This window comes from Halomonas sp. ALS9 (genome assembly GCF_001651035.1).
GTDB lineage: Bacteria > Pseudomonadota > Gammaproteobacteria > Pseudomonadales > Halomonadaceae > Vreelandella.
On the sequence record NZ_LXRG01000192.1, the window covers coordinates 1 to 57,671 of the forward strand.

The following is a 57,671-nucleotide window of genomic DNA, read 5'->3' on the forward strand; positions in this document are numbered from 1 at the left end:
CCTGCCGCCAGCGTTCAATCTGAGCCATGATCAAACTCTTCAGTTTACAATCATTGTGATCCTTACTCGTCATCCGAAGATAACAAAAGCGGATCAAACTTGGCTCAAGGTTCAAACGAATTCATTTCAATTTACATTGTCATGACCGCTTGCCTTGATATTTGGTGATTTGTCACCAACGTCAGCAAGCGCCCACATGAATTACCTGATCAAATTGTTAAAGAGCTGTTTCGCTGAGATGACTGCTTGAGCCACCTTACAAACCGTTGAACTGGCTTGCCTCAGCGAGGAAAGCGTATTCTACGCATTTCCTGGTGTTTGTCAATCACTGTTTTTAGCGAATGAAGCGAGCAACAAAACTGCTCTAACCTCCTGACAAACCAAGGTTTTTACACCTTATGCACCGCTGGTAACGCTTGGCGTCCCCGGCAGCGGATGCGTACTTTACGGATTCGCTACCGGGTTGGCAAGTGGTTTTGTAGAAACAAGGGTAAAAAATTTAACTCTTGGGTTTTGCCTTACGCATAATGGCTAAAACAGGGCCTGAAGCCACATAGGCGCCAAACAACAGTAGCAGCATTACAGAGGGTTCAACCGAGATCATTACAAAAGCCAGAACGATGGCCAGCAGCACAACAAAAGGTACCGGCTTTTTAAAGTCGAAATCTTTGAAGCTGTAGTAGCGGATATTACTCACCATCAGTACGCCTGCCGCTGCCACGACGACCAACATCAGCAGTTTGAACCCAAAAGCATCGGCGTCAAAACTATGAAAAGTCCATACACTGGCAGCCACTAGCGCTGCTGCAGAAGGGCTTGGCAAGCCGATAAACCACTTCTTATCGACACTACCGATCTGAACATTGAAGCGCGCAAGGCGCAGTGCTGCGCAGGCCACGTACAGAAAGGCCACTACCCACCCCGTTTTACCTATATCTTGCAGAATCCAGGTAAAGGCAACTAAAGCAGGCGCCATACCAAAGGAGATCATGTCAGCCAAGCTGTCGTACTCAGCGCCGAATTCACTCTGCGTATTGGTCATACGTGCGACACGGCCATCTAAGCCATCCAGCACCATGGCAATAAAGATCGCGACGGCGGCCGAAGTAAACTCGCCATTGATACCAGCCACCACCGCAAAGAACCCAGCGAACAGTGCCGATGTGGTAAATAAGTTAGGCAGTAAATAGATACCCCGGCGACGTATCTTTTTGCCGTCTTCTACGGTCTCCTCGACCACTTCCGTCTCACGCAAGAAGGCGGCCGCCAAGTCTTCATTACCGCCTACTTCTGGCCGATCAGCACTATCAGGCTGAGCACTACCAGATTGAGTGCTGCCTGGCTGAGCAAGATCTGTCTGCGAAGCTCCCTCCTGACTTGGGCTTGAGTTTGGCTGATCTGAGCTTGAGTGCTCTTGATCGCGAGTGTCCTGTGTCATAGGTTTCATCCATTAAAAGTGAAGTCACGGGAACAGTGATCGCTTTCATTCTACACGGTGAGTGCCACTCAGCCAGCCAATTGCAGTTGGACATAGGCAAACATAAGCGTAAAAGCGAACGACCATAAAGCCATTCATAAAAAAACGCCGCCTCCATACAAATCATGGAAACGGCGCTTTTACATCATTTAAAGCATTGCGCTACTCGCACTTAGAGCGACAACACCTTATCGCCCCGAGCAATCCCAGAGACCCCGGTACGGGCGACCTCAAGAATGCCCACTGGTGCCATGGCCTGAAGGAAGGCATCCAGCTTGCCCGCGTCGCCGGTGATCTGCACGGTATACAGGCTGGGCGTTACGTCGACGATCTGCGCGCGGAAGATATCCACCGTGCGTTTGACCTCATCGCGGGCTGCACCCAATGCCTTCACTTTCACCAGCATCAGTTCGCGCTCGATATGGTTGCCTTCGGTGAGATCCACCAGTTTGACCACATCAATCAGCTTATTGAGGTGCTTGGTGATCTGTTCAATCACCCGGTCATCGCCCACGGTAGTCACCGTTAAGCGCGACAGCGACGGGTCTTCTGTAGGCGCTACGTTAAGCGTTTCGATGTTGAAGTTACGCTGGGAGAACAACCCGACTACACGTGACAGCGCACCCGGTTCATTTTCTAACAGAATCGAGATGATATGACGCATCAGGTACGCTCCGTTTTAGACAGCAGCATGTCGCGCATGGCGCCTAACGGCACCTGCATCGGATAGACGTGCTCATGGGGGTCGACCTTCACGTCAAGAAACACCAGCTCGTGCTTGTTAGCAAAGGCACGCTCTAGCGCAGGCTCCAACTCGTCAAGGGTATTGACGGTAATCGCGGTAAATCCATACGCTTCAATCAACATATGAAAGTCCGGCAGCGACTCCATATAGGAGTGCGCGTGGCGCGACTTATAGTTCAAGTCTTGCCACTGGCGCACCATACCCAGCGACGCATTGTTAAGATTGACGATCTTAACGCCTACCCCGTACTGCTTACAGGTGGAGAGCTCCTGCATCATCATCTGGAAGCTGCCTTCACCGGTCACGCACACCACGTCATCATCCGGGAAGTTCTGTTTGATACCCATCGCAGCGGGGAAGCCAAAGCCCATGGTGCCCAAACCACCGGAGGTAATCAGCCGGTTGGGTTTATCAAACTTGTAATACTGAGCGGCAAACATCTGGTGCTGCCCTACGTCAGTGGTCACATAAGCTTCGCCCCGCGTGACGCGACATAGCGCTTCGATCACTTCCTGGGGCTTGAGCACCTCACCCTGCTTGGAAGGCTCATAAAGCTTGCCTTCTCGGTCGGCGCGCCAGCCATCGATCTTCTCCCACCACTCGGTTAGCGCTTCAGGATGGGCGATTTCGTGCCCTTGCACCAAGCTGATCATCTCGTTGATAACGCTGGACGCCGGGCCTACGATCGGCACATCGGCACGCACCGTTTTAGAGATCGAGCTTGGGTCAACGTCTACATGAATGATCTTGGCGGTCGGGCAGAACTTCGACGTGCTGTTGGTCACGCGGTCGTCAAAACGTGCCCCGATGGCAATAATCAAGTCGGCGTGGTGCATGGCCATGTTGGATTCATAGGAGCCGTGCATACCCAGCCAACCCAAACACTGGCGGTCACTTTGCGGATACGCGCCGATGCCCATCAGCGTGGTGGTAATCGGGTAACCCAGCTGTTTGACCAGATCGGTCAAACCTTCGCTGGCTTTACCCGTGACCACGCCGCCACCGGTATAGAATACCGGGCGTTTGGCTTTGAGTATCATCTCAACGGCTTTTTTAATCTGTCCCGTGTGGCCACGCGTAACCGGGTTGTACGAGCGCATCTTGACCTTTTTCGGATAGACGTACTCGTAGCGCTCGGTGGGTGCGGTCATATCTTTAGGAATATCGACCACCACCGGGCCAGGACGCCCAGTCGCCGCTAAATAGAAGGCCTTTTTGAGCACTTCCGGGATTTCAGCCGGGTGACGAATCGAGAAGCTATGCTTCACAATCGGGCGTGTCACACCGACGATATCGGTTTCCTGGAAGGCGTCTTCACCGATCAGATGGCTCGCCACTTGGCCACACAGCACGACCATAGGAATCGAGTCCATGTAGGCGGTAGCAATGCCGGTAACGGCGTTGGTGGCCCCGGGGCCGGAAGTGACCAATACGCAGCCGGGCTTACCCGAAGCGCGGGCATAGCCGTCGGCAGCGTGGGTAGCCGCTTGCTCGTGACGCACTAGGATGTGCTTCACTTTGTCCTGACGGAAGAGTGCATCGTAAATATGCAGCGCTGCACCGCCGGGATAACCATAAATGTATTCGATGCCCTCATCTTGCAAGAAGCGGGCGATCATATCTGCGCCGGAAAGCAGTTCCACTGTATTTCTCCCCTGGAGGTCTCGAGTGCGATCCGTACCCAACTGGGCACGGTGTCGAGTGCGGCGGTATGCCGCTGTCGGCCCTAGCCGACACCTGATGCCAAACCCTGGCAGGAGGCCCGGTTAGGGCCTGCACTCTTATCGGAAGCGAGTGAATTATGTCGACATAAATCACCCGCTCCCTTTCACGGCAGTTCGCCGTGTCGGGGCGTTGGCCAGGTTGGGCGGTTAGCCCAAGCCCGGAAGTCCTTCGGCGGGTAGAGGCCTTCGCCTACCCTTCGCGCGGGAGTTAGGGGTTGCCCGTTGAGTCCGCGCCCGCAAATCAGGAACCGACAAGATTCCATTAGCGCCCTCAGCCTGTCAACCTCCGATCAGGCCAAACGCAACAAAGGTCGCAAGAAGCGATTAAAAAAGCCCCGTCAGCGAGGCTAACGGGGCTTTTTCCCTATTCAATTGCGCGAAATGGCGGGATCAGCCGTAGCATCAATTATGAGCTAAACACCAACTTGCCCTCTGCCGCGTTGATATGGATGGTGTCTCCTGGGGTAAATTTGCCCCCCAGCAGATCCTGCGCCAGCGGATTCTCAATGCGGCTCTGAATCGCCCGCTTGAGTGGCCGCGCCCCATATACCGGGTCGAAGCCCACCACCGCCAGTTGCGCCATCGCTTCAGGGCTGACCTCAAGCTTCAAGTCGTGTTCGGCAAGGCGTAACTTCAAGCGCTCAAGCTGAATACCGGCAATCGCTTGAATTTGCTCTTGGCCAAGCGCGTGGAACACCACCACTTCATCGATGCGGTTAATGAGTTCAGGGCGGAAGTGGTTGCCCACCACCTCCATGACCCTATTTTTCATCAGCTCGTAGTCACTATCTTTATCAGCACTAACGTCACCACCCATGCGCTGGATAATGTCCGAGCCCATGTTAGAGGTCATCACGATCACGGTATTACGGAAATCCACCGTGCGGCCCTGGCCGTCGGTTAAGCGGCCGTCTTCCAACACCTGCAGCAGGATATTGAAAACATCCGGGTGGGCTTTCTCCACCTCATCCAGCAGCAGCACCGAGTAAGGTTTGCGGCGCACGGCCTCAGTTAAGTAGCCACCCTCTTCATAGCCGACGTAGCCGGGAGGCGCACCGATCAAGCGGGCCACGGAATGCTTCTCCATAAACTCCGACATATCGATACGCACCATCGCTTCTTCGGTATCAAAGAGGAAGTTGGCCAGCGATTTACACAGCTCGGTTTTACCCACCCCGGTGGGGCCGAGGAACAGGAATGAACCGTTGGGGCGGTTAGGATCGGAAAGACCGGCTCGTGAGCGGCGCACCGCGTTGGCCACCGCTTCAACGGCTTCCTCCTGACCGATTACCCGCTGGTGCAGCGCCTCTTCCATGCGCAGCAGCTTGTCCCGCTCACCTTCAAGCATTTTGGAGACCGGAATGCCTGTCCAGCGGGACACCACCTCGGCGATCTCCTCTTCTGTCACATTGGAACGCAGCAGTTGGTGGCTGGAGGTATCCGCTTCGCCCTCACCGCTTTCGGCAATTCTTTTCTCGAGCTCGGGAATCTTACCGTACTGAATTTCCGACATGCGGCCTAGGTCGCCCTGACGGCGAGCCTGTTCCAAATCAAGCCGAGCTTGCTCCAAATCGGCCTTAAACTGCGCAGCCCCCTGAATGCTGGCTTTTTCGGCTTTCCAAATTTCATCAAGATCAGCGTATTCGCGTTCTAACTCGTGAATCTGGGTGCTCAGTGCTTCCAGACGTTTCTTGCTCGCTTCATCGGTCTCTTTCTTAAGCGCTTCCCGCTCCATTTTAAGTTGGATCAAGCGGCGATCAAGGCGATCCATCGATTCCGGCTTGGAGTCCAGCTCCATACGAATCCTTGATGCTGCCTCATCGATTAAATCGATGGCTTTATCGGGCAGTTGGCGATCGGTGATATACCGTGTCGATAGCTTGGCCGCGGCAATAATAGCGGAGTCGGTAATATCCACGCCGTGGTGAACTTCGTAGCGCTCTTTTAGGCCGCGCAGGATCGCCACGGTGTCTTCTTCGGAAGGCTCATCCACCAACACCTTCTGAAAGCGGCGTTCAAGCGCAGCATCTTTCTCAATGTACTTACGGTACTCATCAAGAGTGGTAGCGCCCACGCAGTGCAGCTCACCGCGGGCCAGGGCAGGTTTGAGCATATTGCCCGCGTCCATGGCACCTTCGGCTTTACCAGCGCCGACCATAGTGTGCAGCTCATCGATAAACAGAATTACCCGCCCCTCTTCCTGGGAGAGCTCCTTGAGTACCGCTTTCAAGCGTTCTTCAAATTCACCGCGGAACTTGGCACCTGCCAGTAGCGAGCCCATATCCAGCGAGAGCACGCGCTTATCTTTTAAGCCTTCAGGTACTTCGCCGTTCACGATGCGCTGGGCCAAGCCTTCGACAATGGCGGTTTTACCTACGCCCGGCTCGCCGATGAGTACCGGATTGTTTTTGGTGCGCCGCTGCAGCACTTGAATCGTGCGACGAATTTCATCGTCGCGGCCGATCACCGGGTCAAGTTTGCCGTCCAGCGCGCGCTGAGTCAGATCCATGGTGTATTTATTCAACGCTTCACGCTGATCTTCTGCGTTAGCGTCGTCCACCGTGGCACCGCCGCGTAGGCTATTAATAGCCGCTTCGAGAGATTTACGGTTGATGCCCGCTTCTTTAAGCAGCTTGGTAATCGCTGAATTCATTTCCAGCGCCGCTAATAGAACGAGCTCACTGGCGATAAACTGATCACCGCGCTTCTGCGCTTCGCGATCAGTTAAATTAAACAGTTTGATGAAATCACGTGACGGCTGCACTTCACCATCGAACTGCCCCACTTTGGGCAAGTTATCCAACTGCTGCACCAAACCATCACGCAGGCGCGAAGGGCTGCCCTCGGCTTTTTCAATCAGGGCTTTAATACCGGTGTCTTTGGTGTCGAGCAGGGCTAGCAGCAAATGGGCGGGGTCTAGCTGATTATGGCCGCGACCCACGGCCAGCGACTGCGCCTCGGCAATCGCGCTCTGGAGCTTGGCGGTAAATTTATCAAAACGCATGGAATTCCTCCTGGGGTAGCCGTGCGTTTGGACGCACCGCGTGACCCGATAACGTGTCATTAGACGTGCTAAATCACTCTTAGCTTGACAAGTTAAATGGCGTCAGTTCGACGCTTTTCAAGAGGTGGCGGCGTAAACCGATGGCTTAAAGGAGGCTTTTATTAACGTTAATTGATCCAGATCACGCTGGCCATACGACCTGTCTTACCACCATCGCGTCGGTAGGAGTAGAAGCGCGATTCGCAGGCGGTGCAGAAGTGACCGCCGCTAATGTGATTGACGCCCAACGCCTCTAACCGAAAACGCGCCAGCCGATATAAGTCGGCCATGTAATGCCCCAGCCGATAAGGGCTATGGTCAAAGGCGTCAGCGGTATCTGGATGAACGGCAACAAAGGCGCCGTAGACTTCTGGCCCAACTTCAAACTGGGCGTTGGAGATCGCAGGCCCTAACCAGACCAAAATATCGTCAGGATCAGTGTTCATGGCCGCGATAGTCGCTTCCAGCACGCCGCCCGCCAGGCCGCGCCAGCCGGCATGGGCCACCGCCACCTGGGTACCCGCTCGATTGCAGAACATCACCGGTAGGCAGTCGGCTGTTAACACTACACAGGCGTACTCATTGGACGTGGCAATAGCCGCATCCGCATCGGCAGCCTCGGACTGATAACCCTGCTGCACACGGGCGCCATGGGTCTGATTCAGCCACAGCAGAGGCCGCTCATCGCCAACTTCCTTGTGCAGCAAACGACGACACAGCGCCACATGATCCGCATTATCGCCAACATGGGAAGCGGTATTAAAGGCGGCGAAATCACCCTGGCTAGGCCCCGATTCACGGGTCGTCACAAAGGCACGCACATTGGTCGGCGCTGGCCAATCAGGCTCTAAAAGCGTTGGCCGTAAATTAATGGCATCGCTCATCGCATCGTCTCATTATCTTCGCGCAGGTAATCCAACAACATTAACAAATCATCGGGGAGGTCTGACTGAAAGGTTAATGTTTCGCCGCTCACCGGGTGCTTGAAAATCAACTTACGCGCGTGCAAAGCCTGACGTGGAAACTCACGCAGAATCTCCTTCAACGGCTCGGCGGCGCCCGGCGGCAGCTTGGCACGGCCGCCGTACATGGGATCACCAATTAAGGGGAGTCGAACATGCGCCATATGCACACGAATTTGGTGGGTGCGCCCCGTTTCCAATTTGCAACGCACATGGGTATGAGCACGGAAACGCTCAACCACGCGGAAATGGGTAATCGCAGGCTTACCGGCTGTGGTCACCGCCTGACGCTTGCGATCTTTAGAATGACGGCCAATAGGCGCATCGATAGTGCTACCCGACACCGGCTTACCAATCACCACTGCATCGTACTGGCGTGACACGCTGCGCGCCTGCAGCTGTTCTACTAGGGCCGTTTGGGCGGGCAGCGTTTTAGCCACCATCATCAACCCCGTGGTGTCTTTGTCCAAGCGATGAACAATGCCTGCACGGGGCACTTCGGCAAGTGCCGGGTGATGGTGCAACAAGGCATTTAACAGCGTGCCATCCGGGTTGCCTGCGGCAGGATGCACGACCATGCCAGCCGCTTTGTTGATCACCATCAGCGTTTCATCTTCGTAGACGATATCCAGCGCAATATCCTGCGCTTCAAAGCGCGTATCGTCTTCGATGGTCGCTTGAAGCGCCAACACTTCATGGCCATGTAGCTTGGCTTTCGGCTTGGCTTGTGCGCCATCCACCGTCAACTCACCGGCGTTAATCCACGCTTTTAAGCGCTCACGGGAGTAATCACTGAACAACTCAGCCGCCGCTTGGTCTAACCGCGCACCGGCTAACGTAGCGGGTACGCGCTGCGTGTCTTCAACTATACGAGTCATGAAAAACCCATTCGAGACATGTAAAACCTCTTTAAAAGACGCAAAAACCCCAGCAAGGCGAAAAATCAGCCCCAGCATGGAAAAATAAGCGTTTACGACACCCGACGAAACGTCGCTAAGCCTGCGTTTTAAGCCGAGGTGTTTTATAGTGGGCGGACTGAGACCTATTCTACCATTTCTACTTATGGCCATCGTCGCTTTTTGGTGATTGAGGCTTGTTTGCAACGAGGATGATGATGCGCGTTTATTCAGCTGCCAACCGCTTTGGTGCTCTAGCCCTAAGCCTTGCCCTTCTAGCAGGCTGTGCGAGTAACAATACCAGCGAAGAAGAGGAAGATGAATTTGCCGGGGTTCAGGAGCGTGAGCTCTATGAACTGGCCCGCACGGCCCTCGACAGCAACCGCTACCCGATTGCGATAGAGCGCCTAGAAGCGCTTGATACGCGCTATCCGTTTGGCGCACATGCCGAGCAAGCGCAGCTTGAGTTGATCTATGCCTACTATGAAAATAGTAATTGGGAAGAGGCCCGAGCGGCGGCCAGCCGGTTTATTCGCCTTCACCCTGACCACCCGCAAGTGGACTACGCCTACTATCTGCGCGGTCTTTCTGCTTGGCAGGCGGGTCGTTTCAGCCTAGAGCGCCTGCGTCTGATTGATATTTCCAGGCGTGATTTGGGGGCGTCACGAGACGCCTACAATGACTTCCGCGAGCTTATTCAGCGTTACCCGCAGAGTGAGTACGCCGCCGATGCTCAGCAGCGCATTGTCTATCTGCGCGAGTTGATGGCCCGCCATGAGCTCCACGTCGCTGATTACTACCTGCGCCGTGGTGCTTACTTAGCAGCTGTTGAGCGCGGTCGTTGGGTTATCGAAAACTACCCTGAATCCAGCGCCACCCGGGATGCCCTAGCTACCATGGTGGAAGGCTATCAAGGCCTCGACATGGATGACCGCGCCAATGAAGTCCTAGCAGTGCTGCGTGAGAACGCGCCAGATCACGAGCAGTTACAAGGCAGCCGTTTTATTCCCAAGCACTTAGGCAAAAATGATTAAATCACTGCGAGCTCTCAATCGCTAAAAACTGCACAACATCTATCTAGAAAACCACGCCACGGCGTGGTTTTTTTTATTGAAAAAATAATCAAGCAGCTGATTTTAAAAGAGTAAATACAGAGCGGCTGCATATGTTGTACAGCCAGTCATTATTTTCTATACAAAAACTGTACAACAATATATGATTAGATCGTCTTGCATAATAAAGTGCCTTAACGGCACCTAAGGGAGCACTCAATGCCACTTTTTAAAGCACATTCCAGCAACACCAAAATAAGCACGCGTTTGACGCTAGGCTTTGCTGCCCTACTTGGACTGCTGGTTCTGTTAACTGCCGTCGGCATTTACCAAGTCAATAAAATTGACCGCGATTTAGCGACGATCAACGACGTCAACGGAACCAAACAGCGCTTCGCAGTTGACTGGAGAGGCAGCGTACATGACCGCGCTATCGTGCTTCGCGACATTGTGATCACCGCCGGAAATGGCAACCTCAGTTCCTTAGAGAGTGAGATGGAACGCCTGCGTAGCGCATACAGCACAGCCACGACAGGCATGGAGGAAGTGACCAACAAATACGCTGGCACCGCTCAAGAGCAAAGCATTATTAACAGCATCAATGATCAAGCCACGCTTACACGGGATCTTACCGAGCAGGTAATAGCAGCCCGCCAAGCAGATGAATATGCGAATGCGAATGCGCTGCTACTCGAACAGGCAGGACCTGCATACGCCGAGTGGCTTAACCGAATTAATCAATTTATTAATCTTCAGCAGCAGTTAAACGACGCCACCACAGCGACTGCCCGCGATACGGCTTCCGGCTTTCAAATGCAGATGTTGGGGCTAACACTCTTTGCGTTATTGGTCGGCGGTTTGATCGCGGTGTTCTTATCCCGCCAACTGCTACGTGAATTGGGTGCCGAACCCTACGAAGTCAAAGCTTTTGCGGAAGCCATTGGCCGCGGCGAGTTAGCCAGCCAGGGGCAGCTCAAGAAGGGTGATACTCGCAGCATTATGGCGTCACAGGTTGCCATGGCCCAGCAGCTACAAACGATTGTGACCCAGGTACGTGCCTCTGCAGAGGCGGTAGCCAGCAACAGCGAGCAAATTGCTGAAGGCAATAACGACCTATCTTCACGTACCGAACAGCAGGCCAGCGCACTTGCGGAGACGGCCTCTGCCATGGAGCAGCTCAACAGTACCGTAAAACTTAACGCTGAGAATTCTGAGCAGGCCAGCCAAGAAGCTTCCAGCGCATCTAGCACAGCCAAGCAGGGCGGCGAAGCGGTTAATCAGGTTGTTGCCACCATGAACGACCTCAATAAGAGTTCTCAGGAAATCGCGGGGATCATCTCCACGATTGATGCGATTGCCTTTCAGACCAATATTCTGGCGCTAAACGCCTCGGTCGAAGCCGCTCGCGCTGGTGAACATGGTCGCGGTTTTGCGGTAGTCGCCGAGGAAGTGCGTCGACTAGCCCAACGCAGTGCAGATGCCGCGCGGGAGATTAACACTCTGATTTCCAGCAACCTTGAACGGGTTAATCACGGCAATGAACGCGCCGAAGAAGCCAGCAAATCGACCGAACAGATCGTCGCGGCTATCGAGCGCGTAACGAGCATTATGCAAGAGATAAGCCATGCCAGCGCTGAGCAGAGCACCGGCGTGCAGGAAGTGGGTCGCGCGGTGACCGAGATGGATCAGGTCACCCAGCAAAACGCCTCTCTGGTACATGAAAGCGCCACGGCAGCAAACAATCTGCGTCAAAATGCTCACTCGCTGCTAGCCGCCATGCAAGTCTTCAAATTGCCGAATGCACACCAAACCGCACAGCCACCGCGTGCTGCATTGGCAACTGGGCCTGCGCGCGCTAACGCTTCGACCAAGCCCGCGCTACCCGCTGTGAAACGTCAGCAGGCAGCACCTGAGTGGGAAAGCTTCTAAATTAAAAATGGTTTTTAATTAACTATTTAGAGGGATTCGGCTCCTAACCCTTAGGAGCCGTTTTTTATAGCCCTCCCCCGAGATGACGATGAAGCCCACTCAAAGCCTATTGAAGATGTTCCTTCTACCGATCTTAATGGTCGTGCTTCCTGCACTATTATTAATGGCTATTGCCATGGAGGTGCGGGTAACACAATCGCTGAACAACGTTGACAATGTCGTTCAGCTTGCCGCGTTGTTACTGGGCATTGGCATGATGGGTGGGCTAATCGGCGCTGCGTTCTTTTTTGTCTGGCGTAGCAATAAGCGGTTAATGATCATCGGAGACGCTATTTTATCGCTCGCCGAGCGCCAGCAAACATTGTCCGATTTTCAAGCGATCGAGCAGATGAGTCGACAACGCAGTGGTTCTTTGGCACGTATTGCTATCGCGCTAATGACATTTCGAGATGCAGAAAAACAACGTCAGGAAGCCGAGTGTAAAGTGCACCGATTGGCGTACTTCGATACGCTAACCCAGCTGCCCAACTGGCAATTGATGAGAGAGCACCTTCAACATTCGCTTGATACAAGCCAACATAATGGCACCTATGGTGCACTGATCTACCTGGACGTTGACGACTTCAATCGCATCAACGACAGCTGTGGACATCGTATGGGCGACAACCTACTCCAACAAATTGCCGAGCGCCTTTCCGGCTTGACAGCCGAAGGCGCTACCATTGGCCGCTTAGGCGGCGATGAGTTTATGGTGATCATCGATGGCTTAGCCAGCGAACAACTAAAAGCGGCCGAGAAAGCCGAGGCGTTTGCCGAACAGTTACAGCGAACGCTAAGCTCCTGTTACTGGGTGGAAGATAAAAAGCATTTCCTTAGCGTAAGTATGGGGATCGCCCTGTTTAATGGCCTTCAAGAAAGTATTGATAGCCTCTTTCAGTATTCCAACGCAGCCGTTCATCTTGCCAAGCTAACGAGTCCCAACGGGTTACAGTTTTATGACCCGGCAGTGCAAGCCGAACTTGAAGCTAGAACCGAACTGGAATACGACTTGCGTATGGCCATCGAGCGACAAGAGTTTGTATTGGTCTACCAATCACAAGTGGACGGCCTGGGACGAGCTATTGGCGCAGAGGCATTGATCCGCTGGGAACACCCGCGTCGCGGGTTTGTATCGCCAGGTACCTTTATCCCCTTAGCCGAAGAAACAGGTTTAATCGTGCCGATTGGAAACTGGGTACTCGAAACAGCCTGCGAACAGCTAGTTATCTGGGCAAACGACGAAAGTACCAAGCATCTAACATTAGCAGTCAACGTCAGCGCCAAACAGTTCCAACAGCCCGATTTCGTTGACACCGTTTGCGGCGTGCTAACCAAAAGCGGTGCCTCGGCACACCGGCTAAAGCTGGAACTGACTGAAAGCACCATGATCGGCAAAATAGATGACATCATCGCGCGTATGCTCCAGCTCAAGGCGCTGGGGGTTAGCTTTTCCTTAGACGATTTCGGCACTGGCTACTCGTCGCTGCAGTACCTCAAACGGCTCCCTTTAGATCAAATCAAAATCGACCAATCGTTTGTGCGCAACCTGCATAAAGACACGGACGATAAGGCCATAGTGCAAACTATCATTGCCATGGGGCGATCGCTAGGCTTGCAGGTTATCGCCGAAGGTGTAGAAAACCATGAGCACTGGCGCTACTTAAACGAACACCAGTGCCATGCCTTCCAAGGGTATTATTTTTGCAAACCGGTATCCGCTACCGAGATGGTACAGCAAAGCTTAGCCCCGCCACCGATACCCGCTTAATCTTGAGGTAGTGCCCGTCATGGAACAGCACCCGGCTCACTCGCCGGGCTGCCAGCCATTGACGATGGGATAGCGGCGATCGCGACCAAAGCCGCGCGGTGTCACGCGGACACCAATCGGCGCCTGGCGGCGCTTATACTCGCAGCGGTCAACCAGCTTCACCACTTTATAGACGTCTTCAGCGTCAAAACCGCCGGCAATGATTGCTTCCGCGCTCATGTCACCTTCGATATAGCTTAATAAAATAGCGTCGAGGGTATCGTAATCAGGCAAAGAGTCACTATCCTGCTGATCCGGCGCCAGCTCAGCGCTGGGTGGGCGCTCAATGACCCGTTCGGGAATCGCCGGGGATTGGGTATTGCGCCAGCGAGCCAAGCGGTACACCCAGGTTTTATAGACGTCTTTAATAGCATTAAAACCGCCCACCATATCCCCATACAGCGTGGCGTAGCCTACCGCCATTTCGCTCTTGTTACCTGTGGTCAGTACCATCAAACCTTTTTTATTGGAGATCGCCATCAGCAGCACGCCGCGACAGCGCGACTGCAGGTTCTCTTCGGTGGTATCCCGCTCAGTCCCCGCAAAACTCTCCGCCAGCGTACCCATAAAGGCTTCGACCATGGGTTCAATTGGCATGACCTCGTAGTGTACGCCCAACATGTTGGCCTGCTCTGCTGCGTCCTGCTTGGAGATATCCGCGGTGTAGTGGTAAGGCATCATCACCGCCTGCACCCGCTGGGGGCCCAGTGCATCAACCGCAATGGCCAGTGAAAGCGCTGAGTCGATACCGCCGGAAAGCCCCAGCACCACGCCTTTAAAACCGCTCTTGTTGACATAATCACGCAGCCCGGTGACCAACGCGCAGTACAGGCTCTCCTCTGGCTCCACTTCGGGGTCAATCTCGCCGGGCTGGGGTTCCCAAACAGTGGCGCTGGTTTGCAGGAACTGAATCGGCATTAGGCCTGCCTGCCAGTAGGGTGCCAGCACCTGTAACTGCCCATTCGCATTCACACAGCATGAGCCACCATCAAATACCAGCTCGTCCTGACCACCGATAGTATTCACATACACAATCGGACGATTGACACCTTGGGCATGCTGCTCCAATAAGCCCAGCCGCTCAGTGGGCTTATCCTGGTGGTAGGGCGAGGCATTCAAGGTGATTAGCACTTCAGCACCCGCTTCCGTGGCAGCTCTAACCGGCGCGCCATCCCATAGGTCTTCGCAGATCACTATGCCCAGTTTGGCGCCTTTATGCTCATACACCAGCGTCTCAGTGCCAGGCGTAAAGTAGCGCTGCTCGTCGAACACCTGATAGTTAGGCAGTGCCTGTTTGGCGTACTCGGCCTCCCACTGGCCGTTGTAGAGCAGTCCCGCCAAATTGTAACAGCGGCCTTCACGTACGCCGGGGTAGCCGATAATCACCAGCACATCACTAGCGACCTTCGATGCCATTAGCGCGCGGGCTTCACGCAGGCGGGTTTCCATTGAGGGGCGCAGCAGCAGATCTTCCGGCGGGTAGCCCGATAAAAAAAGCTCTGGAAAGACAACAATATCCGCCCCATGCTCAATCCGCGCTTCGCGCACAGCTTCAATCGCGCGTGCGGCATTGCCGGGAATATCCCCGACCAGAGGATCGAGTTGGGCCATTACCAGCGTTAAGTCTTGCATGGGCGTCAAAATCTCTTGAGAATCTTTAAAATGGGGTTACATCGACATAGTCGTATTGTCCCGCAAGGGCCACCAACAGGCAAAGGTTGCGAGGCTATCTCGATGCCTAGCCTCAATGACCAGTACCAATGCATAGCACTAATGCATAGCACTAATTACCAGTGCCAATAACTAGCACCTAAATTCCCACCTTGGGAGACACAAAAGGATGAACCTCTTGATCATTCGGCTGATTATCTTCGCCGTCATATTTTATGCCGGTTTAAAACTCTACGGCATCTACCGGCAACGTAAGCTTGAGCATGAAGCGCAGCATAAAAAAGTCAACCGCCACGAGGGCGGCAAAATGGTGCGCTGCCGCTGGTGTGAGGTACACGTACCTGAGGACGAAGCGCTGCGCGACCAGGAGCAGTGGTTCTGTTCTAGCGCCCATCGTGACCGTTTTCTGCAAGAACAGCAGGATAAAGACGGAACATCTTAAGCTTGTATAAGCCGTTCTGGCGTAAGCTGGTAAGGCGCGGGGTCAATCATTGGCTCGCGCCCCAGCAGTTGATCCACCAGCAAATGGGTCGAGGCAGGCGCCAGCACCAAGCCATTGCGATAGTGCCCGGCATTGACGAAGACGTTACTCCATTCAGGCAGCGCGCCAATAAAGGGGATGCCCGCCGGGGATCCAGGCCTTAGCCCGGCCCACTGGTGTGCGATCGGGCATGTAGCCAAAGCGGGCAAAATGGCTTCAGCGCTCTGCTGCAAAGATGCCAGCGCTTCCTCATCGGTGCTCTTATCAAAGCCCTTCTCTTCCAGCGTAGAGCCAACCAGCAGCAGGCCGTCCGCGCGTGGAATAATATAGCGGCCATCTTTTAACACCACGCGCTGAACGAGACCTTTAGGCGCTTGATAGGCAATCATCTGCCCTTTCACAGGCCTTACCGGCAACTGCACATTCAGCTGGGACAACAGCTGCGCAGCCCAGGCGCCGCCACACACCACAATACGACCCGCTTTGAGTGATCCTTGGGAAGTCGCCACACCTTCCACTTGGCCACTTTCTCTGCCGCCCGGTTGAATAAAACCACTGACCTCACAATGCTCTTTCAGCGTTACCTGGGGCATAGCGGCTAACCGCGCCTTCAATGCCTTGACTAAACGCGGGTTTCTCACGCTGCCTAACGTCGGCATCCATAGCGCGCTGTCACCCGCCATTGCCACGCCAGGCTCCTTATTGAGAACAAAATCTGTGGCTACCCTTTCAAGCGGTTTACCCAACTGACGCGCCCAGCCCAGCGCTTCGTCGGCATCATCCACATTTAGATAAAGCAGCCCCTTTTGACGATACTCGGGGTCAATGCCGGTCTCCTCCAACAAACGCAGCGCCAGCGAGGGGTAAACGCCCTCCGACCAGCGTGACAGTTGCGATATCGCAGCGTCGTAGCGCCAAGGATAGAGCGGTGAAACGATGCCTCCTCCGGCCCAGGACGCCTCTTTACCGCACTCATCCCGCTCCACCAGCGTGACCTGCTGGCCGGCATCGGCTAACTGCAGCGCTGTCATCATGCCGATCACGCCGCCACCAATAATTAAGAAATCGCTCACAACATTGTCCGTTTTGGCTTACATAAAAAAAGCGCATTGTCGCCTAGGATGGCCTATTAACGACGATGCGTTCGCGGCTAGTGACGAGGATTGAGCATAACGCGGGCAATAACAAGGTCAAGTGAGGAGAGGTGATGAGCAGTTTTCAGATCAAGACGCACACCACACCTGAAGGCGGATTTACGCTGCTTGAGTTACTGGTCACCCTACTGTTGGTGGGTATTATCGCTGCTTGGGGGCTACCCAATTTTCAAGCCTTGGGACAGCGAACGGCGCAGACCAGCGCAGTAAACCGATTACAAAGCGCGTTTTCGCTAGCGCGCAATACGGCGATTAGCCAGCGCCGCCAGATTACTGTCTGCCCAGCCTCTGCAAACCGACAGGCCTGTATCAAAGCTTGGAGTGGTGAGTTAATGATCGTGCGGGGAGATAAAACCAACGGCATTACCGAAGATGATATTTTACGCATTGTCCACGCGCAACAAGGCACGCAAGTGGCCTACAGCCGGGGCTGGTCTCGCATCCGTTACAGCCCATTAGGCTATACCAGCGGGTACAACGGCAGTTTTTCCGTTTGTTCAAGTAGCGGCGCCGAAGGCTCACTTGGTAAAAAATTAGTACTCAGCCAGTTGGGACGTTTACGGATTGATGAAGCGCCTATCGACTGTTAATCATTAGGCGCTTCCACTCGTCCACAGCGGTTAGGCAAGCTAGGTTTTACCCGGCGATACCGTCTAAATAGCGCTCAGCATCCAGCGCTGCCATGCAGCCACTGCCCGCCGAGGTAATCGCTTGCCGATAAATATGATCCATCACATCGCCGCAGGCAAATACACCCGGCACGCTAGTGGCCGTCGCGTTACCTTCCAAGCCTGAAGTCACTTTGATATAGCCGCCGTTCATTGCCAGTTGGCCTTCAAAGATGCCCGTGTTGGGGCTATGACCGATGGCAATAAACAGCCCCGGCGCATGAATCTCTTTGCTTGAGCCATCCTGGGTGGATTTAACCCGGATACCTGTAACGCCGGAGTTATCACCGAGCACTTCTTCCACTTCCTGGAACCACTCAAGAACGATTTTGCCTGCTTGGGCTTTCTCAAACAGCTTATCTTGGAGAATTTTTTCCGCCCGCAGCGTGTCCCGGCGGTGTACCAGGGTCACTTTAGAGGCGATGTTAGAGAGATAAAGCGCCTCTTCCACAGCAGTGTTACCGCCGCCCACCACGATGACTTCCTGATTGCGGTAAAAAAAGCCGTCACAGGTGGCGCAGGCCGAAACCCCTTGGCCCATAAACTGCTGCTCGGTGGGCAGGCCCAGGTAACGCGCGCTGGCACCGGTGGCCACAATCAAGGCATCGCAGGTATAAACACCGCTATCACCCTTTAAGGTAAAGGGTTTTTCACCTAGGCTAACCTCATTGATATGGTCAAACAGCACCTCGGTATTAAAGCGTTCAGCGTGCTGTTTCATGCGCTCCATCAACTCCGGCCCCTGGACGCCTTGAGCGTCACCCGGCCAATTATCCACATCAGTTGTGGTGGTCAACTGGCCACCCGCCTGAATACCGGTAATCAGCAGCGGCTTCAGGTTTGCCCGGGCGGCATACACAGCAGCCGTATAGCCCGCAGGACCGGATCCAAGAATAATCAAACGCTCATGACGAGTTTCCATGACACCACCTTGTAAATATCTGACTGATAGCTGTGCTAATAGCGTTATAAAAAATTAGCCACAGAGTCTGCCTGAAATGGCGCCAAGTACAAGCTATTGCAAGGTTTCGTCTACGCTATTAGGCGAAGAAACCTTGAAAGCCCCTGAGCAAAGACCCATGTGTTATTACTAAATCAACGCCATACTGGGGGAAATCCATAAAAGAAAGATCGTGACCGTCACGCTGGGCGCAGCGCTCAGCAACCAGAGGAGAGACACATGAGCAAGATACCCGATACGCTAAGCACTTTAGAGGTTGGCAGTAAAACGTATCACTACTACAGTCTGCCCCAAGCGGCCGAGACCCTGGGCAACATTGACCGGCTTCCCAAGACGCTCAAGATTCTACTCGAAAACCAGCTGCGCTTCGCCGATGACGAAAGCGTAGATCAAGAAGATATGCAGGCCCTGGTCGACTGGCAGGCCGAGGGCAAATCCAGCCGTGAAATCGGCTACCGCCCCGCACGGGTATTAATGCAGGACTTTACCGGCGTGCCGGGCGTGGTGGATCTCGCTTCCATGCGGGCCGCTGTGGAAAGCCTGGGCGAAGACCCAGCGAAGATCAATCCGCTCTCCCCCGTCGATCTGGTCATCGACCACTCGGTGATGGTCGATAAGTTCGGCAACCCGGCGGCGTTCCAAGAGAACGTCGATATTGAAATGCAGCGCAACCGCGAGCGCTATGAGTTTCTGCGCTGGGGCCAGCAAGCGTTTGATAACTTTAGCGTGGTGCCCCCCGGTACCGGTATCTGCCACCAGGTCAATTTGGAGTACCTGGGCAGAACGGTATGGATCAAGGACGAAGACGGCAAGACTTTCGCCTATCCCGACACCCTCGTCGGCACCGACTCCCACACCACCATGATCAACGGCCTGGGCGTGCTGGGCTGGGGCGTAGGCGGTATTGAAGCCGAAGCGGCCATGCTCGGCCAGCCGGTCTCGATGCTAATCCCAGAAGTGATTGGCTTTAAACTAACCGGCAAGCTACGCGAAGGTATTACCGCCACTGACTTGGTACTCACCGTTACCGAAATGCTGCGCAAAAAAGGCGTAGTGGGTAAATTTGTCGAGTTCTACGGTGACGGTTTGAAAGACCTGCCGCTGGCGGATCGTGCCACGATCGCCAATATGGCGCCCGAGTATGGTGCTACCTGTGGTTTCTTCCCGGTGGATGAAGAAACCCTGAACTATATGCGCCTGACAGGACGTGAAGATGAGCAAGTCGCGCTGGTGGAAGCCTACAGCAAAGCCCAAGGGCTATGGCGCGAACCCAGCGATGAGCCAATCTTCACCGACGCCCTAGAACTGGACATGACCGAGGTAGAAGCGAGCCTTGCCGGCCCCAAACGCCCGCAGGATCGCGTGGCGCTGAAGGATATGGCAGCAGCCTTTGACAAGTTTCTGCAGGAAGACGTCAAAGCGGATACAACCGCTAAAGGCAAACTCTCCTCGGAAGGCGGCCAAACCGCCGTGGGAGTGGAACGTAGCTTCAAACATGACACCAGCCAAAACGTTAAGCTTGATAAGCACGACTTCAGCCTTGACCCTGGCGCGGTAGTGATTGCAGCGATCACCTCGTGCACCAACACCTCTAACCCCAGCGTGATGATGGCGGCAGGCTTGTTGGCACGCAAGGCGCGTGAAAAAGGCTTGATCACCCAACCGTGGGTCAAAACGTCCCTCGCGCCGGGCTCAAAGGTCGTCACCGAGTACCTCGCAGCCGCCGGGCTGGATGACGATTTGAATGCCCTGGGCTTTAACCTTGTCGGCTACGGCTGCACCACCTGTATCGGTAACTCCGGCCCACTACCGGATGAAATTGAGAAAGCGATTAACGATGGCGATCTTGCCGTCGCCTCGGTGCTCTCTGGTAACCGAAACTTTGAAGGCCGCGTGCACCCGCTGGTGAAAACCAACTGGCTCGCATCACCACCCCTGGTGGTGGCATATGCCTTGGCCGGTAACGTTCAGCGTGATCTCACCCAGGAGCCGATTGGCAAAGGCAGTGACGGCGAACCGGTTTACCTAAAAGATATCTGGCCCAGCCAGGCCGAGATTGCCAGCGCCGTCGAGAAAGTGAACACCGCGATGTTCCGTAAAGAGTACGGCGCAGTGTTTGAGGGTGACGACGTCTGGAAAGCCATCGACGTGTCAGAAAGCAAAGTCTATCAATGGCCTGAATCCACCTATATTCAGCACCCGCCCTTCTTTGAAGGCATGGGCCGCGAGCCGGACGCCATCGAAGACGTGCACAGCGCCCGTGTACTCGCCATGCTGGGTGACTCGGTGACCACCGACCATATATCACCTGCCGGTGCCATCAAGCCTGACAGCCCCGCTGGGCGCTATCTGCAGGAGCACGGTGTCAAACCAGTCGACTTCAACTCTTACGGCTCACGCCGGGGTAACCATGAAGTCATGATGCGCGGCACCTTTGCCAACGTGCGGATCAAAAATGAGATGCTCGATGGCGTGGTTGGTGGTGAGACACGCCACGTACCCAGCGGCGAGCAAATGGCCATTTACGATGCGGCCATGAAGTACAAAGAGGAAGGCAAACCGCTGGTCGTGATCGCCGGTAAAGAGTACGGCACCGGCTCCTCACGTGACTGGGCGGCCAAAGGTACCCGCTTGCTGGGCGTTCGTGCCGTGATTGCCGAGTCCTTTGAGCGTATTCACCGCTCTAACCTGATCGGCATGGGTGTTGTACCGCTGCAGTTTGCCGAAGGCGAAAGCCGCCAAACGCTGGGATTAACCGGGGATGAAGAAATTTCGATTGCCGGATTAAGCGACCTGACGCCCGGCGGCACGGTCAAAATCGTGATCAAAAATGACGATGGAGAGCGCACCGTTGATGCCAAGTGCCGAATTGATACGGTAAACGAGCTGGCTTACTACCGCCACGGTGGTATCCTTCACTACGTGTTGCGCAAGATGATTGGCGCAGCCTAAAGGGTAAAACCTTACCAATGCTTGCATGCCCCCACCTCGGTGGGGGCTTTTTTTTGCCGAACGCTTAAAAAGCGCGGCGGCGGTAGGTGCGGTAATCCGGTGACCAAGACGCTTTTTCGATTAACTCCCGCAACGTTGTGCCACTGGTTTTTAACGCCACGCCGTTCTGCTGCGCCTGGGCGGCCACTTCAAATGCAATCGATTTGCTGATATCGCGAATACGCGACAGCGGTGGTAGCAGTGCACCTTTACCTTCTTTCACCAGCGGCGCTTCACGGGCCAGCGCCCGCGAGGCGCTCATAAGCATCTCATCGGTAACCCGGTTGGCGCTGGCAGCAATCACACCCAAACCGATACCTGGGAAGATATAGGCATTGTTGCACTGGGCAATCGGATAAGTGCGGCCATTGTAAACGACCGGCGCAAAGGGGCTACCGGTGGCTACCAAGGCTTGGCCGTCCGTCCAGCGGATGACATCTTCCGGCACCGCCTCCGCTTGGGAAGTAGGGTTAGACAACGGCATAATGACCGGGTGTTCACAGCCCGCATGCATCGTGCGCACCACCTGCTCGGTGAAGATACCGCGCTGGCCGCAGACGCCGATCAGCACTGTTGGTTTGATCTGAGCGATCGTCTCTTCCAGACCCTGACCATTCCATTCTGCAACTAGCGAAGGGTCGTGGGCTAAACGCCGCTGGAAGTCACGCTGCCACTCTTGATCGCTGGTCATCAAACCATCCCGATCAACAATGAATATACGCGCCCGGGCTTCGCTCTCGGTCAGGCCTTCGGCTTCCATCGCTACGACCACCTGCTCAGCGATTCCACAGCCCGCCGAACCGCCGCCCACAAACACTACGCGCTGCTGCGCAATCGTTTCTTCACGGGCCTGACAGGCCGCCATTAAGGTTCCCACCACCACAGAAGCCGTGCCCTGAACATCATCGTTAAAGCAGCAAAGCTCGTTGCGATAGCGCTCTAGCAGCGGTACCGCATTAGCCTGAGCGAAATCTTCAAACTGCAGCAGTACGTTCGGCCAACGGCGTTTAACCGCGGCAATAAACTCGCCCATAAAGGCGTCATACTCTTCTTGCCCTACCCGCTCGTGGCGCCATCCCATATACATTGGGTCGTCCAAGAGCGCTTTGTTATTGGTGCCCACATCAATCATGATCGGCAGCGTGTAGGCCGGGCTGATGCCACCACAGGCTGTATACAGCGCCAGTTTACCAATTGGGATACCCATGCCGCCGATCCCCTGGTCGCCTAGGCCTAGAATGCGCTCGCCATCCGTGACAACAATCACTTTGACGTTATCTTTGGTGGCGCTGCGCAGGATGTCATCCATATGTTCGCGGTCAGGATAGCTAATAAACAGACCGCGGTGGTTGCGGTAAATATTGGAAAATTCCTGACACGCCTGCCCCACCGTAGGGGTATAAATAATCGGCAGCATCTCTTCCAAGTGCTGGGACACTAGACGGAAATAGAGCGTTTCGTTGTCATCTTGAATGGCGCGGAGATGGATATGCTTCTCAAGGCTGCTATGGCACTGCTGGTACTGGCGATAGACCCGCTCAAGCTGATCCTCAATGGTTTCTACCTTTTGCGGTAGCAAACCGATCAGGTTAAACGCCAAGCGTTCCTCCTGAGTAAACGCGCTGCCTTTGTTCAATAGCGGCATTTCGAGCAAAGAAGGACCGGCGTAAGGAAGGTATAGGGGGCGTCTACTCTGGGTAGTCATAAGCACTCTCTTTTTTATGTCAATCACTGCTGCAATGCAGCAACATCGGGCGTTCGCGGCGTTTGAGCGTAATGTAACATGCTCCTGCGACAAAGGTGGAAGAGAGAGGTCATGTTGATAAAAAAACGCCTCGATTTAGGAGAACTAAACCGAGGCATATGACGAGTATTAACTAACCTTCTAGCAACTTTTAGCGGTGGGTTTGCGCCCCTCTACGCCAGCGAAGAACAACGGCCGCAGCTTAACGCCGACCATGTTGCCCGCAAACGCCGCTACCAACCATACCCAACCGTGGAGGCTGCCAGACGCAATGCCGCTGAAGTAAGCACCAATATTGCAACCAAACGCCAACCGCGCGCCGTAACCCAGCAAGATACCGCCAATGACCGCGGCCAAGATAGATTTCAGCGGAATTCTGAAGTTAGGTGCAAAGCGACCCGCCAAGCTCGCCGCAGCAAGCGCGCCAAGCATAATGCCGACGTTCATCACCGTGGTGATATCACTCCAAACGCTGGCTTCAAGAGCCGCTGCGTTGCCTGGGGACTGCCAATAGCCCCACTGGCTCACATCGCCACCCACTAGCTCAAAGCCTTTAGCCCCCCACAGCGCAAACGCTGAGGTAATCCCCCACGGGCGGCCTGCCAGTGCCAAGGTGGCAAAGTTGAGCAGCGCCAACGCCACCGCGCCCGCCACTAGCGGCCAAGGCCCCGTCAGCCAACGCTCATAGCCATGCTTATCGACATTAGGCGCCTGCTCTAACTGGCCGTGACGACGCTTCTCCATCACCCAGGTAAATGCCGCAATAGCAGCAAACAGCACGAGACTAATCGCTATTCCTCCGCCAACCCCGGCGACGTTGACCAGTGATACCGGTTGAAAAGCCGGTAAGCTCTGCCACCAGGCAAAATGCGCGGATCCAATCACCGAGCCAACAATAAAGAACACCAAAGTAATCAGCATGCGTGCGTTACCACCGCCCGCAGTAAACAGCGTGCCCGAGGCACAGCCACCGCCCAACTGCATGCCTATACCGAACAGGAAGGCCCCCACCAGCACGGAGATGCCAATCGGCGCCACAAAGCCCGACACCTCGTTACCAAACAGCGTGCCTGCCCCCAAGGCAGGGAAAAACAGCACCACCGCGATGGCCAGCATCACCATTTGGGCACGTAGGCCACGCCCTCTTCGCTCAGTAATAAATACACGCCACGCTGAGGTAAAACCAAACGCTGCGTGATACAGCACCATGCCAAACAGCCCACCAACAATCATCAAAAGGCCAATATTGGCGTCAAACACTACCCCAATTAGTAACGCGCCCAGCACGATCGCCGCCGTGGCGATCAGCGGCACGCGATAGCTCTGCGGCGTAGTAACCGTCGTTGTAGACATACATTCACCTTTAGCAGCACCAAAAGCGCCTGTTTGTTAACAGGCGCTTTTGGTAGACATGGACAATAGTTATAAGCCTAACGATAGCTGTAGAGCGCAGGAAATTCTTTATTGAAAGGTGCTTATATCTTTATGGAATATGAGAGTGCTAAAGCAACGCAACGACCTCGCGCTAGACTTATCCTGCTATATCAACCTAAAAGAATGCAGTACTTTAAATATTGTGGCGCTATGCTCCTCCCATGACGCAGTAAAGGTGGTTATCATTATTCTATAATGCCCATTGGGAGCGTCTAAAGAAGCGACGAGGGTAGATGTTTCTTGATCTCCATCTACAATGTTTACGACTTGATAAAGACACTCGATGTCTTTTACTCCGCAATTGGCCGAAGTCGATACAAAAATGTCACCCGGCACATGATATTGGAAACTGCTTTCAAGCAATAAACTGTACTCTTCTAAGGTAAGAGAGGCATCATTCTGATCGAAACCAATGAACATTTCTAATTCACCTTTTTCACTCTTTGTTCTTAAAATATAGTCTTTCCCGCTAGGTGCATAAATGGCCCAGGTATGTGGAACGGATATAGCAAACTCACCATTGGTAATTTTTTTTGTTGCGTCACTACTGACCACTTCAGAGTTATTGATATCCTCTGTGGAAGCGATAGCTTTTTCCTTATCAATAGGAAGGTCTTTAACTTGAAATAAAATAACAACAAGCATGGCAAAGTTATATGCTTTTAGGAAACGCCTAACGTTTCTACCAGATTTTGGCAGGCAGAAAGGAAGCGCCATGACTGATGGGATTAAAATAGCCGTTAAAATAATATCTACTACCAATCCCTCGTAGTTCGCATAACCGTTAGAGGCGGCGGGTGTAAAGACCGCACAAATAAGAAATAGCAAGATGGCAATAAGTAGTCGCATGTTTTGTCCTTGGTGTGTGACAGAACTTAGTCGTAGCCTAATTTTCTTCTTGATTGCAGAGAATAAGTGAACTAATTACGGATTAGCGACCTGCTAAAAGCCCTAGTGATTCGACGTAAATGAGAGTAAGCGTAAACTGGGCATTCGGTTCCCCTTGCCGGGCCGCAAGATTAAACCATCGAATGGCGTCGCTCCGACTCTCGGGAATGCTTTCGCCGCGAAGGTATATACTGCCTAAATTGTATTGGGCCATAGCATTGCCCTGAATGGCCGCTTGTTGATACCACTGCAGGGCGAGTACGCGGTTAATAGGCACGCCTTCACCAAACTGGTACATAACGCCTAGCATGGTTTGAGCGTCGGTATCTCCCTGTTCGGCGGCAAGACGGTACCAGTGCGCCGCTTCATGATCGTCTCGTTCAACGCCTGGGTTGTAACGGTACATAGCCCCCAGGTTGAATTGAGCCATTACGTCGCCCTGCTCTGCGGCGCGGCGGTACCACGTCATCGCTTTTTCTGGGTTTGGGGGAATACCTGCACCAAAATCATACATATAGCCTAATTCAAACTGTGCATCAGCATCCCCCTGCTCGGCGGCCAGCCAAAACCAGTCGGCGGCTGCTCGCGCGTCTTGCTCTACGCCCTCACCGTCTCGGTACATGATGCCCGTGTTGAACTGGGCAGAAATATGGCCTTGCTCAGCAGCCTGGCGATACCACCCCAACGCCTTGAGGCTATTTTGAGCAACGCCCAGGCCGGTATCGTACCGGTAGCCCACTCTAAACTGCGCATCGGCATCACCTTGCTCTGCGGCCCGGCGATACCACTCCGTCGCGGCATCCTCATTCTGGGTAACGCCCTCGCCATTGGCATACATATCGCCCAGTTGGTTTTGTGCGCGCACATGACCGTTCTCAGCCGCAAGGGTAAATAGCCTTAAAGCGTCACTCATGCTTTGAGTAACGCCTTCGCCCCGATAGTAAAGCCAGGCCAAGTTATTATAAGCATCAACCACTTCTTGGTCGGCAGCTAACTGAAACCACTCTATGGCTTTACTAAAATCCTGTACTACGCCTTCTCCATCGCGATACATAACACCTAAGTTATACTGTGCATCGGGAACACCCTGTTCAGCGGCAAGAAAATATAGCTCGGCCGCGTCACTAGAGCTTTGAGGAAGCCCAGTGCCTAAGTAATACATCCCTGCCAACATAAATTGGGCGTCAGGATGCCCCTGTTTTGCCGCGAGCCTAATCCACGTGATGGCTTTGCTAGTATTTTTGGATACGCCATCGCCGTTACGGTACATGGCACCGAGCCGATACTGTGACTCCGAATCACCTTGTTTAGCGCGTGCGACAAGATGATCAAAATCGGCATTAACTTGGTCGCCAATATAAGCGCTAGGCGGCTCATTCATCGGCTGAGCTAATGCAGGTGAGGAGCATAAGAGAAGGGTGAGACTCAGAAGTGATACAGCAATAAGGTGAGGCATGGCATGCAATCCCTGCACTGATCTTAATTCTACTTATATTCTCAGACTATTTGTTGGATTTCTATATCAACTACTCATTTTCTTGATGGCATGACTCCTACAAGGGCCTGAGCAACAAGGGTCGAGAAATAAACAGAGGCACAAATCGCCTTTTTTGACGGCCTCGTGTTCAGCAAACTTCGAGGCTTTGCCCAGCATGATCGTTTCACCCGTACTAAGACGTCGGTTAAGCTACCGACCTCTTTATAGCCTTTACATCTCGCCAATAGGTGTTAGCCACTCTCTTGGAGCGTAAAAAATAAAGAGTCCAGACAACCGACCATACCAGATTAAAAATGGAAGGGGGGATTCTCTTGGCAAGAAAGTACTCTCCAGCTTCAGGTGGCATAATCACTACACAAAAAGCAAGCAGGCTAGCATTCAACAAAGGGCCAGAAAGCCATATTAGCAATACAACGATGTAACGCGTAACTTTCTTATTACTCGCATACAAAACAATTGCCATGCATACATGGCAAAATACAAAAAATGCAGAAGTGTAAGGTACAGTTTCTAAAAAAGAATTAAACCAATCAGCGTTCCCAACAACATCCTGTTCTCTTAAAAACTCTAAAATCTTGACCACAAATAGAAATGGAAGAATAATGCATACAACCCATATATAAAACATCAACCAACCACCCACGCCCACTGGCTTATTGGGGTAAGGTAATTCCCTCTCAGTCATTTCATGCCCTCTCTTCATTGACCGACAAGATGTGATAGAAAAATCTATCGTATTTATTCGCCAAAAAACCTCATAATACTTCGCCATCAAATTTAGCACAATAGCTTTCTATATTTTCAAGAAAATTTTTCTTCTGCTTAGCTACACAATCGGGTGTGACGGCGCCTCTTCAGCAAGCTTCAAAACCTGATCCTGCGGCTCTGAATCTAGGTCTATATTCAGGCTGATCATACATATTGCCGTCAATTGTTATCTCATCTTCAAAGGAGTTAAGCACCGCGCCTTTCGCAACCAATCGACCTAATGTCGGATGTCTCATGAAAGCCTCCCACAAGGTATATAGTGCTTTAATCAACCGTATCATCAATAGCCGACAGAGTTTTCTTTCTAGCTATATTTTAAATCCTCCAGAAATAGTGTTTCTTGATTAATCAAATTAATTGCTGGCTCATTAAAATACCTATGCGAAAAACAGAAGAGATTAAATTTAGTTCTTCTTATTTTATTTGCAGCGACCCAACATTCTGCAAGCCATTCAGGAACTACCTTTGAAGAAATCTCATCATAAACATCGTATTCATCTTCGTTAATATCGTTAGCAATGAGATAGCTCCCCATGTTTTTTAAGATTTCTTTTTCCTTCATCTTATTCAGAAATTTCGGTTCCATCATGAACAATTGATCTTCATCACTTAGTACCTGCCCATAATTCCCCATATCTGGAAAATTCATAAAAGTAAGCGATAGCTTAAAATCATCAAACACCTCACAAATACACTCCAGGCTTTTGTCACAATCTCGCTGTTCGTCTTTATAAAGATCAATCAGACGGCATAGAATCGACACACCATCCTGCGAATACAGATTCAAATTTTGCTGGACAAACTGCTCTAAAATATCCAAGTTAAATTCTCCGTAGCACTGACGTTTATATAGTTTCGTGCTCATTTTCGTCCGTTGATGTTTCTTGATCGTGGTTACCGCCGGCGCTGCTTAAACAGCTTTTTGCTAGATCAACATATTCAGCCATCTAAACCACCTTATTGGAAATCTTCAGCGCGCGTTTTCCACCATTCACGACGAAACCATTGTATTGCCTGTTGAGGATAGGGTCATTACGGAAGGCTCTACCGTCTTAAATGAGGCCATGAAGCTACCTGGAAAGTTTTGTTGCGCAGTTGTAGGCACGGTGAGGGTTTCATGGCGATGCACGGTGAGGGTTTCGTCGCGGTCGATGTCGGTGGTGCGGTCGTTTAAGGATCAGCAGATCCAGGTCTTTTTGGGCGTGGAGCCAGATCTGCTCTTCGCCCGCTTCGTCTTCAAAGCGCAGCTCGTTAAAGCCGTCTGCTTTGTGGCTTTGGGTACGGATGACCGTTCGAGTTTTGTAGGCCGGCAGCGGGTAAGGCGGCCGATTAACCGCGTGGTAGGTGCGCCCGGTGATCAGCGGCTGGTCCGGGTCAGCCTCCAAGTGTGACACTATAACCTCATGGCCGATCCGCAGGATCGCCATGCTGCCGTAACCGCCGCCCGCCCAGCCTTGAACCACGCGTACTCAACGGCTTCGTTAGATGCGGTCTGAATTCAGACGGGACGAACGGCTGACACAGAATTCTGAACACTACCGGTCTGCATGATACAGGCTTTTGAATACATTGCTCATAGGCAGTTACAGAACTTGGTTCACAAGCTCATATTTCAGACGTCAACAGTCCGAAAGCCTGAAGGTTGTGACGATCGAAAAACTCCGAGTAGTCACCTCGAAGTATATCCTCAATCTGCCTTGGAGGCTCGTCTTTGATACTACTCACTCTCAAGCATTGTGATCAATCCGAAGTCTTTAATTTGCTTGGCGAAATCAAACGGGGACTTTCCACTATCATTTTTATGGTTGGGGTTTGCACCGTGCCTTACAAATAGATCGACTGTTTTATATTTCCCTCTGGCATTAAAAACCGCTGTCCACAAAGGCTCATTTCCGTACTTATCACTGATAGAAAAGTTTGCCCCACCTTCAGCTAAAATCTCGGCAACCTCAAACGCTCCATTGGCAGCAGCATAGTGTAAGGGAACCATTTCCTTCGGATCCTGGCTATCTACATCCGCTCCTCTGGAAATTAGATCCCGGGCGCACTCAAGGCTATTGTAAGCAGCAGCCTCATGAAGCAATGTTTGTCCATCTTCGTTTTCTGCGTTTACATCAACGCCATCAATTAAATGAAGATAGTCTTGGTAGTTCTTTAATCGGATCGCCTGAAAAACATCTTCAATACTCATATTTAGTCGGCCTCGTACTTACGGCTCCGGTTTGCACTAGGAGATTCCGGCTGATAATTATTTGGGTCTCTATAAGACCTCATGAACTCTTCCTTCGTGATTTTATCATCCATGTAGTCCTTGTGTAGTTTTCGATATTCGTGACCAGGCTTATGTCCCATATCCCACTGGCCAGCCCTTGACTTCGAAGTGTCCCATTCTAGTAACTCACCTGTATTCGGATCATAGACATTTCCGTCGGGTTGCTTCGCGTTCTCCCATACATCTTCAACCTGATCCTTACCGTACTTAGGCCTGCTCTTAGAGTCAGAGTAAGGTTTTTTAACTGGAACATCAATATCCCCACCTTGCCCAGTTTTTCCTTGCCCCGCAATCTGCACCCCTTCGTTGTCTCCTGGCGTCTCACTGCGGTTACCACCACCATTCCCAGGGATATCATCGACGTTTTTACTTCTGCGAAACAACCTTACCCCAGGAATGAGTGACACAAGTGCTACCACCGCCACCCCTGCTGCTGCCGCATAGTGCCCATTAACAACCTGCCGGCCAACTTCCCAGGCATCTTTCGCCAGCCCATACGGTGTTATAAGCATTTCTGCTGCGAAATCACCTACCTGCCTAAGTTTACGCCCACTTTCTGAGGTATATCGCACTTGCCGCTCGGCTTCTTGCTGCATACCGGCAGCACGATTAGCTGCCTCGTCGACCTCAAAACTGCTCTCGATATAGTCATCATCGCTGATGCGCCCTTCCCTTAGCGCATCCATAAGGGCGTCTTGTTGAGCTCGGGTCTCACTGGCTAATTGCTCCACCTCCGCATAGAGTGCCTCGGCTTCGGCAGCGGTTTTGCCGTTGGGGTTGTCGTTCAGGGCGTCGCGTAGTTCGCCTACCCGTTCCAGATTGGCTTGTGCCTGTTGCTGTAATTGCTCAGCTTCGCTGAGCGGTTCGCTGCTCTCTTCGGGCTGGCTGTTGACGCTCTCGGTGTTGGTGTGGACATAGCCCTTGGCGCCGCCTACCCCGGCGGCGTTGCAGTTGATCATGCATTCACTGCCATCGCGAACGACTGGCAGGCCGTTGGCTTTGACATTGTCTTGTCCGGTCGTGAACTGCACATGGCCGCTGCCCTGGGAGGTGCCGGAGCCCACTCCCGCCCCGTCATTACCCTCAGTGCCTTGGCACAGGTCACCGACCCGGTAGGTGCGCTGCCCGGCAGTGATCACGTTGGGCGAGTAGTTCACGGGGTTGCCCAGCGTCGCCTCGGAGTCGAAACCCACAATCTTATCGCCCACTTGGCAAAAATCAGGGTGGCTGGTCAACGCTCTCCATCGGGCCTCCGCATTACCGGCGTGGCGAGCCTGGCCGTTACGGGCTTGCCCCTGGGAGGCTGGTGGCGTGTTGCTGTCATCCGACATGGCGTGCCCCTCCGGTGGATGAGGTCGCCGCCAGCGGCGTGCGCCGGATGCGTACCTGCTTGAGCGGGTCATCGAGCGGGAACAATGCCCGCCAGGTGAGAGAGACGTCTTCCCGATCCAGGTCGATCACCACGCTGTCGAGGGCCAGTGGGGTGTTGCCGCGCTGGCCACTGGCGTGGTCGGTGAGGGCGTGCATGGCAATGCCCGGTAGTCGGGTGCGGTGACGAAACCGTTGGCGCTCCCCTACCGTGATTGCGCGGCTATTGGCTAAGCAGTTGGTGAGGATCATCAGTTCGTCACCGCGTAGATAATCAGGCGCGACCAGATCCGCCGGGGCGCTGTGGTGAAAGCGGTAGTCGAAGTCTTCTGGCCAGTAGGGTAAGCGCTGGGTTCTCCAGTGGTCGTCGAAGGTGCCTTGATAGCTGACCCGGGGCTCCCACCAGGGAGCGATGGGCCCAAAACTTGCTGGGGCCGGACGGTCAAAGGGGGAGGTCACCAGCCAGTCCGGGTCTTCCAGTTGAGGGGCGGGCAACTGCGTGACGGCTTAAGGTCAGGCTTTAGGTACCCAGCGACCTCGCTGGATACACGCTTGTAGTCAGCACGTGACGGCAACCAGCCCCGTCCGGCGGGGTTGTCGGGGTAGTAGAGTGTGTTGGTGAGGGCGTCCTCGTCGGGCAGGCGGTAGTGGCCGCCGAAGGCGTAGCGGTAGTCCAGCGGGACTTCGCTCACCGGTGTGGGATCCGTGACCCGCCAGCCACCGAGTAGTTGCCAGCGGAACTCCCGTGGCCCACGCACAATCAGGCGTTTGTCCACCGGGCCGACCTGCACCCGCACCTGCCAGGTACTGCGCGGCTGGCCTGTGGGTGAGCGCAGAGTGCCATGCACGTGCACTTCGGTGCTGAGCTTGCCGAGCAGTACGTCGCGGTCATCGCTGATGACCTGGCTATACAGGTTGTCGCTGTCGCCTTCCAGAGCGGTCTGCCAGCGAATCGGCTGCTGGTGGCTGGCTTCGAACAGCGGCCAGTTGTCTTCGGTGAACCGGTAGGTGGCGCGTACCACCACCACATCATACTCTTCGTCGCCCGGGCCGAGCTTGCGATACAGCGCATGGGGGAACGACGTTGGGTTTATGATTTGCACCACGCTACCACCCCTTGGTATTACCGTCTTTGACGATGGGATCGGCCTCTGCCTCAGCATCCTCTTCTGAGCCGCCAGGGGCGGGCTGGGCCGTGCCGGTGTTGAGCAGGACGTCATCGGGGCCGTCGACGTGTACCTTGGTGCCCGCCTTGACGTGGATCTCGCCGGCATCCAGGTAGATAGCGTCTTCCGAGAGCACCAGCCGGCTGTTGCCCACCTGCAGGGTGATCTGGTTGCCGGCTTTGAGGGTGATGTTGCGGCCGACGTTGAGCGAGTGGTTGAGCCCCACCTGGGTGCTCTGGCTGAGCCCGACCAGGGTGTTCATGATGGCGCCCACGTTGAGGCTGTAACCTAGGCCGACGTTCTCCATCCGGGCCATACCGACGTTTTGCAGATAGGCCTTGCCGATGGTTTCGGTTTTGTTCTTGCCGACTTTGTTCGACCAGTTTTTACCGATACGGTCGGTTTCGTTGCCGTCCACCGTTTTGTGGCGGTTCTTGTGCACGGTAAAGGTTTCGTTACCGTCGACGGTATGGGTCTCGTTGCCATGCACGGTATGGACTTCATGGCGATGCACGGTGAGGGTTTCGTCGCGGTCGATGTCGGTAGTGCGGTCGCGAAAGACGTGCAGGGTGCTATCGCGCTTGATGTCCTCGGTGCGGTCGTTAAGGGTCAGCAGGTCGAGATCTTTTTGGGCGTGGAGCCAGATCTGCTCTTCGCCGGTGGCATCCTCAAAGCGCAGTTCGTTAAAGCCGTCGCTTTTGTGGCTTTGGGTACGAATCACCGTGCGGGTTTTGTTGGCCGGTAGCGGGTAGGGCGGTGTATTGGACGCATGGTAGGTGCGCCCGGTGATCAGCGGCTGATCCGGGTCAGCCTCCAAATGTACAATTATCACCTCATGGCCAATCCTCGGGATCGCCATGCTGCCGTAGCCGCCGCCCGCCCAGCCTTGAACCACGCGCATCCAACGGCTTCGTTAGAAGCAGTCTGAACTCGGACGGGACGAGCGGCTGACCCAGAATTCTGAACAACCCATCGAGATACACGTGCAGAGTGTTATCACGCTCGCTCTCTTCCCTGCGGATCAGCAGGACAAGGGCTTTCTGGGCTTAGAGCCAGATTTGCTTTTCAAATGTGCGAAATTGCCAGCTGCCATAGCCGACAACTGCTCAGCCTTGGGTGGCCCAGTGCTTAGCAACTGTCGGCTTCGTTAGGTGCGGTATAGTAGTCAAGCTAAAGCACTCAGGTCTGTGTAACCTCACTTTTACATAAAAGATGTGAAATGAAGCAGAGTTCTGAACACTACCTAAAAGACGCTGAAAAAATAAGACACTGTTCTCCCGGCAATTACAACATAAACTAAACTTCTTTTACTTTGTCACGAATGAATGCAGAGAAATTATCGAAAATTTTTCTAAAGCTCATATCTGTTGGGTCAACTTCAACAACAGACCATCCATTTTCGACATCAAATCCAGAACAGTACCCCTGCATATCGTCACCAAAAATCAGTATATTGTTTAAGTCTTCTGCTGTCACCTCATCGTAGATTTCATCAGGCGTAAGCACTCCATTATAAATAATGTAAGCAGCATTCCCAATCTCGCCGCTACCTATTTCTTCTAAAAACACTAAATATTCTTTAGGTAAATTTGGATAAATATTTTTAACCTGCTCAGTTACTAATGACCCTACTCTTTCAAACTTTTCTAACCGCCCACCTGGCTGGGTTTCAACTAGAAGATCTTCATACATGACCATTACACTCCCCATTCAATTATTTGCCGGAAAAAATTTCACGGGCAATTCCTCCAGCCCTGTGAATGCCACCTTGATGCTGGTCAGGAAAACGTGCTGGGTGCATATTCCACCACTGATTTGGCCCGCCATAACTACTTTCAATAATATGATGAGCGTCAAAGGGCCCACCTGCTTTTCTAGCCACCGTTACCCCGTTTTTGGCTAATATATCCTCGGTATAGCGAGGCCAAATTTGGCCTGTGTTTCGCTCCCATTGACCAATCAATTCGTCTTTAACGCGATTAAATTCAGCTCGATGAATTTTTGCTAACTCTGGAGATAGCCTTGTGAACTCTCTCTCTCGAAGCACATTGGCAAGGTTAGTGCGCTGATCTGCCGTAACTTTAAAGCCAGTTTGCGCCTCAAGATCATTTAAATATCTACGCGACTGGCTAGATAATTGGGTAAATCCTCTAGTCGTATTGTTTGAATCATCTTCCCTCCTTATCCTAGCTGAAGGCGATTCCACATGCACCCCCTTGTTAGGGGGCGGCGGTGGAGGTGGCGGTGGTGGAGGTGGTGGCTGCGTTTCGGGGCTACGCCTAACAACTTTGGTCGCCCCCCTGATGGCGCCGGTGCCCTTCCCTCCTATTACCTCGGCCACGAGCACCATCGCGCTCATCTCCAGGGCACCTAAAGTGCCGTTGCGCTCCTCGGCTTCTTGCCAGGCATTAACCATGCTGTCCTTGATACCACCGTAGGCTTCCCCGGTGCGCTTCCACTCTTCACCGTAACGGGCGGCGCGCTCGGCATCACCGGTGACGTAGCCAATGCCGCTGTCGAGTAGATCCAGAGGGCCTGGGCCGGTGAGCACATCCACCGCTTCGTAGGTGTCTTTGGCACCTTGCCACGCACGCCCTCGGGCAGCTTCGGTGGTCGCCTCGTCGCTGGTGATCGGCAGTGCTTCCCACGCGGTCTTGGCGGCGGCCTTGGCGCCTTCCCACTTATCACGTAGGACAAAGCCTGCCTCTTCACCCGCGTTATAGCTCGGCCCGACATCGCCTGATGACCCTGGGGCACTGTCGACTGACTGTTGCTGGGTGGTCAGGTAACCAGGGGTGCCACCCATACCGGCTGCATTGCAGTTGACCATGCAGGGGCTGTCGTGGCGGGCCACCGGTAGGCCATTGGCCTTGACATTATGCTGGCCTTGGAGGATCAGCACACAGCCGCTACCTAAAGAGGTACCCGACACCACATGCTGGCCCGCATCGCCTTGAATGCCTTGGAACAGATCTCCCTCGCGATAAACCTGGAGCCCGGCTGCCACCACGTTGGGGGAGTAGCGTACGGGGTTGTCCAACGTGGCGGTGGAGTCGAAAGCCGTAATGCTACTACCCACCCGGCAGAAGTCAGGGAAGCTGGCAATCGCTGTCCATACACTATCGGCATTAGCGAGGTGCTGGCTGAGGCCGCTCAGCGGTTCTCCTTGAGGTTCTGATGGCGTGCTGCTGTTACCACCAGGAAGCTCGTCTTCATTCTCGCTGGAGTCAGCGGTGTCAATAACAACCCGTATGGTAGGTAGTCTGATGTCTTCAGGTTCAGCCATTCGAGCCCCCAATGCAGATGGTTAAAGTATCATCCGGCATGGCGTGTCCCTCCAGGGGTGGCTAACGTGGACGGCGACGGTCGCTGGCGACGTAGCCCGGTCGCCGCGACGATCATCCGGCGCAGGGGATCCTGGGTCGGAAACAGGGCTCGCCAAGTTAGGGTTATTTCGTTGAGATCCAGGTCGATGCCCACGGTATCCAGCGCTAAGCGGGTCACCGTCTGTTGGCCACTCTGCTGTTCAGCCAGCGCTTTAATGGCAAGGCCGGGCAAGCGGGTGCGATAGCTATAGAGGCTGACGCTACCCGACTGGAGGCGTTGACTACCGGCAAGGCAGTTAGTGAGGATCACTAGCTCGTCACCGTGCAGGTAGTCAGGGGCTACCAGGTCGGGGTGGGCGCTGTTGTAGAAACGGGCGTCGAAGTCGTCCGGCCAATGTGGGTGGCGGTGGGCGAGCCACTCTTCATCGAGGGTGCCCTGGCGATTGATGCGTGGCTGCCACCACCGGGCGATGGGGCCAAAACCTGCCGGGGGAAGGCGGTCAAAGGGCGAATGCACTGGCCAGTCGGGGTCTTCCAGTTGGGGCGCGGGTAGCCGCGTGACGGCGTTAAGGTCGGGTTTAAGGTACTTGGCCACCTCGTCCGGCACCTGCTTATAGTCTGCACGCTTCGGCAACCAACCCCGCCCTACTGGGTTGTCGGGGTAGTAGAGAGTGCGAGACGCTACGTCGAGGGTGTCATTGCCCACCTCGTGCACTTCCGGTGTGTAGTGGCCACCGAAAGCATAGCGGTAGTCCAGCGGCACTTCGCTCACCGGTTCGGCTTGCGTCACCCGCCAGCCGCCGAGTAATTGCCAGCGGAACTCTCGTGGCCCGCGCACGATCAGGCGTTTGTCCACCGAGCCCACCTGCACCCTGACTTGCCAAGCGCTACGCGGCTGGCCTGTGGGCGAGCGCAGGGTGCCGTGGACGTGTACATCAGTCGTGGGCTTGCCGATGATAAGGTCGCTGTCATCTACGATGTAACGTGCTTGCCCGCCCTCAGGGCCACCGGCATAGGTCTCTTGCCAGCGAATGGGCCGCTGGGCCTCGGCCAACGCCAAACGGCGGTTGTTGCCGGTGAACCGAAAGGTGCCCCTAACCGCCAGTACTTGGTACTCCAGGCCGTCCGGGCCGAGCTTGCGATACACCGCCTCAGGAAACGACGTTGGGTTTATGATTTGCACCACACTACCACCCCTTGGTATTACCGTCTTTGACGATGGGATCGGCCTCGGCTTCCCCGTCTTCCTCAGCGCTACCCGGTGCGGGCTGGGCGGTGCCGGTGTTGAGCAGGACGTCATCGGGGCCGTCGACGTGTACCTTGGTGCCCGCCTTGACGTGGATCTCGCCGGCATCCAGGTAGATGGCGTCTTCCGAGAGCACCAGCCGGCTGTTGCCTACCTGCAGGGTGATCTGGTTACCGGCCTTGAGGGTGATATTGCGCCCGACATTAAGCGAGTGGTTGAGACCCACCTGGGTACTCTGGCTGAGCCCGACAATGGTGTTCATCAGCGCGCCCACGTTGAGGCTGTAACCCAGGCCAACGTTCTCCATGCGGGCCATGCCGACGTTTTGCATATACGCCTTGCCGATGGTTTCGGTTTTGTTCTTGCCGACTTTGTTCGACCAGTTTTTACCGATGCGGTCGGTTTCGTTGCCATCCACCGTTTTGCGGCGGTTCTTGTGCACGGTAAAGGTTTCGTTACCGTCGACGGTATGGGTCTCGTTGCCATGCACCGTGTGGACTTCATGGCGATGGACGGTGCGGGTTTCGTCGCGGTCGATGTCGGTAGTGCGGTCGCGAAAGACGTGCAGGGTGCTATCGCGCTTGATGTCCTCGGTGCGGTCGTTAAGGGTCAGCAGGTCGAGGTCTTTTTGGGCGTGGAGCCAGATCTGCTCTTCGCCCGCTTCATCTTCAAAGCGCAGCTCGTTAAAGCCTTCTGCTTTGTGGCTTTGGGTACGGATGACCGTTCGAGTTTTGTAGGCCGGCAGTGGGTAAGGCGGCCGATTAACCGCGTGGTAGGTACGCCCGGTGATGAGCGGCTGGTCCGGGTCAGCCTCCAAGTGTGAAATTATTACCTCATGGCCGATCCGCGGGATCGCCATGCTGCCGTAGCCGCCGCCCGCCCAGCCTTGGGCCACGCGTACCCAGCAACTGGCGGTTTCGTTGGAGGCAGAATAGCGGTCCCAGGGGAACTGCACCTTGACCCGGCCATATTTATCGCAGTAGATCTCTTCGCCTTCAGGGCCGACCACAAAAGCCACCTGTGGGCCCTCAACGCGAGGTTTGGGGTTGGGCACCGGGCGGAAGGTCTGATCCCGGGGCATGATCACCACTTCATTGTGGTAGCGGGTCATCAGCTCGCCTGCTTGCGCAGCGCTACTCCCCCCATTGTTACTGTCATAGCCGCCCCGCGCCATACCGTCCTCTTCCAGCGCTTGGGGTTGCTCGCCATGGTGCACCACCGAAACCACCTGCCAAGCACGATTGAGGCTGTCGATATCGTGATCGGTGAGAGTAAAACAGGTGCCTGGGGCGAGTTCCGGCAGGTCGCTCTCGGCTTCAGCGGTGGTGGCATCGGCACGTAGCGATTCCAGACGGTGGCGTGTAAAGGGTTTACCGGAGGCGTCCTTCTTATAGCGCCCAGGGTAGTCGTAATGTTCGTAGTCCTCCCGCTGAGCGTGTTCCCCTAGATTGGGAGCCTGGTGTTCGTGAAGTTGAGCGTAGGGCGGGTTTTTAAAGCTGTAGTCTTTCAGCGTGGCTGAGGCGGGGCGCACCCGACTGACCTGGCGTAGCTTGCGTAAGTGGCGTCGGGGCGGTGTCCCCCCGGCGCGGCTGTGGTAGGTGCGCTCGCCGATATTGGGCAGTACCACCGTGGCATCGGCAAAGACCAAATGGTGTTTACCGCCCTCAACATTCTCAAACTCATGGAAATAGAAGCAGCCCTCTTCAGCGGCCACACGCTCGATAAAGGCCAGGTCAGTCTCCCGGTACTGCACCAAAAACTCCCGGTCAAGGGGCGTACGGGTGGTGGCAAACTCAATATCAGTGAGGCCACGCTCGCTGGTTAAGGTCGTGATCGCATCATAAGGCGAGGTATCTTGAAAGATACGTGAGTTTTGGCGCAGCGATAGCCGCCACAGGGCGGGGCGAATCTCCACCCGATAGAAGCTGCGCCGGTGACCGCGATCGCCGCGATCCAGCTCAGCTATCATCCCATGCACGCGGCGCAGCGGTTCGCCGTCCTGCCAAATGGTGAGGGTCGCCTCCTGATCCAAGCAGTCGGCGGGCGACAGGTCGTGGGTGCGGCTGGCAAAGTCAACGCTGAGCGTAAACGGCTCCGACAGCGCTTCGCGGTGGGTAAAGCGTACTACCGCCGTGTCAGTCGCCCCAGGAAGGCTCAAAGTAAACTGAAGGCCCGTATTATCAGCCATTGCAAGATCCCTCTCTGCTGCCACTGCTCGTTAAAAGATCACCGCCGACCGTTGCCTGATCGGTCAATACAACCGGCTTAGCGTCCTGGGTGATGATTAAGCGACTCGCCACTAGCATATTTTGTCCCATTACTGTTCCTCCGCTGCTGTTTTTCTTGGCTGGGTGACGGCAGTTGTTGCTATCAGCAGCGCTTCACCATCGGCGCTTAACAGCCATGACTGCCGCTGTTTTACTTATCCCACTGGGCGGGCGCTTCGTAGCTCGCCACTTCAAACGCATCGACGTACATGCGCTGAAAGCCCGCCGCTTCCAGGCTTTGAATCGCCGTGTGGCACGCCAGAGGAAGCCGCGTTTGTAACGGTACGCCGCTTAAACTCAGCCGGGCGGCGGTCAGCAAGCGTGCGCCATGGCCGCTGCCTTTCCACTCCTGGCTGATAAAGAAGAAGCGCAGTTGCCAGGCAGCTTCATCGTCGGGTCTACACGCCAGCACCATCCCCAGCGGCGGGCCATCCCCATGGCGCAGGGCGAGTAACCGCCCCTGCCAGTGCTCAACGTGCTCTTGCTCGCGCTGCAACCACACCTGACGATGCAGGGTAAATTCCAGAGCACGGCGCAACGTATCCAGGTAGGCCTTATCACGCAGCACCCAGGGTGAATGGCCTTTCGCATCGGCGCGCTGAACGGCTTCGATAAAACAATCGAGATCCTCTTCGCGGGCATTTTCAAGCGCGCGTGACGACGCTTGGCCATTAACATCAGGGCCGCTATCCACATGGCCACCTGGGTGGCCATGGGTCGCGCTAGGTGAGGGAGAGGAGAGCCACTGCTTAAGTTTCGTCAGCATAAGGCCCTCGTTCTGCATAGAGTGCTGACGGTAACTGGAAGCCTGCGGCGGGCGAACGGGTAAAGGGGTTGGGCGCGTTATCGGTAAATAGGCGATAACGCATCGCGCCACCGTCAACATTGAAACGCAGCTCTAGCTCACGCTCATTGACACTGGTGATATTTGCCTCTTCCAACAGCCGAAACCAGGCCCAGGCGCCATCGCGGGTCATGCTCCGCGGCGAGCGGTTTACTTGGCTGGGCACCATGGTGATCCGGCTATCCGTGCCTCCACGCAGCGTATTAGGCCAAATCATCGATACACGGCTGCTGGCGCTGTGGGTGTATTCGATGAGCTGACCATCGGCACTGATCACACTGCGCCGCTTGTCGGGGCTTAAGCTGATCGGCTCAAGAGAAAACTCAACGTCTAGCGCGCCATCGTCGCCAAAGTAGGCACGGCGAATCTGTTCCGCCTGCGATACGGCGGCAAACACGCTTTCACGCAGTAGCGAATTACCCTGGGTATCCACCAGCTGCTCAGGCGCCCCTTCGATAAAGGGCTGCAGGTTATCCTGATAGAAGCTGTCGAGAATGCCTTCAGGGGCAAAGAAAGCTTCAAAGTCGCTTAGCGAAGCATCCCGGCTGGCACTGGGCACCAGCGGGTAACGCCCAGCCAAACGCTCTTGGTAGGGCGCGACGACTTCGTCTATCCAGATATTTTCCAGGTGGCTGATGGCGCTTGCCATGATGAGCTGCCAGCTTTGATCAGCCAGGCTTTTCAGCATGCTTGCGACAGGCTCAGGAGCGCTGTCAGCGATACGCTGCAGGCGATAGATCGGGTCATCGCCGCGCAGCGACAAGCGGTCACGCGCACCGACGAAAGCGGCGTAGCCTGGGTCGCTGGCCTCTTCTATATCAAGCAGGTAATCGCGTAGCTCGGTTACTGCCGATTTGATCTCTTCCAACGAGGAGGGATCCCCTTCTTGGGCGTTGGAGAGCTTGTTAATCGCAGTAAACTGCTGCTCGATGTCGTGAGCCAGCTGATAACGCGGCGAGCGCTGCAGCGCTTCACGGGCTTCCTCGTCATCTTCAGGCAGCTCCGGATAGAGACGGGTATTCTGCTCAACCGCTGCTAATAGACGGTCTAGCGGGCGCTCGGCGCTGACTAGCGCATCGGCCACCACTGCCGCCTGGCGAATATCCGGTAAGGGCACCAGCAGAGTGTTACGCAAGGCATCGCGCCAGCTCACCCGATAGTCGCTGACATAGTAGTCACGCAAGGCGTCTTGCAACTGCTGCCGGTCAGCGTTGCTGAAGTTGATGTCTTCGCGCTGATCCAATACCCACAAGTCAATAAGGGCTAGCTCGGTAGCTCTATCAAGCTGTTGCAGGAAGTGATTTTCGAAACCTCCCCGGGTAACCAGATACGGCAGTTGAACATATGACGGCTCATCGTTACGCGCCATAAACACCGTGTTGAACATTGACCCCACCTGACGGCGCAGATCGAGAGGATCCCCGCGACGGCTACTGTCAGCTTTCATGGTGGCGTAGACCCGCTCATCCATCGGCAGGCGTGACAGGTCTTCTGTGGCGGCGACTAGGCTGCCGCGTAGTGGCGCCATGGCGTATTCAGCGCGTCGATTACCGGCAGCAACTTTGCTTTCCAAATCGCTGTACTGCAGGGCGTAATCTAAATGATCGAGTAAGCGATCTTGAATTTCGCCACGTTGGGGGAAATCAGCTTGCCAGCGCTGCGCCATATAGTCGTGTACGCGTTCGGGCTGACGGCCGCTGGCGTCAGACATCATGCGCAAAATACGCAGCAGGGCCAGCTTGGCGTTACTGCCCTCCTCTTCGCGGTTCATGTCGTCCATGATGCCCACCATTAATGCCGGTAGGAACTGATACTCCAGCATGGCGAGGTAAGCGTTTTCTAGCTGACCACCAATAATGTGGCCTTGATAAAGCCCCATATCAGCAAGGAAAGGCGTGTGGGTACGGAAGCCCTCAAAGGTTTGCATCGCATCGCGGAGTCGATCCAACGGCGCCAGCATTTCATAGCCCGTTGGGTCATCGCTCTGAAACTCTTCGGGGTGGGTCGCCAGGAAGGTTTCCGCCCGGTGCTCGACGGTGGCGAGCGAGGTCGCATTTTTCTGGTAGAAATGACTCCATCCACCAATCATTACCGCAGCCACTAACATGCACCCAACAATGCACGCTTGGCGAATACGCTGGCGGCGGCGAGCGACTTTGGCGTTGTCACCGGCCAGACCGGCTTCCGGATAAATGACTTTTTCAAACAGCTCTTCGGTGAAATAAAGAGCGCTGCGCGTCGCACGGTGCGCGGGCTGTACACTTTCGGACATGCCATAGCGGCGAGCTGCAGCATCTACAAAAGGATCTTCAGGCACCCCTTGCTGGTAGACCGAGGTGAAATAAGTCCCACGTACAATAGCCGCGGTGGAAAAGCGGTCGCTGGAAAGCGCCTCATTGAGGAAACCTAGCAGCACATCGCGCAGCCCAGCTAGCTGGCGCACAAAGCGAAATACCGACTCCCGCTCCTGGCGGTCACGACACTCTGCCAACATGGTAGGCATCGCACGGTTAAGGCGTTCCAGCATATTGTCGTAAGCGGCAGAGAACTCTTCTTCCCACTTCCCCGGTGTATCAATGGATTTCGCCGAGAAGGTAAAGCCTAGCGGCGCCCGCCGTGCGGCCCGCGAATAATGACGGAAAAAATCGTCAAACCCGTGCAGCAAATCCATTTTGCTGAAGGTGACGTAAACCGGTAACCGGCTGCCATGGCGCTCCATCAGCTCACGCAGGCGGCTGCGTAATAAGGTGGCGTAAGCCTTACGAACGGCTATCTGGGCGTGGCTAAGACGGGCTAGATCGAGCACCAGCACAACGCCATCCAACGGGCGCCGAGGGCGGTTGCGCTCTAGCCACTCGGTGAAGTGATCCCATAGACGACTATTCAGTTCGACAGGCTCACCCGTTTCCAGTGCGCCCTGGGTCAATAATTCGCCGTCAGGGTCGATCAGTATCGCTTTATCACCAATCCACCAGTCAAAACCAAAGCGGTTTTTCTTGCTGCTGATACCCGAGGCTTTCATGACGTTGGAGAGCGCGAAATTCTGCCCCGAGCGATTGACCAGGCTGGTCTTGCCCGCGTTTTCGACGCCCATGACCAAATACCAGGGGAGCCGGTAGCGGCTGCTATCACCACTCCCAACGCTATCAATGATTTCTGATAGCACATTGTTAAGTGAAGCTTCTTGCTGCTCGATACTCTCCAGTATGGGGTCTGACTGATGCGACTCCACGTCCTGGGCGAGTTGATCAGCTTCACGCAGTCGACGGGAGAGGCGCACCCCCCAAACCACCGCCACTAGGGTTGCCAGCGCCAAGGTAGCCAGTAAGCGATTCGTCCACGGGCCTAAGGGATAACTGTCGCGTACTTCCCAGCCAGGCCCTAACCACCAGATCGCCACCAACAGTAGCACGATGACCACAGCCCACATGGCCATGCTAAATCGCCCCAGCCCTTTAACTCTGTTAGCCTGCGCTTTGGCGCGATTATGCGTGCTCTGCGCACGTGAAAAGCCGGGCACCCAGCGGCTCAGCCTTGATTTTAATGTTCCCCACATGAGCCTTTAATCCTCGTCCCTAGTGATAAAGTCGATCATCGTTGCCATCCCCTGAGATCATGTCCTAAGCGATGCCTGAAGCCGCGAAACCAGCGCTGGTTCCCATTGCTCTAAATCGAGTGCATTAACGGTTTGGTGCAACGTGCTGTAATGCTGCTGAGCGAGCGTTTCTAGCCCTGCTTCATGCAGCAAATCAGCGTTGGCTAAGCGCCAGTACGTGCTTTCGCGCAAGGAACGTGCCGACGCTAACCCCTGGTCAAGTACCTGCAGGGCAGGCCCTAACCCTTCACTTCCCATATAGCTACGCGCTTCTTCTAATCCCGCGTGCCATGCTTCACCGCCACCAGCGCCGTCATTTGCGCCGCTGCCAGCGCCGCTGTACAGCCACTGCTGTGTTTCTTTATCCACAAAAGGCGAACCATCGTTAAACGTTAACGACTCAATCCCAGAGAGCCTTTCCACAAACCAAACCGACTCATCGCGAATAGCCTCAGCGCAGCGCGGCAGGCCTAAGCGTTTAGCCAGCTCGGCACTCAAGCGGTGCCCCTCTATCCAATAGGGGCTGACCGCCACGCTTTTCTCGATGCGCTGCCAAAGCGCCTCATCTCCACCGCGGGAAAGTGCCTCTCGGTAATCGGCTACCCGGTCAGCAGCGACCGGCGCCAGCTCCGTTCGCCCCCCTTCCCGGGCGGCAGGCAATGCTTGTATAGCGCTCCAGATGGCATAGCGGCGTAAGCGGTAAGCCAGTGGCTCGCCTGGGTTTTGCTCACCCAAGAAGTCAGCCATCTTGAGTAGCGACTGGCGGTTAGCGCGCTCATTGCCCGCTTCCAGGCGCAGTTCAGGGACTTTTGCCCCGCCGGGCTGATCAGCTTTCTCAGCCTCATTGGAGGAGGAAGAAGCAGCCCTGCGGGCATCGCCACCGGAAGCGTTGCCACCTTGAGAACCCGATGCAGCACTGTTTTGATTAGGCTGTTTTTCATCCAGCAGACGCTTCAGCTCGTCAAGCGAGTCAGCAGGCAGTTGCTTGGCAACCGCTAACGTTTGCAGTTTTTCCAGCGAGTGTTGGCAGGCCTGATACTCGTCTTCGGCGTTGTGAAAATCGAGACCTGAGGCAAGCTTCAGCGTACGTTGGGTAAACTGCTGGAACAGCCTGGGCCGCATCTTAGCGCCGCGGGGGCCGTTGAATGGGTAAGCCAGCGCCCACCAGGCGTCAAGACAGCCAGCCAGCAGCCTTAGGGAAAGCGCGAAACGCACCCCATTGCCTTCATGCTGCAAACAGTGGAGCAAGTGCCCCAACACCTTTAGGTCTTTGCCTTTGTGGCTGAGCATAGTGATTGCTAATGCTTCTGCCGTGTCCCAATCAACGTCTTGATGCTGCAATGAACCCACTTTCATCATTTCAGCCTCAAGGCGTAGGTAATCGGCGCTGTCCTCCAGCACAATGCCGATCGCCTCGCCTTGCTCATTGGCGGGCAGAGGCGCTAGCAGGGATTCAAGGTGGCTATCCGCCGTTATACGCATCACGAACTCCTATACCCACTACCAGCGACAGGCGCTGCGCAGCGGTTGAATTTGTTGGCGCAATCCCGATACGTCAAAACGCAGCCCGTCCAGTGCCGCTGCGTCGCTGCTCAACACAAGCTCGTTGGCGCCCAATAATTGCCGCAGCGTTTCAATGGCGGGCAGTCCGCGGCCACCGCTAACCACGTGACCGTTATCGCGCACTCGCCATTGCTGAGAGACATCACGCCCATCGGCGGTGACCCGCAACGACACACGGGCCGTGTCCAACGCATTGGGCAGGTGCACCTGGAAACGGGTAATTATCTTCTCGCAGGCCAGTACCAAGACGGGCCGCGGAGGTGTTGTGCCTCGCGCGGGCACCGTCATCAGCACTTGATTACCCTCGGCGCTTACAATCAGGCCAAAGTCATCAGCGTTGCGTTTCGCCTCTTGGCTGATGACTGAGTGCCAAAGCGGCGGTAATTCAGCGTTATCAGTGGGTGGGCGCTGTTCATCGAGAAAAAGATTGTCGTAGCAGCCCAGGCGATCCAAGCGCGAGCTTTCCTGGCCGCACTGATGCGCCTGCTCCAATACAGCCGCGCTATCATCTGCCTGTAGGGCACTGCTCATGCTTAATAGCCAGAGGCAAATCAATAGCCTGTACTGCCATCGGCAGCTTACGAATGTCACTTTCATTTAGCATCCAGTTCTAGCAATTGGCATTTGTGGGAGAGCGTACGCTTAGGTATCCCCAGGCTCTCTGCTGCGAGGGCACGATTCCCGCCGTAGTAAAGCAATCGCTGGCTAATCAGTTGCGCTTCATAATCACGCACCGCTTGGCGCAGATCATGAATCTTATTCAGCGTGCCGCTGGGTTCTGGTGTTGCTGACTCAGCGCCACTGGCGGTATCACTGGGCAGTAGTAAGGCTTCAATATCGCCACCAGCGGGCGTCATCGCGCAGGCATAATCGATCAAGTTTTTAAGCTCGCGCACGTTGCCGGGGTAATCACGCTCTTTTAGCTGCCGCAAAGCAGCGGGCGTGATGCCCATCTCGCTGCGCCCTTCCCGGACACAGAAATCAGCAACAAAGTGCTCCGCCAGGAAGGCGATGTCTTCACGCCGTGCTGACAGCGATGGCAGCGAAAGCGGGAACTGGCCTAAGCGATAGTAGAGATCTGCACGAAACCGCTGCTGTTTGATCTGCTCACGGAGTGGCTGATGGGTAGCTGCAATAAGACGCAGATCGGCACAGCGTTCTTCGTTCGATCCGAGGGGGCGGTATCGACCACTTTCCAGCACTCTGAGCAGCTTGGCTTGCAGCGCTAGAGGCATATCGCCGATTTCATCCAGGAACAGCGTACCGCCGTCGGCTTGGGCGATTAGCCCTTCCCTGGCCTGGTCAGCACCAGAAAATGCGCCTTTAGAGTGGCCGAACAGCTCCGACTCCAGCAGCGACTCGGGGATCGCGGCACAGTTAATCGCCATGAACGGTGCCTTGGCGCGTGCTGAGAAACGGTGGATCGCTCTGGCCACAAGGTCTTTACCGGTGCCGGTTTCGCCCTGCAGTAGCACCGCTAAATTAGTTTCAGCTGCACGAATCACCTGCAGCCGAAGCTCTTGCATAGCGATAGAGCTGCCCAGTAAATCGCTCGCCAGCTTGGTCGCTAACCCCTGGCGCCGAGTGTTGTCGTTAAGCTTGGCTAACGAGTCACGCAATACCGCTGATTTCTGACGCTCACCCTGGCTACTTGCCAGGCGCGACCACAACCGGCATAGCAGAGCCTCAAAAGCGACAAAATTGCTGCACTCCATGAGGCTCGTCAAAGTGGTCGCTTGCGTTACAAAGGCGAGCACGCCCAGCCATTCACGCGAGCTGTCCTGTAGCCGTAACGGCCTCACATGTAGCCGCAAGTTGCCGTTCAAGGCGGCCATTTGGGCTTGAAAACCGGGGTGATCAAGCCGGGTACGCGCTTCCCCCACGCCCAGTGTTACCGGTTTACCGGTACGAATGGCATGGGCGTAGGGGTGACTAAACTCATCACAGTTGAAACGCGCCTCACTATTGTCACGGCCCACCCAGCGGCCACTGCTGTCTAGATAGAGGCACTCTACCCATGCCAGACCCAGACTATTGGCCAGCAGCTGGCGGCTGCGTAAGCGCAGCTCCCGTGGCGTGCTACTTTCAACCAGCGCAAGCGCCATTGGCATAGCCGCCAGCCCGGCCAAAGGCTGTGCTTCGCTAGCAGTGCGCTGGTCAAGAGCCTTTACCTGCATGGCGCTATGCCACCTCCGCAGTAAACAGACCGCTATCCGTATCGGTACCCAGCACTACCCGGCTAACTGTTTCACGCCGCGCCATACGTTCGAGCAGCGCACGAGAAAGCGGCGGCAGCAGTTCACCATCAATCACCGACTCCAACATCCTTGCGCCGTTTTCACTCCGCGTCGCACGCTTGCAAATCGCCTCGGCCAGGCTGTCATCAAGTACCACCTCGGCCTGACGATGGCGCTCGCGGATGCGTGTTGCCAAGGTATCCAACTTGGCCTTGACGATGTCGCGTAGGGTATCGCCGTCCAGCGGCAAGTAAGGCACCACTTCCATACGCGCCAATAGCGCCGGTTTGAAAAACTCTGCCAGCACCGGATAAAGCGCGGCATCCAGCGCCGCCGGATCATCGCCATAGCTGACGATGGCTTCGTAGCCCAGGTTGGAGGTCAGGAAGAACAGCACGTTTTTGCAGTCAATCACGCGCCCTTCGCCGTCCGCCAATTCGCCTTTATCAAACGCCTGGTAGAAGAGATTCAGTACATCGGGGTGGGCTTTTTCGACTTCGTCTAGCAGCACCACTGAATAAGGGCGCTGACGGATCGCTTCAGTCAGTAACCCACCTTCACCAAACCCGACGTATCCCGGCGGCGAGCCAATCAGGCGTGAAACCGTATGTTTCTCTTGGTATTCCGACATATTGATGGTGGTGAGAAATTGACGACCGCCATACAGCTGGTCGGCAATTTGCACCACGGTTTCGGTTTTACCCACACCGCTGGGGCCTACCAGCAGAAATGCGCCCAATGGCCGCCCTGGGCGACGTAGATCCGCGCGCGCGGTTAGCAAATGGCGATGAATACGCTCAATAGCACTGCCCTGCCCCTGGATTAATGCATCCAGATGCGTCGGCAGTTCGGTGAGCCGCGTTAGCTCATCGCTGGTCATGCGCTCGACCGGCACGCCCGTCCAGTCGCCAATCACCTGGGCGATCTGGGCTTCTTCAACGCTGGGGTTGACCAGCGCAAACGTTTCTTGAAGCTGGGCCAACTGCTGCTCCCGTTCGGCGAGTTCTTGATGAACGCCTTCGGGAAGTTGATCCACGGCATCACCTTCCGTTGCCTCTAGCAGTTGGCGATGTAGCGCCACAATCGCATCGACGCATTCACGCTGCGCTTGCCAGGCGGCTTCCAGGCTTGCCAACTCCTCTTCCAACCTGACTAAGCGTTCAGTTAAATCGTGGTGGAGCTCGCTATCGGGTTCGCGACCCAGCAGTCGCTCTCGCTCAACCTGATCGCGCTCACGTAGCGCGGCAGTATGCTCACTCTGCAAATGACTGAGCTTGCGCGGCGGGGTATCCAAGGCCTGCGCCAGCCGAGTACAGGCGGTATCCAACACGTCGATGGCTTTATCGGGCAGTTGCCGACCGGCCAGGTAACGGGCAGAAAGCGCAGCGGCGGCACGCAGGCCGCTATCGCCAATCAATACACCATGTGCGCGCTCATACACATCGCGCAAGCCACGTAGAATAACCAGCGCCTGATCAACACTTGGCTCAGAAATCGCAATCGGCTGAAAACGACGCGACAGCGCTGGGTCTTTTTCAAAGTACTTTTTGTACTCACGCCAGGTAGTGGCGGCGATGGTACGCAGCTCGCCCCGCGCCAGGGCAGGCTTGAGCAAGTTGGCTGCGTCACCGCCACCTTCCTGGTTGCCAGCACCTATCAGCGTGTGCGCTTCATCAATGAACAGTAGCGTAGGCCGCGGGGCGTTTTTGACTTCGTCAATCACTGCTTTAAGGCGTTTTTCAAATTCGCCCTTCACCGCGGCGCCGGCTTGTAGCGCACCTAGATCAAGGGTCAGCAGCTCAACATCTGCCAGCGCAGCGGGTACTTGCCCCGCCACAATACGGGCGGCTAAACCTTCTACTACGGCACTTTTACCCACCCCGGCATCGCCAATCACAATGGGGTTGTTTTTGCGCCGACGCCCCAGGATATCGAGCATCTGGTCGATTTCTGGGTCACGCCCCAGAACTGGATCAAGCTCACCCTTGCGCGCCTGTTCGGTCAGCGAGGTGGCAAAACGGGCCAGCGCGCTGTCATCGCCAGCAGGCTGGGCAGCTTGGCGTTGATTGGCGTCGGCACCATCCCTAGGCGCTTCGGCTGAATCGGCCGTCAGGCGCTCTAAGTGGCGGCGCAGGTTTTCGCGATTAATATCTTCCAGCAGCGCCGTACTCTTCGGCCCTAAGTAACGCGGGGCGTTGTGCAGTAGCGCCGTGAAAAGCACCCCGCTGCGTAGCGCTTGATGCCCATACTCGGTGGCTGCCAGCAACCAGGCATCCTGGAGCAGCTCTACCAATAACGGTGAAAAGCTGGGTGTCGATACCTCAAGATCACGAGGTGGGCGGCTTTCCTCAGCAATTCTTGCGCGCAACTCCTCTACATCAATATCAAGCGTTTCCAGCAGTAAACGCACATCACATAGCGGCTGGTCGACCAGCGCCAGCAGCAGATGCCCAGTGGTCACCTCAGGCGCTTGCTGTTCTGCGCAAAGCACGGCGGCCTGTTCCAGGCCATGACGAGAAATTCCATTCAGTCGACTAATAAGCGCCGGTAGCTCTACCCTAAGCATGCTCTCTCCTAACGATAAATCTGATCGAGTAAAGCTTTGACTTGCTCAGCCTGTTGATCCAGCGACCAAGAAAGCCCCAAATAAATACTCACCAACGTAACGCCGAATAGGGCAAAGATGGCCCATAGCGGTAACCCCTCGTGCATCCCCTTGCCACGCCCTTTCACCACATGCTTAAGCGGCTGGGTCAATAATTCGTCGGGTTGCTCTTCAAGCGACGCCAACTGGTCACCCAGGGCACGCACGATTTGGTCGTACTCTTCCCGACCCTCGGTTTTCACCCGGTAACGCCCCTCAAACCCGAGACATAGACACAAGTAGATAAAGGCCAGCATGTCCCGGTAACGTTGTGGCTCTTGCTGCAACCGCGCGAGGATGGAGAAGACTTTTTCACCGCCCCAGGTTTCGTTATGAAATCTTGCCAGCAGCGAGTGCTCGGCCCACACACTCTGGCGCCCCCAGGGCATGCCCATCACGGTTTCATCGATAAACGAGCACAGCACATAGCGGTAAGCGAGCAGCGTTGGCCGGTCATAGCCTTGTTCGGTTAGCTCAATTTCGATCGAGGCAATTTCGTCGACCACCTGGCGATAGAGGCGTCCAATATCATCAGCACCGTCCACCTCACGGACGCGTACCGCCATACCCAGCAGACTGCTTGACGCATCGACCAGCGGGTTTAAATTGTGCCCGCGCAGCCGAAACCAGTAGTCCTCATCTGCATTAAGGTGTTGGGCATGGCTATGCACCAACTGCTCAACGCCGCTGTCTTTTATGTGGTCTTCGTGGCGAACCGGCTCACCCATCGGGTAGTCGTTTTTGGCGTCATTTTGATGCGTGGCAATATCTTGCATGGCTTAACTCCTGATCGCCCAAAACTGCATCTCCAACCCAGGGAACTCGCCTGCCACGTGGAAGGCAAAACCGCTTGCACCATCCAGCATTCCCCAGGCTTCGCTTTGTCTGCTGAGTTGGAAATAGGTGTAGCCCGCGTGATAAGGCAGCTCGCGAGGGGCCACCGGTAGCGGCTCCAAGGGAACCCCCGGTAATTGCAGGCTAATAAGGTCGCGAATACGCTCGACGCTGGCCACTTTGGTTTGCTGTAGAAACTGCTTGCGAAGGCGCTCATTGGGCATATCGGCGCGCACTGCCAAAATGAATTCGGCTGTTTCGAACAGGCTGGTATCCGAAAGCGGCGCCACCAGTAAGCCAAATTTCCGCGCCTGTATCTGAATGGCGATAGCGCGGGGCTCAAGCACGGTGGAGAGCGCTTGGCGCATCATCTGCATTAATGGCCGGAACCCACGTTCGGGATGCTCATGGTCATAAGCAGGACACTCAGGCGGCAAACGCGACTCATCGGTAAACGTGACCAACTCACTCGCGATTTCATACATCGTGTCGTAGAGCCGTTCTGGATGAACTTGCCCCAAACGCGATAGATGCTGAAAACGTGGCTGAGCACGGTTTAATAGTTGCAACAGCATGAAATCGGTCACGTCGGCAACGCCTGCCTGATTGGGGGTCGACAGCCGCTGGGCGATATTGCGCGCGCGTTCTCGCATCAAGCCGGCCATTTCACCCACAAACCGTTGCAGGCTTGGCGCTGCCTGCACGTTCAACAAGGTGGGAATAAATTGTTCATCCAGCACCAAGCTGCCGTCGGGGCGGCGCTCTAGAATGCGCGTGACGGCTAAGCAGGCGTAACCACTGCGGTCTTCTTGCTCTAACAGCAAGCGCGGTGAAACGCGGGCCACATCCAGGTCTGCCATATCACCGTCGCGGGAGTGCAGGTCACGTACGCTGCGCGGTGAAAGGCGATAACGCGCAGGTAGGTTGTCATCGGGCCAACGCACTTCCCCAACGCTATCCGTGGCCAGTGGCAAACCTAAATACACCACTTGATTGGTAACACCCGAGTCTGCCACTTCCAGCGCAGAAGGCTCTAGATCATCCTCAGGCAATTGGAAGGCCACGCCATCGGGCATTACGCCGCTCGCCCGGCTAATCGCAATCCGGCCAAAGCTTAAAAATTCGCTATTCAACTCCAGGGTTAAAAATCCGTACAGATAGTGACTAACCCCCTTAAGCCGCGTATCGATCAACCCTTCAAGGCTACGCTGCTGCTGTTGGAAGTGCTGCGGCTTGATGAATAGCCCTTCACTCCATACCACGCGATTGCGACTGGCCATCACTCTTCCTTCCTTAGTTCTACTTCATTGCTGCGCAGATGAACCAGCAAGTGATAATTCTCTGAACTGGCTTTCACTTTGACGACTTTCTTCCACTCCGCCTCATTTGGCTGAGCATAGAACGCAATCAAACCGATATAGCGCGCGTCCTCTTCAATGGCGAAGGGCTCGTAAAACTTCCACTGGCCAGGTAGCAAGGTGAAGTCGTCATGGGTCAGGTAGTTAGTGCCCAATGCCGCCTCTAGATCCTCACTGAGCTGATCCATGTCAGCCGCCATCAACATGGAGTCATCTTTAAGCTGCAAAATTTGAAAGCGCAGCGGCGTCCCCTCACCATCAATGTTCGGGTTCACATCGGGTTCTGCGACCATGCTTAAATCCACCAAGGTGGGCTGATCTTCCGGATAGCCCACTGGTATAGAGGGATCTAGCATGACCTCCCATGCTTTACCGGCTGCTTCACGGGTCGAGGCACAGCCTGTGATCGACAGCAGCACTAAAAGCACCCCAACAAGCCCGAGGCTCTTGGCCTTGCTCATGCGTCCTCCCGCTGCTGGCGACGAACAGACTGGTCATACGCCTGCTCGAAGACTTCCCAGAACAGTTTTTGGAAGCCTAGCTGGCGGCCTGAGTTAAGCTCGTGGTAGTAGTGGCGGTACATTTCCCAGGCCCAGCCGTTTTCATCTTCGATACGGGTTCCGGCACCACGATAAGCATGGAAACGTTTTAGTAGCGCTTCAGGTGAAAAGGCATCCAGAATAGCGGTTAGGGCGTATTCAATGGCTTCTTCTACAGCCGCCTGATGGTGGCCTTGATGACGTAAGCACTCCCCCACCGCTTCGGGCGCCGAAAGGTGAACCGGGCTACGCTGGGCCGAAAACATGGTTTCAACGGTGGCTTCATAAGCCTGACCGAGACGCAGCGGGTTATCTTCGATGGGCTGCAAGCGACGGTCTCGAAGAGGGTATTTGCTATCGTTTTGAGCCTGCTGAAGAGTGCGCAAGCCATTGATAGCAGCCTTTAATGTTTGACCGGCTTCTTCAAGGAACGCCTGCTGCTCTTCGCTATCACGGAAGGGGATGTCGATATCCAGCCCCCTTAATAGCGGGTCAGCACCAACATGGCCGAGTGAACGCCCACTAGGCTTTTGCCAGCGATCCTCCAACTGCTCGCCAACGGAACGTTCGAGGTCGTCTATTGCCCGCTCATCCATGCTACTGCTCCTCTCTGTAGGGTTGCCTGCTGTATAGCCGTTTGGCGAATGACTGCTTGGTGAATAGCCGCTTGTTGAATAACCGCTTGGTGAATAGCTGTCCGGTGAATGGCTGCCTGGCTTGCGTTTGATCGCTGGCATGCGAACAGCTGCCTCGCGCCGTTCCTGCTGGTCACGCCCTACACTTCCTTCAACACGGTGCTCTGACCCCATTAACTCAGGCATTTCATCAAGGGACTCAGACAGTTGAACATTGGCAGAACGGGGATCTAAAGCGGCCATTGGATCTTCGTGCCCCACACCGCGCGCTACCCCGCCAAGCGCCTCCATGGGATCTTCTTTTTTCGCGGCTTCAGCACGCAGCGGCTGGTCTTCATGCACTAAAGGGCGGCCATAAGCATCTACTGCTTCCTGCTCTTCATTGACTAGCGAAGCCAGGGGTTGAGCACCGGGCTGGGTTGCCTGCCGATCACCCAAGTGCACCTTGAGGCGGTACTCGCCGACTAACAGTTCATCGCCCTCGCTCAAGGCAACCTTGCGGTTTCGCCCAATTGGCAGAGTGGCGTGATTGATAAAGGTGTGGCCGCTGCTATCAATCAGACAGAACTTGCCGTCAATCTTGCTCACTTGGGCATGCTGCGGGCGAATGCGGCCGGCGTGGTCTTGCAATAGCCAGTCATCATCCGTTGAGCAGCCTAAGGTGCCCCCCACGTCATGAAAGACGTAGCTACTTGTTGAACGGCCTTCTAGTCGCTCACTATTGGCAATGACCAGCGTTACAGCGGAAATTGGGTTGGCGTTCATTGTTTAACCTGTCATCTGAATACGCACTCGGCGGCGTTTTGAGGCGCTGCCGGACTCGGGATTAACAAAGGTGGTCCAGCCGAGCTGGCAGGTGCCAGCATCGCCTAACCGCATCGGTTGTACGGCGCTGGGTAATAGCTCTAGCTCAAGGTCGTAGGCCAACGGCTCGCGCAGCACAAACTCAACCAGGGTGCGCAACGGGGCATGCTCCCTGCCATCAGGTAGGAAGTCGCGAAAACGCTCCAAGGTGAGACCAAATAAACCCAGCACAAATTTGCCGTTAACATCAGCAACGCGCTCACCGGCCACCACATCGCTGCCTAACGTCATGGCTGCCATACCGCTTCGGCTGCGTTGATCCATTGGAATCTGAACCCAGCGATGTACCCACTCTTCAATCTGCACATCATCAAGGTCAAAGCAGTGCCCGACGATGCTGCAGACAACCTCGGGTGAACGCGATCGGCCTGCCAGCAAACCGGCATAAGCCAGCATCTTGCTCCAGTTGATGGGGGTCTCAACGCGCAAGTCACTGTCTGCTAACCCCACCAGGGCAAAAATAGCCGCCGAAAACCCATCGCTAGCGCCATCCTGGTAGCGGATGTAATGGCGATATTTACGCCAACTGCGGTGCACTAACGCCAGTAAGCGGTTATTGAAAAAATCCAGGAAATCGCCTGCAACACCATCGTGATGGGCTGCCTCATGCGCTAATGTTTCAAGGTAATAGCTGGGCAACGGCGACTGAGACCCCTGCAGACCCAAGAAGCTAACTTCCAGCTCGTAATGGCCCTCAGGCTGAAAAGCCAGTGAGAGCACGTCGCTGCTGGGAAAGCCTAGTGATGCTGAGGCGCTATAGCGCACGCGCTCAAAAGCGGGGGCGCCTCGCTGGCCACACTCAAGGTCATCGCCGTGATGACGATGCAGAAGCTCTACTAGTTGATAAAAATCGTAACGCCGCGCCTTTGCCATCAAAGGGGCAAGCGCTACATCAGAGGCTGCTGCCCCGACTGTAAGGTCCATTTGTAGCGCTCGTGATTTTGACGGTTAATAACATGCAGCTCATGAAACGAGTTGATGCTGGCGTACAAGGAGAAGAACCGCGCCAACACACTGCCAAATAAGTACAGACTCCCTTCGTCGCCAAAGGCATCTTGATCTAGCGTCATTACCGAACGCAGACCACGAATGGGCAGCCCTCTTTTCAGCCGATCAATGGGCTGGGTTTCAATGCTGACAATGCCTGCCAGCCGTTTTTGAGCCACTCGCTCGGCCTGCCTATCGACCAAGGCACGGAAATCGTAAGCACGCAGCACAGAACACAGCGCATCACGCTCCAGTAGCGATAAGTAGTTAAGCGATAGATTAGAAATCAGTGTCCATAGCAAGCTGCCGTCCAGCGTGGGGCGCAACACTGGCGTGGGGCGGGTGATATTGCGAAACATTGCATAAGAGGGGCTCTCTTCCGTTGAGTAGCAAATATCGCCTACCGTCAAACGCTCAGGCAGCTCACGGTTACTACACGTCAATCCGAGCGAGACGGTTTCAGACATGCCTATGTAGCTGCGCTCATCGCCACGCACAAAGGATATGTCGTGATCAAACCCATCCCCACGCAAGCTGTCGCGCACGCGAAGCCGGTAATAGGAGGCATCGTTGCCACGGTCTCTCTTAACTTGGTGCTGAAAGCTTTCAAAAGGCACATATTCACGCGGCGTACCACGCCCCTTACCGTTCTCGCTCTCTAACCAGCCCTCTACCTTATCGACGCTAAAAATTTCATAGTGTCCGGGAGATCGACTGTTGGGGTGAATGCGGTATTCACTGCGCTCACCGCTAACATCGACAGGCTCTGCATCATGAGAGAATAGGTTGATCGCTGGCGAGCAATACAAAGCAAAATGCTCGTCTTTCACTCTCGCGTCGGTCGGTAAAGTACGCTCAAACTCTAGGCGCAAAATAATTTTGTCTGCGGTAATGGCAGGCAAGTGCTGGTTTAGGGCTGTTACATCAAAGAAGTGGAAGGCCTCTGGAAAACACAAATATTCCTGAAGTATCCGATACCCTTGATACACATTCCGTGGGTAAGGCAGTAACGCGTGCTTACGATCAAAACCAACGGGCTGCAGCAACTGCTTTGGCAGGTGCAGCCGTTTACCATCAATTTCCAGCTCTACACGCGCCAGGTAGTGGCTCATCCACAGATAGAGCGTGCGCGCTGTATAAGCGTCTCCACCAAGGTGCAAACGCAATGTATCAATCCCCATCGCGCTGAGGGGCTGATCACTATGTACATCAAGCGCCAACTCAACAATGGAGGCATCACGTGTATGACGTGCCTCAACCCCCGCATGTTCTAGCGGATAGAGCGTCACGTCATGACAAGTGCGGAACATGCAGGTAGTGCCATCCACTGGCTTACTGGCTAACTCTGTACCCCGTTCTAGGAGCTGGTGGGTACTCAACGCATGCCACGTAGGGGTAAATTGCACCACGGTCATGCTAGGCACCGGGCGCAAGTAGTTCGGCCATAGCATGCTGATCAGCGAATGAGTAAGTTCAGGGAACTCATCTTCCACTTTTTCACGCATACGGCCGGTTAGAAAGGCAAAACCTTCTAGCAGACGTTCAACATCAGGGTCGGTACTACGCTCTGACAAGAAGCGACTCAGGCCGGGGTTGCCCTCCGCAAATTCTCGCCCTTGGCGCTTCAGAAAATTGAGCTCGTCCCGGTAATAGCGATTTAGCATTCGGGCCTCGCAAGCCTATCAGTTAAGACACTGATAGCGCTTATTATTGAGCAATAAGTCGATCGTGGCGTGGGCGTTATCTCGCCCTAACGCTACGGTGGCATGTACTTGAAAATGCAGCTGTAAGGGGTCGCCATTATTGGGTAATGACTCAACTTCAACGTGCTGAACCCGTGGTTCAAAACGCTCAATGCACTGCCGAATGGCGCGCTGGATATTCAGCTCTAAATCCAGCACGCCGATCGTTGCATCATTGAAGTCCAGCAACCCCAACTCAGGCTCACAGGCACTATTGCCCGGATGACTGTTGAGCAACTCCACTAAGTGGCG

Annotated in this window: 43 protein-coding genes and 2 pseudogenes (1 of these 45 running past the window's edge); 6 read left to right on the plus strand and 39 right to left on the minus strand. The window is 54.9% G+C overall.

The genetic code is table 11. The features are described from left to right. Window positions 1-499: 499 nt before the first annotated feature. The 6 genes from pssA to rluD form a co-directional block, all read right to left on the minus strand. A complete protein-coding gene (pssA, locus tag A6R74_RS13975; protein WP_064235103.1) occupies window positions 500-1,438 on the minus strand; it encodes a CDP-diacylglycerol--serine O-phosphatidyltransferase in 939 nt (312 codons plus the stop codon). Between the two features lie 211 nt (window positions 1,439-1,649). After that, window positions 1,650-2,141, minus strand: coding sequence for an acetolactate synthase small subunit (ilvN, locus tag A6R74_RS13980; protein WP_007113940.1), 492 nt, complete (start codon window positions 2,139-2,141; stop codon window positions 1,650-1,652). Next, on the minus strand, window positions 2,141-3,865 hold the full coding sequence (locus A6R74_RS13985; RefSeq protein ID WP_064235104.1) for an acetolactate synthase 3 large subunit: 1,725 nt from the start codon (window positions 3,863-3,865) through the stop codon (window positions 2,141-2,143). The genes ilvN and A6R74_RS13985 overlap by 1 nt, the downstream gene beginning before the upstream one ends. A 487-nt stretch (window positions 3,866-4,352) precedes the next feature. Then, entirely contained in the window at window positions 4,353-6,950 is a 2,598-nt protein-coding gene (clpB, locus tag A6R74_RS13990) for an ATP-dependent chaperone ClpB (protein ID WP_064235105.1), read from the minus strand. A 167-nt stretch (window positions 6,951-7,117) separates the two neighbouring features. Then, a complete protein-coding gene (gene pgeF, locus A6R74_RS13995; protein ID WP_064235106.1) occupies window positions 7,118-7,873 on the minus strand; it encodes a peptidoglycan editing factor PgeF in 756 nt (251 codons plus the stop codon). Then, window positions 7,870-8,829, minus strand: coding sequence for a 23S rRNA pseudouridine(1911/1915/1917) synthase RluD (gene rluD, locus A6R74_RS14000; RefSeq protein ID WP_064235753.1), 960 nt, complete (start codon window positions 8,827-8,829; stop codon window positions 7,870-7,872). The genes pgeF and rluD overlap by 4 nt, the downstream gene beginning before the upstream one ends. A 236-nt stretch (window positions 8,830-9,065) precedes the next feature. Between rluD and A6R74_RS14005 the strand changes: the two genes are divergently transcribed. The 3 genes from A6R74_RS14005 to A6R74_RS14015 all read left to right on the plus strand — a co-directional run bounded on the left by A6R74_RS14005 (window position 9,066) and on the right by A6R74_RS14015 (window position 13,635). Further along, on the plus strand, window positions 9,066-9,881 hold the full coding sequence (locus A6R74_RS14005; protein ID WP_064235107.1) for an outer membrane protein assembly factor BamD: 816 nt from the start codon (window positions 9,066-9,068) through the stop codon (window positions 9,879-9,881). Between the two features lie 237 nt (window positions 9,882-10,118). Continuing rightward, window positions 10,119-11,828: a methyl-accepting chemotaxis protein gene (locus A6R74_RS14010; protein ID WP_064235108.1), complete on the plus strand. Its 1,710-nt coding sequence runs from the start codon at window positions 10,119-10,121 to the stop codon at window positions 11,826-11,828. Between the two features lie 88 nt (window positions 11,829-11,916). Then, window positions 11,917-13,635 (plus strand): putative bifunctional diguanylate cyclase/phosphodiesterase, encoded by a 1,719-nt coding sequence (locus A6R74_RS14015; protein ID WP_064235109.1) that lies wholly within the window; start codon window positions 11,917-11,919, stop codon window positions 13,633-13,635. A gap of 36 nt (window positions 13,636-13,671) precedes the next feature. Here A6R74_RS14015 and A6R74_RS14020 read toward each other — a convergent pair whose 3' ends face one another. After that, complete coding sequence (locus tag A6R74_RS14020) at window positions 13,672-15,306, minus strand: NAD+ synthase (protein WP_064235110.1); 1,635 nt, start codon at window positions 15,304-15,306, stop codon at window positions 13,672-13,674. A gap of 208 nt (window positions 15,307-15,514) precedes the next feature. On the opposite strand from A6R74_RS14020, the gene A6R74_RS14025 reads away from it, so the two are divergent. Beyond that, window positions 15,515-15,787: a PP0621 family protein gene (locus A6R74_RS14025; RefSeq protein ID WP_064235111.1), complete on the plus strand. Its 273-nt coding sequence runs from the start codon at window positions 15,515-15,517 to the stop codon at window positions 15,785-15,787. Here the strand turns inward: A6R74_RS14025 and thiO are convergent. Continuing rightward, entirely contained in the window at window positions 15,784-16,899 is a 1,116-nt protein-coding gene (gene thiO / locus A6R74_RS14030) for a glycine oxidase ThiO (protein ID WP_064235112.1), read from the minus strand. The two genes, A6R74_RS14025 and thiO, sit on opposite strands and share 4 nt — an antisense overlap. A 134-nt stretch (window positions 16,900-17,033) precedes the next feature. Between thiO and A6R74_RS14035 the strand changes: the two genes are divergently transcribed. Continuing rightward, window positions 17,034-17,570 carry a GspH/FimT family pseudopilin gene (locus tag A6R74_RS14035; RefSeq protein ID WP_064235113.1) on the plus strand — a complete coding sequence of 179 codons (537 nt, stop codon included), beginning with the start codon at window positions 17,034-17,036 and terminating at the stop codon, window positions 17,568-17,570. Window positions 17,571-17,616: 46 nt separating this feature from the next. Here A6R74_RS14035 and trxB read toward each other — a convergent pair whose 3' ends face one another. Then, window positions 17,617-18,570: a thioredoxin-disulfide reductase gene (trxB, locus tag A6R74_RS14040; RefSeq protein ID WP_064235114.1), complete on the minus strand. Its 954-nt coding sequence runs from the start codon at window positions 18,568-18,570 to the stop codon at window positions 17,617-17,619. 258 nt (window positions 18,571-18,828) lie between these two features. Between trxB and acnA the strand changes: the two genes are divergently transcribed. Beyond that, window positions 18,829-21,561 carry an aconitate hydratase AcnA gene (gene acnA, locus A6R74_RS14045; RefSeq protein WP_064235115.1) on the plus strand — a complete coding sequence of 911 codons (2,733 nt, stop codon included), beginning with the start codon at window positions 18,829-18,831 and terminating at the stop codon, window positions 21,559-21,561. A 64-nt stretch (window positions 21,562-21,625) separates the two neighbouring features. Here the strand turns inward: acnA and A6R74_RS14050 are convergent, their stop codons facing one another. From A6R74_RS14050 to tssE, 30 genes and pseudogenes are all read right to left on the minus strand, one after another. Then, window positions 21,626-23,305 carry an NAD-dependent malic enzyme gene (locus tag A6R74_RS14050; RefSeq protein ID WP_064235116.1) on the minus strand — a complete coding sequence of 560 codons (1,680 nt, stop codon included), beginning with the start codon at window positions 23,303-23,305 and terminating at the stop codon, window positions 21,626-21,628. Between the two features lie 180 nt (window positions 23,306-23,485). Next, complete coding sequence (locus tag A6R74_RS14055; RefSeq protein WP_064235117.1) at window positions 23,486-24,697, minus strand: YeeE/YedE family protein; 1,212 nt, start codon at window positions 24,695-24,697, stop codon at window positions 23,486-23,488. Between the two features lie 186 nt (window positions 24,698-24,883). After that, window positions 24,884-25,627: a hypothetical protein gene (locus tag A6R74_RS14060; protein ID WP_064235118.1), complete on the minus strand. Its 744-nt coding sequence runs from the start codon at window positions 25,625-25,627 to the stop codon at window positions 24,884-24,886. Between the two features lie 82 nt (window positions 25,628-25,709). Next, window positions 25,710-27,122, minus strand: a complete 1,413-nt coding sequence (locus tag A6R74_RS14065; protein ID WP_064235119.1) for an SEL1-like repeat protein — start codon at window positions 27,120-27,122, stop codon at window positions 25,710-25,712. A 226-nt stretch (window positions 27,123-27,348) separates the two neighbouring features. Beyond that, entirely contained in the window at window positions 27,349-27,849 is a 501-nt protein-coding gene (locus A6R74_RS14070; protein WP_064235120.1) for a DUF2569 family protein, read from the minus strand. 387 nt (window positions 27,850-28,236) lie between these two features. Beyond that, a complete protein-coding gene (locus tag A6R74_RS14075; protein WP_064235121.1) occupies window positions 28,237-28,752 on the minus strand; it encodes a hypothetical protein in 516 nt (171 codons plus the stop codon). A 303-nt stretch (window positions 28,753-29,055) separates the two neighbouring features. Continuing rightward, window positions 29,056-29,401 (minus strand): annotated as a pseudogene (locus A6R74_RS14080) (bacteriophage T4 gp5 trimerisation domain-containing protein); the annotation flags it as partial. 248 nt (window positions 29,402-29,649) lie between these two features. Beyond that, window positions 29,650-30,123, minus strand: coding sequence for an ankyrin repeat domain-containing protein (locus A6R74_RS14085; RefSeq protein ID WP_064235123.1), 474 nt, complete (start codon window positions 30,121-30,123; stop codon window positions 29,650-29,652). A gap of 2 nt (window positions 30,124-30,125) precedes the next feature. After that, the gene (locus A6R74_RS14090) at window positions 30,126-31,535 is read right to left on the minus strand and encodes a GH-E family nuclease (RefSeq protein ID WP_064235124.1); all 1,410 of its coding nucleotides are present in this window, start codon (window positions 31,533-31,535) and stop codon (window positions 30,126-30,128) included. Then, complete coding sequence (locus A6R74_RS23235; RefSeq protein ID WP_082906685.1) at window positions 31,525-32,067, minus strand: DUF2169 domain-containing protein; 543 nt, start codon at window positions 32,065-32,067, stop codon at window positions 31,525-31,527. The genes A6R74_RS14090 and A6R74_RS23235 overlap by 11 nt, the downstream gene beginning before the upstream one ends. Continuing rightward, on the minus strand, window positions 32,028-32,678 hold the full coding sequence (locus A6R74_RS23240; protein ID WP_064235126.1) for a DUF2169 domain-containing protein: 651 nt from the start codon (window positions 32,676-32,678) through the stop codon (window positions 32,028-32,030). Before A6R74_RS23240 ends, A6R74_RS23235 begins: the two co-directional genes overlap by 40 nt. Window position 32,679: 1 nt before the next feature. After that, window positions 32,680-33,648 (minus strand): annotated as a pseudogene (locus A6R74_RS14105) (type VI secretion system Vgr family protein); the annotation flags it as partial. A gap of 386 nt (window positions 33,649-34,034) precedes the next feature. Then, window positions 34,035-34,430 carry an SMI1/KNR4 family protein gene (locus A6R74_RS14110; RefSeq protein ID WP_064235127.1) on the minus strand — a complete coding sequence of 132 codons (396 nt, stop codon included), beginning with the start codon at window positions 34,428-34,430 and terminating at the stop codon, window positions 34,035-34,037. 22 nt (window positions 34,431-34,452) lie between these two features. Further along, the gene (locus A6R74_RS14115; RefSeq protein WP_064235128.1) at window positions 34,453-36,024 is read right to left on the minus strand and encodes a hypothetical protein; all 1,572 of its coding nucleotides are present in this window, start codon (window positions 36,022-36,024) and stop codon (window positions 34,453-34,455) included. 29 nt (window positions 36,025-36,053) lie between these two features. Then, entirely contained in the window at window positions 36,054-37,250 is a 1,197-nt protein-coding gene (locus A6R74_RS14120; protein ID WP_064235129.1) for a DUF2169 family type VI secretion system accessory protein, read from the minus strand. Between the two features lies 1 nt (window position 37,251). Beyond that, on the minus strand, window positions 37,252-39,498 hold the full coding sequence (gene tssI, locus A6R74_RS14125; protein WP_121499409.1) for a type VI secretion system Vgr family protein: 2,247 nt from the start codon (window positions 39,496-39,498) through the stop codon (window positions 37,252-37,254). After that, window positions 39,491-39,628 carry a hypothetical protein gene (locus A6R74_RS22815; RefSeq protein WP_165603385.1) on the minus strand — a complete coding sequence of 46 codons (138 nt, stop codon included), beginning with the start codon at window positions 39,626-39,628 and terminating at the stop codon, window positions 39,491-39,493. Before A6R74_RS22815 ends, tssI begins: the two co-directional genes overlap by 8 nt. A 100-nt stretch (window positions 39,629-39,728) precedes the next feature. Beyond that, window positions 39,729-40,343 (minus strand): GNAT family N-acetyltransferase, encoded by a 615-nt coding sequence (locus tag A6R74_RS14130; RefSeq protein WP_064235131.1) that lies wholly within the window; start codon window positions 40,341-40,343, stop codon window positions 39,729-39,731. Further along, on the minus strand, window positions 40,327-43,857 hold the full coding sequence (tssM, locus tag A6R74_RS14135; protein WP_240488236.1) for a type VI secretion system membrane subunit TssM: 3,531 nt from the start codon (window positions 43,855-43,857) through the stop codon (window positions 40,327-40,329). The genes A6R74_RS14130 and tssM overlap by 17 nt, the downstream gene beginning before the upstream one ends. Window positions 43,858-44,034: 177 nt before the next feature. Then, window positions 44,035-45,498, minus strand: a complete 1,464-nt coding sequence (gene tssA / locus A6R74_RS14140; protein WP_165603386.1) for a type VI secretion system protein TssA — start codon at window positions 45,496-45,498, stop codon at window positions 44,035-44,037. Window positions 45,499-45,516: 18 nt separating this feature from the next. Next, window positions 45,517-46,110 carry a type VI secretion system-associated protein VasI gene (gene vasI, locus A6R74_RS14145; protein WP_240488237.1) on the minus strand — a complete coding sequence of 198 codons (594 nt, stop codon included), beginning with the start codon at window positions 46,108-46,110 and terminating at the stop codon, window positions 45,517-45,519. Window positions 46,111-46,172: 62 nt separating this feature from the next. Further along, window positions 46,173-47,756, minus strand: a complete 1,584-nt coding sequence (locus A6R74_RS14150) for a sigma-54 interaction domain-containing protein (protein WP_082906689.1) — start codon at window positions 47,754-47,756, stop codon at window positions 46,173-46,175. A 4-nt stretch (window positions 47,757-47,760) separates the two neighbouring features. Then, window positions 47,761-50,382, minus strand: coding sequence for a type VI secretion system ATPase TssH (gene tssH / locus A6R74_RS14155; RefSeq protein ID WP_064235134.1), 2,622 nt, complete (start codon window positions 50,380-50,382; stop codon window positions 47,761-47,763). An 8-nt stretch (window positions 50,383-50,390) separates the two neighbouring features. After that, window positions 50,391-51,236, minus strand: a complete 846-nt coding sequence (icmH, locus tag A6R74_RS14160) for a type IVB secretion system protein IcmH/DotU (RefSeq protein WP_082906690.1) — start codon at window positions 51,234-51,236, stop codon at window positions 50,391-50,393. 3 nt (window positions 51,237-51,239) lie between these two features. Beyond that, window positions 51,240-52,574, minus strand: coding sequence for a type VI secretion system baseplate subunit TssK (gene tssK / locus A6R74_RS14165; RefSeq protein ID WP_064235135.1), 1,335 nt, complete (start codon window positions 52,572-52,574; stop codon window positions 51,240-51,242). Beyond that, entirely contained in the window at window positions 52,574-53,113 is a 540-nt protein-coding gene (tssJ, locus tag A6R74_RS14170) for a type VI secretion system lipoprotein TssJ (protein ID WP_064235136.1), read from the minus strand. Before tssJ ends, tssK begins: the two co-directional genes overlap by 1 nt. After that, window positions 53,110-54,591: a type VI secretion system-associated FHA domain protein TagH gene (tagH, locus tag A6R74_RS14175; RefSeq protein ID WP_064235137.1), complete on the minus strand. Its 1,482-nt coding sequence runs from the start codon at window positions 54,589-54,591 to the stop codon at window positions 53,110-53,112. Before tagH ends, tssJ begins: the two co-directional genes overlap by 4 nt. A gap of 3 nt (window positions 54,592-54,594) precedes the next feature. After that, a complete protein-coding gene (gene tssG / locus A6R74_RS14180; protein WP_064235138.1) occupies window positions 54,595-55,614 on the minus strand; it encodes a type VI secretion system baseplate subunit TssG in 1,020 nt (339 codons plus the stop codon). Beyond that, window positions 55,578-57,341: a type VI secretion system baseplate subunit TssF gene (gene tssF, locus A6R74_RS14185; RefSeq protein ID WP_064235139.1), complete on the minus strand. Its 1,764-nt coding sequence runs from the start codon at window positions 57,339-57,341 to the stop codon at window positions 55,578-55,580. Before tssF ends, tssG begins: the two co-directional genes overlap by 37 nt. An 18-nt stretch (window positions 57,342-57,359) precedes the next feature. Next, on the minus strand, window positions 57,360-57,671 hold the 3' portion of the coding sequence (tssE, locus tag A6R74_RS14190; protein WP_064235140.1) for a type VI secretion system baseplate subunit TssE. 120 nt of this gene lie beyond the right edge of the window; 312 of the gene's 432 nt are visible here — the last part of the coding sequence; its start codon lies beyond the right edge, outside the window — the gene reads right to left on this strand; the stop codon is at window positions 57,360-57,362.

Excerpts from the sequence above, each read along its gene's own strand:
- pssA (WP_064235103.1), bottom strand. The coding sequence starts at position 1,438 with ATGACACAGGACACTCGCGATCAAGAGCACTCAAGCTCAGATCAGCCA.
- ilvN (WP_007113940.1), bottom strand. The coding sequence starts at position 2,141 with ATGCGTCATATCATCTCGATTCTGTTAGAAAATGAACCGGGTGCGCTG.
- clpB (WP_064235105.1), bottom strand. The coding sequence starts at position 6,950 with ATGCGTTTTGATAAATTTACCGCCAAGCTCCAGAGCGCGATTGCCGAG.
- pgeF (WP_064235106.1), bottom strand. The coding sequence starts at position 7,873 with ATGAGCGATGCCATTAATTTACGGCCAACGCTTTTAGAGCCTGATTGG.
- rluD (WP_064235753.1), bottom strand. The coding sequence starts at position 8,829 with ATGACTCGTATAGTTGAAGACACGCAGCGCGTACCCGCTACGTTAGCC.
- A6R74_RS14005 (WP_064235107.1), top strand. The coding sequence starts at position 9,066 with ATGCGCGTTTATTCAGCTGCCAACCGCTTTGGTGCTCTAGCCCTAAGC.
- A6R74_RS14010 (WP_064235108.1), top strand. The coding sequence starts at position 10,119 with ATGCCACTTTTTAAAGCACATTCCAGCAACACCAAAATAAGCACGCGT.
- A6R74_RS14015 (WP_064235109.1), top strand. The coding sequence starts at position 11,917 with ATGAAGCCCACTCAAAGCCTATTGAAGATGTTCCTTCTACCGATCTTA.
- A6R74_RS14020 (WP_064235110.1), bottom strand. The coding sequence starts at position 15,306 with ATGCAAGACTTAACGCTGGTAATGGCCCAACTCGATCCTCTGGTCGGG.
- A6R74_RS14025 (WP_064235111.1), top strand. The coding sequence starts at position 15,515 with ATGAACCTCTTGATCATTCGGCTGATTATCTTCGCCGTCATATTTTAT.
- A6R74_RS14035 (WP_064235113.1), top strand. The coding sequence starts at position 17,034 with ATGAGCAGTTTTCAGATCAAGACGCACACCACACCTGAAGGCGGATTT.
- trxB (WP_064235114.1), bottom strand. The coding sequence starts at position 18,570 with ATGGAAACTCGTCATGAGCGTTTGATTATTCTTGGATCCGGTCCTGCG.
- acnA (WP_064235115.1), top strand. The coding sequence starts at position 18,829 with ATGAGCAAGATACCCGATACGCTAAGCACTTTAGAGGTTGGCAGTAAA.
- A6R74_RS14050 (WP_064235116.1), bottom strand. The coding sequence starts at position 23,305 with ATGACTACCCAGAGTAGACGCCCCCTATACCTTCCTTACGCCGGTCCT.
- A6R74_RS14055 (WP_064235117.1), bottom strand. The coding sequence starts at position 24,697 with ATGTCTACAACGACGGTTACTACGCCGCAGAGCTATCGCGTGCCGCTG.
- A6R74_RS14060 (WP_064235118.1), bottom strand. The coding sequence starts at position 25,627 with ATGCGACTACTTATTGCCATCTTGCTATTTCTTATTTGTGCGGTCTTT.
- A6R74_RS14065 (WP_064235119.1), bottom strand. The coding sequence starts at position 27,122 with ATGCCTCACCTTATTGCTGTATCACTTCTGAGTCTCACCCTTCTCTTA.
- A6R74_RS14070 (WP_064235120.1), bottom strand. The coding sequence starts at position 27,849 with ATGACTGAGAGGGAATTACCTTACCCCAATAAGCCAGTGGGCGTGGGT.
- A6R74_RS14085 (WP_064235123.1), bottom strand. The coding sequence starts at position 30,123 with ATGAGTATTGAAGATGTTTTTCAGGCGATCCGATTAAAGAACTACCAA.
- A6R74_RS14090 (WP_064235124.1), bottom strand. The coding sequence starts at position 31,535 with ATGTCGGATGACAGCAACACGCCACCAGCCTCCCAGGGGCAAGCCCGT.
- A6R74_RS14110 (WP_064235127.1), bottom strand. The coding sequence starts at position 34,430 with ATGTATGAAGATCTTCTAGTTGAAACCCAGCCAGGTGGGCGGTTAGAA.
- A6R74_RS14115 (WP_064235128.1), bottom strand. The coding sequence starts at position 36,024 with ATGGCTGAACCTGAAGACATCAGACTACCTACCATACGGGTTGTTATT.
- tssI (WP_121499409.1), bottom strand. The coding sequence starts at position 39,498 with ATGGCTGATAATACGGGCCTTCAGTTTACTTTGAGCCTTCCTGGGGCG.
- A6R74_RS22815 (WP_165603385.1), bottom strand. The coding sequence starts at position 39,628 with ATGGGACAAAATATGCTAGTGGCGAGTCGCTTAATCATCACCCAGGAC.
- A6R74_RS14130 (WP_064235131.1), bottom strand. The coding sequence starts at position 40,343 with ATGCTGACGAAACTTAAGCAGTGGCTCTCCTCTCCCTCACCTAGCGCG.
- tssM (WP_240488236.1), bottom strand. The coding sequence starts at position 43,857 with ATGGCCATGTGGGCTGTGGTCATCGTGCTACTGTTGGTGGCGATCTGG.
- tssA (WP_165603386.1), bottom strand. The coding sequence starts at position 45,498 with ATGCGTATAACGGCGGATAGCCACCTTGAATCCCTGCTAGCGCCTCTG.
- vasI (WP_240488237.1), bottom strand. The coding sequence starts at position 46,110 with ATGAGCAGTGCCCTACAGGCAGATGATAGCGCGGCTGTATTGGAGCAG.
- A6R74_RS14150 (WP_082906689.1), bottom strand. The coding sequence starts at position 47,756 with ATGCAGGTAAAGGCTCTTGACCAGCGCACTGCTAGCGAAGCACAGCCT.
- tssH (WP_064235134.1), bottom strand. The coding sequence starts at position 50,382 with ATGCTTAGGGTAGAGCTACCGGCGCTTATTAGTCGACTGAATGGAATT.
- icmH (WP_082906690.1), bottom strand. The coding sequence starts at position 51,236 with ATGCAAGATATTGCCACGCATCAAAATGACGCCAAAAACGACTACCCG.
- tssK (WP_064235135.1), bottom strand. The coding sequence starts at position 52,574 with ATGGCCAGTCGCAATCGCGTGGTATGGAGTGAAGGGCTATTCATCAAG.
- tssJ (WP_064235136.1), bottom strand. The coding sequence starts at position 53,113 with ATGAGCAAGGCCAAGAGCCTCGGGCTTGTTGGGGTGCTTTTAGTGCTG.
- tagH (WP_064235137.1), bottom strand. The coding sequence starts at position 54,591 with ATGAACGCCAACCCAATTTCCGCTGTAACGCTGGTCATTGCCAATAGT.
- tssG (WP_064235138.1), bottom strand. The coding sequence starts at position 55,614 with ATGGACCTTACAGTCGGGGCAGCAGCCTCTGATGTAGCGCTTGCCCCT.
- tssF (WP_064235139.1), bottom strand. The coding sequence starts at position 57,341 with ATGCTAAATCGCTATTACCGGGACGAGCTCAATTTTCTGAAGCGCCAA.